A 57,671-nucleotide genomic window follows, 5' to 3' on the forward strand; every position below is an offset into this window, starting at 1 on the left:
AAAACTCCATAGGAGGTATGATTCACTCGATGACCCCGTTCATCAAAAGAAAGTGCAGGCTGTACCTCAATACCATAATCAGAGGTGAAAATACGATGCAGTAAAGATGTTACATGACGGTGGTCCCTGAGGTCATCCGCCGATCTTGCATATAATGGAATAGCGGCTGTTGGTGTTAAGGTCTGCTGCGTCTCTCCGTTATTTGTAAGAACAACCTTCATTAACTCTACCTTGTCATTACCGCAGGGTACAAAGCTGGTAATCTGGGACGATAAGTTCAGCTCTTTACTACTGCGGCTAACTCGATGCCATAAGAATCCAGCCTCCAGTTCAACCTCTTCAGCATCCTCAGTGTAGAAATCCGCATTTTGCCGGGCTGAATTTCCCGCTGCGGACCAAGTGCCTTTCCCTTCAACGTGGATCCAAAAATTGCGTGAAGCACGAGAATTGTGCAAATCCTCCACTGATATAGGCGGGGTTAAAAACGTATTATGCCCTGAAGTCGTTTGACCGTGAAGTTTCGGACTTACCGAAGACATCATGCCGCCCTCGTTTACGAGCGGGAAGTACAAGTAGCTGCTGCGGTCAGCTTTCTGAAGTCTGAAATCCCCTTTATCACCTGTAAATTCCCAACCTCGCTTACTCTTATCTTTCACTTTATTCATCCTCTCCACAATAAACTAAACCGGTTTCGGTAATTTTATTATTACACCGCTACAATTCTTTGTAAAGGTTTTCTCGAAAACAAATATACAGGTGTATTTTAAATGATTAGAGACGATAAAACCCTGTATAACCCTTATAAATCAAGTCATCACGGACTTCCCCCTACACTATTATCTTTAGTGATTCTAGAGCATAATATAACGAAACTAATTTTCGATAAGTCTAATCAGAAAATAAAATTCCTTACTCCCCCTTAGTAAAAGCGAGCATTTCCTCAGAAGAAATCCTATGGTGAGAGCGTATAGGGTGTTTTAAGGCTTTCTGGCGGGTTTTTAAGCATTACCCCCTATCGCTTCCTCGCTACACCACTGCAGCGTTATAAAGGCTTCAGGGGGCGCTCTAATGCTTTTTATTTAATAGACATAACATCACTTGTTATAAACGACAAAAAACCCTTGGGAATAGTCCCAAGGGTTTACTTATACGTCTAAATTAATTTATCTTAGCAATCGAAGTACAGGGAGTACTCGTGCGGATGAACACGAACGGCAACCGCTTGAGCTTCAGAGCGTTTCAGACCGATATAATTATCGATGAAGTCCTTAGTGAATACGCCGCCTTCTGTCAGGAATTCGAAGTCAGCTTCCAGAGCGTCAAGCGCTTCGTCCAATGTGCCAGGAACGCTGCGGATTTTCTCCTTTTCTGCATCAGACAGATCATAAATGTTCTTATCAAGAGGACCGTAACCCATTTCCTCAGGGTTGATTTTCTTCTTGATTCCGTCCAAGCCAGCCATCAGCATTGCGGAGAACGCCAAGTATGGATTAGCTGTAGAATCCGGTGTACGGAACTCGATACGACAGCCTTTAGGTGTTACAGCAGCTACTGGGATACGAACTGCAGCGGAACGGTTTCCTTTGGAGAATACAAGGTTAACCGGTGCTTCATAACCAGGTACCAAACGTTTGAAAGAGTTGGTACTAGGGTTAGTCAGTGCGATCAGTGCAGGAGCATGATAAAGGATACCGCCGATGTAGTGCATTGCCATTTCACTCAGGTTGGCATAAGCGCCTTTTTCGTAGAACAAAGGAGTGTCGCCGTTGAAGATGGATTGGTGAACGTGCATTCCGCTACCATTATCACCGAACAGTGGTTTTGGCATGAAGGTTGCTACCTTGCCGTATTGACGTGCAGTATTTTGAACAATGTATTTGTAAGTAAGGAGATTGTCAGCTGTTTTCAACAGGGTATCAAAACGGAAGTTAATCTCCGCTTGTCCTGCAGTTGCTACTTCATGGTGATGACGCTCAATGCGCAGTCCGGCTTCAGCCAGCAAACGACACATTTCACTACGGATATCCTGTTGGCTGTCCACTGGTGCTACAGGTACATAACCACCTTTAACGCCAACTTTAAATGCAAGGTTTCCGCCTTCATCTTTACGTGAAGTATTCCAAGCTGCTTCTTCGGAATCTACGAAGAAAGAAGAACTGTTCATTCCGCTCTCATAACGTACATCATCAAAGATGAAGAACTCGGATTCCGGTGCGAAGAATGCTGCTGTTCCCACTCCGCTTGCTTGCAGGAACTCTTCGGCTTTTACAGCGATACCGCGCGGATCGCGCTCATAACGTTCACCATCAGGAGTGAAAATGTCGCACATGATGTTAATCGTCGGATGAGCGGTAAAAGGATCGATGTATGTAGTACTTGGATCCGGCATCATTACCATATCGGATTCTTCAATACCACGGAATCCTTTGATAGAAGAACCATCAAAAGCTACACCATTTACAAAAGTTTCTTCTTCTACTTCAGTAGCAGGTAACGAAATATGGTGGGCACGACCTCCTAAATCTACGAACCGAAAATCTACCCATTCGATGTTGTTCTCTTTGATCGTTTGCAACACTTTTTCAACCGACATGAATTTCTTCCTCCCCAAGTTACGAACATTAAGCCGTTCACAGTATGCGAATGTTCTTGTTTTTAATGTTTTTGCTGTCGTCATTATAAATCTCAAACCTAACATCGTCAATGCTTATGTAAGGTATTTCTTATTCCAATGTGAGTTATTCTGACGCTTTCGTGAATTTTCTACTATAAGACTGTTAAACTACGGCTCTACATTTACTTTAAATTGCAAAACGTCCCCTTCCACCGTCCTTGGACGGGAGAAGAGGGCGATTAATACAAATCAATGTTAGCTTAGACTACGGATGCAGGTTCCGGTGAAGTAGAGAACTTGCGTCCAACCAACGGTGCAAGCTTCTCCAAATCTCTTAATAAATTCGCGAATTGGTCAGGGAATAGAGATTGAACTCCATCGCCCGTCATGGAATTATCAGGATCGGTATGCATTTCGATAATCAAACCGTTTGCTCCTGCAGCTACGGAAGCCTTGGACATAGGTTCAACCAGCTCTCTACGGCCTGTTCCGTGACTTGGATCAGAAATAACAGGGAGATGACTCAAGCTTTGAAGGACTGGAATCGCCGTAAGATCCAATGTATTGCGAGTGTAGGTCTCGAAGGTCCGAATACCCCGTTCACAGAGCATTACATCCCGATTACCGCCGGCTAAAATGTACTCTGCTGCATTTAACAGTTCATCATAGGTAGCACTAAAACCGCGCTTTAACAATACGGGCCGGCCGCAGGTTCCGAGCTTTCGCAGTAAATCAAAGTTTTGCATATTTCTTGTACCGACTTGCAAAATATCAGCGTGCTCCGCACACACATCTACGTATTCCGGTGTCATTACTTCCGTGATGGTTAGCAGCCCGTGACGTCTGCCTGCTTCAGCCATCATGGTAAGTCCTTCGACACCAACACCTTGGAAGCTGTAAGGACCGGTACGGGGTTTAAAAGCGCCACCGCGCAGAACCTGACCTCCTGCAGCTTTTACCAAACGAGCAATTTCATCGATTTGTTCCGGAGATTCCACGGCGCAAGGTCCGCCCATAATGACGAGATTCTCTCCACCGATTTTAACGCCCCGAATATCAATTACTGTATCTTCAGGATGAAAGTCCCGGCTGGCAAGCTTGTAGGATTTCGTGATTTTGACTACATTTTCCACACCCTTCATCTGGCGCAGATGTTCCGCAAGCTTAGGTGTAACGCCTCCTACCAAACCAATAACCGTACGGTCAGCCCCCCGGGAGAGATGCACCTGCAGCCCTTCCTTTTCAATTACTGCTATAATGTCCTGTACTTGCTCTTCTGGTGTTTGGTTGGATGTAATAACGATCATAATACATTCTTCCCTTCTCAACTCTATAGGTTTTATAATTGATAATGAACATAAACACTTACACGCTAAAACGCTAAAACGCTTTTAAGCTTCTACGCTTTTAATCACTAAAGTAATTTTAATCGAAATGTTCCTTTTCGTCAAGCCCTACCAAATCACACCAGTTAACGAAACCCCCTTTCGCGACTCTTTTTTACCGTATAAAGTAAATAAAGAGCACCTTCATTCCAGAAATCAGAACGAAGGTGCTCTCACTTTTTCGAAAAATTCTAACTTATTTTTAATAGTTTCTTACGATGGTGTGCCTGTTTTACTCGTATTCTTAACGGGTGGAAGCAGCTTCGCCATATTAACCGTTCGCTTAATCTCCCATGTCTCAGGCCGTGCAGGATCATACTGCTCTAGAAATAATATAACTTCCTTGGTGATCGGAGTTGGTGTAGAAGCACCTGATGTAACCCCTACCTTGTTGACTCCTTGCAGCCATTCTATATTCATCTCGGATACGTCCGAAATACGGTGAGCGGGTACGCCCGCTATCTCTTGAGACACTTGCGCCAGACGGTTGGAGTTGTTGCTTCGCGGATCACCGACTACAATCACAAGATCGGTTTGCCCAGCCTGCTCTGCTACAGCCTCCTGTCGAACCTGAGTAGCCATACAAATTTCATTATGCACTTCTGCGCCCGGGAAAGTTTCCAGCAGTTTTCTCATAATATGCTTGATATCCCACTGACTCATTGTCGTCTGATTCGTAATCACAATCCGTGAAGAAGGAATCGAGAGCGATTCTATCTCTGCTTCCGTCTCAATCAGATGAACATGCTCCGGGGCAATTCCTACCGCACCCTCGGGTTCTGGGTGGCCCTTCTTTCCGATATAAATGACCTCATAGCCATCTTCAACCTTTTCCTTAATCAGATCATGGGTTTTAGTCACATCGGGACATGTAGCATCCAAAGTGGTCAAACCCTTCGCCCGGGCCATCTTGCGAACCTCCGGCGAAACACCATGAGCTGTAAAAATAACAGTACCGCTATCCACTTTATCCAGAATATCCAGACGGTTATGCCCATCCAGCGTAATAATACCATCGTCCTCAAAGGAGTTGGTGACGTGACTATTATGAACAATCATACCCAATATATAAATCGGCCGGGGCAGATCAAGATTTTGAGCGGCCTGACGAGCCATTACCATGGCATCAACGACACCATAACAATATCCCCGAGGAGAAATTTTGATTACTTCCATGACTTCACCAGCTTTCTGCTGTCGTTAATTACAAGATTAGAACCCGTCTATTATACCCTACTCCAGCGGTGGAGCAAAGAGCAGCGGCAGCCAGATTACAAATGTTGTACCTTCTCCTTGCCGCGTGACAACCTCAACTGAACCTCCGTGTTCATCAATAATCCACTTCGCTATCGAGAGACCTAGGCCGATGCCTTCGGTTATACCGCGAGACTCATCCGCTCGATAGAATCGGTCAAAGATGTGAGGTACCTCGTCCTTGTCCATACCAATACCGGTATCCGTGATACGTATGCCTACCTGACTCTGATAAAATACAGCATTCAATGATACTTCACCAGCAGGCGTGTATTTAAATGCATTATCAATAAAGATAAATAGCATTTGCTGAAGATAATCCTTATTACCCACAATATACTTCCCATTCAGGTGGGTCATCTCACCTACCACCCACTCGGCCTGATGAGGCAGGAAGGCTGCTCGACGCGCAACTTCTGTCATCATTGGCTCCAAAGCTACCGGCTCCTTATCAAATGTCCGTCCGGTATCTGCGCGGGCCAACGAAAGCATATCCGCAACAAGCCGGCTCATCCGTTTGGCTTCATCCGCAATGTCACGCACAGACTCCTTAGACATTTGACGAATAGAGGCATCATCGAGCGAAGGATTCTCCCCAGGCTCAAGATCCCAAACCTTTTGCAGTAAATCAATATTCCCGCGGATTGTCGTAAGAGGCGTACGCAGTTCATGCGAAGCATCAGAGACGAAACGCCGCTGTGCTGCATAGGAATCCTCAAGCTCTTTATAGAAACCTTCCATCCGTCCAAGCATACTGTTAACCGTCTCAATAAGCTGACCGATCTCATCAGGCGGGCCTTCATATTCGATACGCGAGCTAAGATCAGTTCCGGTCTGTATCCCGTTGGCCGCCTCGATAACCTTACCTATCGGACTCATAGATTTACGTGCCAAGAATAGACCGAAGGTGAAGGCTGCCAATAAGGTAGCAAACGATCCTACCAGCAATATGTTTTTCAGCCTTAACATGAGTTTATCTTCCTGGCTGGTAGGTGCAGCAACCTGGAGTACCGCCAGAGGTTTGCCGTCAGGGTTTTTGAGAGCCATTTGATACATAATAAAATGGTAACCCCCCAGGCTTAATTGCTTAAATCCCTTTTGATTCTCTATTTTATCACGCGCTGGAAACTCAAATTTCATGCCCAGACTACTCATATTATCCGATTGTTGGATGGTTTTGCTGTCATAAATATAGATTTGCACCAGCATATTTGCTTCTTCCAAAAGGTCAGCTTGAGTTAAATTCACATCTACGTTTAGCAGTGAGCCATCATATCCCCAGCGCGGCCGGACCTGCAGCTCCTCAACCTGTTTTTGTACACGATCCTTCAAATCACCATAGGTATTAAAATAGACAAAGCCATAAATTGCAGCTGAAAAGGCCAGCAGCATAACAGCCAAAATCCCAGAATACCAAGCAGTCAGCCGCAGCCTAATGGACATCTTAATTGTCACCTCTTAGAATGTACCCGGCTCCCCGGATGGTTTGAATTAGACGTTTCCCTCCATGTTCTTCCGTTTTTTGACGGAGCATGGCTATGTAAACCTCCAACACATTAGATTCTCCACTATAATCATAGCCCCATATTTTATCCATAATCAGATCGCGGGACAATACTCGCTTGGGGTTCTGCAGAAACAAGTGCAGCAGCTCAAATTCCTTTGCTGTAAGCTCTAGGCGTTTACCACCCCGTGTAACTTCACGGGAGTCAACATCCAAAGTGATATCCTCATAGGATACAGCCTTATCCACATTGCCGCCTTGCTCGCTCTTCCGCCGCAAAAGTGCACGCACACGGGCCAGCAGTTCCTCGAGCGCAAACGGTTTAACCAGATAGTCATCGGCTCCCAAATCAAGCCCTTTTACCCGATGCTCTATCTCATCCTTAGCGGTTAGCATTAACACGGGCACTGAGCTCCCGCCCTCCCTTAGACGCCGACAAACTTCAAATCCATCCACCTGCGGCATCATCACATCGAGAATAACCACATCTGGGTCACTGTTCAGTACGGCACGCAGCCCATCGGCTCCATTGACCGCAGTTTTTACATCATAGCCTTCAAAAGCAAGACCGCGCCGAAGCATGGATATAATTTTTTCATCATCATCAATAATTAAAATATTCGGTCGCATCAAGCAGCCCCCATTATTACATTCTTATTTATATTGTACCAATGAATTCATAGATTGGCATCCAAGCAGCAAAAACGGAAGGGCTAGCCCTCCCGCTTATAAATTCGCTGTCCTGTTGGTTATTCTTACTCCGTTTTAGAAGTAACGAAGTCGTTCTTATTGCCGATAGTTATTGGAAGCTCCAGCTTTTTATCGTCACGAACTACATTCAGTGTAGCCTTGTCACCCACTTTTAGGGTTCGAATAAAGTCGATCAGGTCCTGGCTGGTTGCATAATTCTTACCGTTCACCCCACTAATAATATCATATGGGCGTAAATCAGCTACATAAGCAGGGGATTTGTAGATAATCTCCGCTACGACGGACCCTTCTTTAATATCGGTGCCCATTTGCTTGGCAACTTCATCCGTAATCGTCATGAGCGTTGCGCCAATAAATGGAACGGGCTCTTTTGGAATCGCTTGATTATCCTCCAGTTTTTGAACAACCTCTTTAATGGTATTGACTGCAATAGCGAACCCGATACCTTGTGAATCCGTACTTACAGCTACGTTCATACCAATAACTTGACCCTTCATATTGAGCAGCGGCCCACCGGAGTTCCCCGGATTAATCGATGCATCCGTCTGAAGCAGGTCTTTATAATTTCGGGTTCCGCTGCCATCTTCTTCATTAATATCAATACTGCGACCTTTAGCACTCAGAACACCGGCAGTTACCGTGTGGTCAAAGCCCTGTGGGTTACCTATCGCTACAACTTCCGATCCTACCTTCAGAGTATCCGAATCACCCATCGCTACTGCAGGGAAGTTGTTATCTCCCTCAATTTTGAGAACGGCTAGATCCAGATCCTTGCTGGAGCCAAGCAGCTTCGCTTCATAAGGCTTTTTGTTGCCTTCAATGGTGACCTGAATAACATCTGCACCGTTAATTACGTGTTGATTTGTTAAAATATATCCCGCTTTATCATAGATAAAGCCTGTTCCAACCGAGTTAGGGATGAGTTGGGTACTTGAATAAGATTTGGGTTCGGGCTCTGTTTGTTCCGATGAGCCGCTGCCTCCGAATTGATCACCGAAAAAGAATTGTGAGAATGGATCGCTCATATTCGGATTGGATTGGCTTCCCCCACGAGAGCTGGAATTGACCAGTGTCTCTATTTTCACAACTGCAGGTCCTACTCCGTCTACTACGCTTGAAACATCATTAGCACCGGAATTCAGTGATGTCGTAGCCGTTGCAGGGCTCACATTTGCACCCTCATCAGGAGCCGTAGCCCCTGCAGTAACGGCAGGTTCTTCAGAATCACCTGTGAACCAATTCCCCCGATCAGCAGCGAACATAGAGCCTGAGAGAACAACCATTCCGGCCAGGAAAGAGATCAGAATGCTTTTAAAGGAGCTCTTTGGCTTGCGATTATACTGCCATCCGTTTCCGCCGTCTGAGCCATTGCCTCCATTTCCGTTGCGTCCTCCTCCGCTGCCGTCAAAACCTGTGGTACGAATCGAGGTGCTGTAAGGTACGGGTTTAACCGTTGGTGGAGGTGTAACCTCTACCCGCTCCGGTTCCCGCCGATTGTAATGTTCTATTCCATCTGAGTTATCTTGGTTGATAGATTTAAAAGGTCCATAAGAATAATAGTATGATGATCCTGATTCGGAAGACTGACCGCCGCCACTGTTTTCGTTAGTAGTGCTGCCGTTCCATTCCCGATCTGGTGCGGGTTCATTTTCACGAGTGAATCTATCTTTGTTATCGTTCATGTTTCTTTCCTCCCGTGTCCTGTCTGCCTGACAAGGATTGATTTGTTTTCTTATTCTCATTGTGTACTTTAAACCTTAAGGTCACATTAAAAACAATTTAAGCTTAGATAAAATCGGGCGGAGAGGGGTAGTCGGGACTCCACCGCTGTTGAAATCGTGTTCCCTGAATTTACCCTGCGGGTGGAACACGATTTCAAAGGCGGACGTAAACTTTCCGCTCCGATACCCCTCCCCTTTACAGGGAAGCACACACAACAAAAAACACAAAAAACAGTGCAAAACAAAAACAGAGATACACAAAAAAAGCCCGAGCGTGCTGAACTACGCACGCCGGGCCTAAACAACAACCTAAACCTAAACCTTAAACCTATATAGATTGAACTTATGAACTTAATAAACTGATAAAAAGGATTGAAGTAACGGAGGGGGATTTTGGAACTGTAGGAGCGCTAGCGTCCGCCCGAAAGCTTTCCGTAGGAAAGCTCGCTTCGAAAGCATAAGCTCCCTCCGGATTTCATCCGCTAATAGCGTAAAAAATCTAGAAATCCGGAGGCAACAGCGGCTGGAAGTCCAACATTCACCGTAGTTACGACCCGAACCCAATGTAGCAAAATCTTAAGTTCATCTTATATAGAATAGTAATAATCAGCTTCGATGTCTCATAGTCTGAATATGGGGAACGAAGCAGTCCTTGGGAGAGGAACTGCCGTCCGAAGAGCCATCCTTCTATTCGAATGGAGGCGGACGCAGATGAGTACTGATCAGCTCATAGCATTGCTCGTTCTTATCGTTATGATCATAAAGCTTGCTAACACCAAGGGGAAATCCTGAGGTGGGTAACTGAATCAGCCTCTGACACTCGAGCAACACTTGAGTTCAGAGGCATTTTTTTATCGGGATTAACTCTGCGCCCAGCCTTTGCGGTGAGCGAAAATAGCAAGCTGCGTCCGGTCGTCCAGCTCACATTTCATCAACAGGTTGCTGACATGCGTCTTCACGGTTTTGATACTGATATGCAGCTCCTCGCCGATATCCTTATTGGTTTTACCCTCGGCAATAAGCAGCAGAACTTCTTTCTCTCGTTCGGTGAGTCCCGAGGAGTCTCCTTGAACTGTTCGCTGGCGAATTCCACGAGTCAAGGCTTGCGACACATCACTAGTCATCACGGGCATGCCGCGGTATGCACCCTGCAGTGCGTAGATCAGTTCTTCTGCCGATACTGTTTTTAACACATAACTAACCGCACCTGCTTCGATGGCATCAACAACTAAATCATCTTCAAGGAAGCTGGTCAAAATCACAATTTTCATCTCCGGGAATTCCTTCAATACAGCCCGGGTAGTCTCTGCACCATTCATCACCGGCATCATTAGATCCATTAGCACCAGATCAGGTAATCCGTCATCCCAACCCTTTCGGAGCATTTCCAGCGCCTTTAATCCATTAGCTGCTTCTCCTATTACTTCAAACATGGGATCAAGCATTAGATAAGTTTTGAGGCCCATCCGAACCATGTCGTGGTCATCCACTAGCAATATTTTAATAGCACTCATTACAACGCCTCCTCTTCCCCGTCTTTCCTTACAGCTACAGCAGCAACCGGCACTTTTTCTTCTTGAACAAATTTTGGAATATGTACACGGATCGTGGTTCCAGCACCCTTGCGGCTTATAATCTCCACCTGACCGCCCAACTTCTCCGCACGTTCACGCATGGTAATCAAGCCGTAGGATCCGTGCTTATTCTGCATAAGCTCAAAACCATGCCCGTCATCGCTGATACTCAGAACGACCTGTCGAGACGCTTCGCGCAACGAAAGACTTACGATCCTCGCTCCTGCATGCTTCACAATATTGGCCATGGCCTCCTGGATAATTAGAAACAGCTGATGCTCAATGGCTTCGGATAATTCTCCTTGCAGCTCCAGCTCTTTCATGCCCTTCAGACCGTTCTGACGACAATAATCCGGGAACCATTTCTCCAGCGCCTCAAAAAGATTTCTACCCTCCAGCTCCACCGGACGCAGCTGCGCAATAAGTGCTCTCATTTGTTTCTGGGCCATTTGGGACATCGTAATCAATTGGTCCATAACCGTCTTACCATGAGCTTCATTTCTTTCCAACACTTTAGGCAGTGATGAGGCTGACATATGAATGGCAAAAAGCTGCTGGCTTACCGTATCATGCAGGTCTCGGGCCATTCGCCGACGTTCCTCCAGAACAGCGCTCTCTGCAGCCTTTTCCTTCTCAATAACCTCTTGTTCGCCTAGACGTTGAAGCAGCTTCATTTTGTTCTCAACCGTATCCATCATGACATTAAATTCGTGATAGACTCTGGCAAAAGACGGATCATCGCTTTCCGGCATACGGACAGAAAGGTTGCCTTTGGCTACCTGCAGCATATTCAGATCAATGTGATCTATCCGCCGCTGAATCCGCTGACTTGCCATGTATCCTAGAACAATGGTGAAAACGATAATACCTGCGCATAAATAGAGCCACATCCGGTAATCGATAACTTTTATATAACCTAGACAACTACCGGCATATATCAATGCCGCCGCAACAACTCCACTAAGGAGGAAATAGATTTGCAGCACCCATTTCGTGTTTTTGAAAAGTGGTCCCATGCTTAACCCACCGTTTTAACCTTTATGTCCCCAATAAAAGCACTAACGGTAATACGGATTTTCTTGCCAGCTTCTTTGTAGTAAGGCGTTCTAAATTGTGCATTACTCATAAAACCGCTGCGTGTCTGCTCCAATACCTGCATATCACCGATAAAAGAACTGCTGTTTACTGAAATGCCTAGATCCATATCATTGGGGATATATACTTTAATGTCTCCGACAAATGCGGAAATGTTAATCTTTGTCTCGCCATAAGGAATTTGCGCATTCGTCAAATCTAAGACTGTATCACCGATAAACTGGGAAAGGTTCGTGTTCTTTAGTTGAAAATGTTCACGTCCCATATGGATATCCCCGATAAAAGCCGAGCGGTTCGTCGAATCTTTATCATCGTTGCCGTTATATTCCTCATTCCAGTGATCATGGTGCCTGCGGGCATGACGCTCCATCCGTTCCTGATGCCTGCGCTCATGCCGTTCACGTTTCTCTCTCCAACGGGATTCTCCTGTGGAATGAAGCTCCGGATCATCCGTGGCTTGATCTTTGCTAAGATAACTTTCCCAATCCGTCTTTCTACCGCTAGTGGAATCAACGTTACCGGCAGGTTTGCCGAACTTTTGCTCGAACTGCTCGTCTAGTGTAGATTCCAGCGGCTTCGGTGGCTCTACATCTAACGGGTCCTTACCCGGATTACCCGGAGGGTAATAACTTGGTGCTGGAGGTACAGGAGGCATAGGCGGGCCGGAATGACGCGGTTTAAAAATTACATATAACCCTCCGCCGATAAGCATTACTGGAATGAACATTCTGAAAAAGTCGCCTGCTGATAGGTCAAACCACCCCAAATTTCGTCCTAGAAAAAATACTCCCATCGCCAGAAAGAATATCCCGCTTATGAATGAAGATCCCTTTGAACCATAATCCTCAGTTCCCAGCAAACGCTTAACACCCATCGCAATTAAAATAACCGGCCAGAAGTTTGAGAAGACATAACCAATACTGAAATCAGTGTATCCCAGCTGTCTTAATAAAAATATGGCGCCGATTCCAATCAGAACCAATCCGCCGATGATCTGGCTCGTAAGTCGTCTTTTCATCTTTCATTTCTCCTTAAACGTTATGTGATTCGTCCTTCTATAATCCTATGACCTTAGTGTACAGCAATAGAAGAATCATAAACAGCGCCGCGAGGTGGAATTTAGTCTCCGTCCCTAGACCGAGAGCGATAAAACTTAGGAGTTGAAAACAAAAAAAACGCCCACACCTTTATGAAGGAGGGGCATTTTCGGGTACTGCATTTACACTGCAGAATTATTATCGTTGAGGCTTTTGGACGGGCTTAGCGGTAGTATTCCCACTTTGCTTCGATCCATCATTCTCAACAGCAAACTCAGCATTGTATTTCTCATTCGGAGTTTTATAGTTTTCTTGAACTTTAGACTTCTTGGCCACGGAATTCACCTCCCATCTTCGAAAGAGGCGTAACATCTGCCCCAGTCCGTATTATGGGATGTGGGAAACGGTATTATGCATGACCAAGTGAAAATAGGTTCAAGCTTCTAGAGCTAAAACTATCCTAAATAATTTCTTCCAATACAGACTGAGGAACCGCATTATACGTCTTGATGGCCTTGCTCAGATCCTTCAGCATCACTTCTGTACATTTCCCGCTGCCGCGTTTGATAAGCTGAACCTCGACTGTCTTTTTGCCCCACTCTTTGTAGACCTGTTTTATTGTAGCAAAATACAAATCAATCTTTCTGCCTTTAATTGCAGATCCCGTATCGGCAACAACCGCGTATCCGTACCCTGGTATATAAAGGATGCTGCCCATCGGCAGAACCTTTGGATCCGCAGCGATGGTAGACAGAGCGTTCTTATCTCTGCGAACTTTAACGCCGGAATAAGTAATACCGTACTCTGGATGGTTTGGATTTTTACCAGTAGATTCATACCCAGCCGTGTAACCCGTCGCCGTCACCTTCATGGTCCGGATAATTTGCTCTGGTCCAGGTGCAGCTACCGGGATAGATATCGGCGTTTTGCTTACACTACTTTTGTTAGCCGTCGAAGTTGCCTTCGGTTTAGGTGAACTTACAGGCTGTGGTGATTTCGTTGCAGCCGGTTTAGCTTTAACAGTATCATGGCTTGCAGCAAGTCCTTGCGTGGTTATTGTATTGCCCGGTGAACCGGCCATCGTTGTTAAACTTTTATATTGCGGCGTATTCATTGCTGTTATTGTGCTGCTTTGCTTACGGATAATCTGTCCAGAGGCAAGCGGCTTAGTCTCTTGTCCCTCAGAATTGGCGTAAACACCGGATGCAGCCAGAAGCAGAGTAATGGTTACCATTACACACCAAAGCCTCTGCCATATGCCCATTTTGTTCATGTGACAAACCTCCCCTTATTAGCGAAGGTTTCCCGTTTCCCAAAATTTTATACATGAAGCTCAAAAATATGTGCTTCACGGGCAATGACAGAGGCTGTAAAAGATTAAGAAATAACGCGTCCAGCAATTTCCTCTACTAATGATTCAATAACCTCTTGCAGCGGCTTCGCCCCGATATCGCCTTCTCCGCGCTTACGAATAGCTACGGTTCCGGCATTCATCTCGTTCTCACCGACTACGAACATGTAAGGCAGCTTTTCCAGCTGAGCTTCCCGTATTTTGTAACCCAGCTTCTCATTACGCAAATCAGCATCAGCAGAAATGCCCCGGCGGCGCAGCTTGTCAGTAACTTCCTTCGCATAATCATCAAAGGCAGTTGAAACTGGAATAACCTTAACCTGTTGTGGTGAAAGCCAAAGTGGCAGTGCACCCGCAAAGTTCTCCAGTAGGAAAGCAACAAAACGCTCCATAGTGCCCAAAATACCGCGGTGCAGAACGACTGGACGATGCTTTTGTCCATCATCACCGACATATTCCAGCTCAAAGCGCTCAGGCAGCAGGAAGTCGATCTGTGCAGTAGATAAAGTCTCTTCTTTACCCAACACTGTCTTAATCTGAACGTCCAGCTTAGGTCCGTAGAACGCTGCTTCACCTTCTGCTTCGTAGAATGGCAGTCCTGCTTCCTCTACAACCTCACGCAGCATGCGTTGTGCAGTCTCCCACATCTCATCATTCTGGAAATACTTTTCAGTATCCTTAGGATCACGGTAGGACAAGCGGAAACGGTAATCATGTATACCGAAATCACTGTAGACCTGCTTGATCAGCTCAATAACACGAGTAAACTCACCCTTTATTTGATCCAGACGACAGAAGATATGTGCATCATTCAATGTCATCGAACGTACACGGTGCAGACCAGTCAAAGCGCCGGACATTTCATAACGGTGCTGAATGCCAAGTTCGGCAATACGGATCGGAAGATCACGGTAGCTGTGCATGGAACTCTTATAAATCATCATGTGATGCGGACAGTTCATTGGGCGAAGAACAAATTCTTCAGTGTCGATTGTCATCTTAGGGAACATGTCATCCTGATAATGTTCCCAGTGTCCGGAAGTTTTGTATAGTTCTACGTTTCCAAGTACCGGTGTATAGACATGCTGGTACCCGAGGCTAGCTTCCAGATCCACGATATAGCGTTCCAGTATGCTCCGTAGCTTTGCACCCCTTGGAAGCCAAATTGGCAAGCCTTGACCCACCAGGTTATTGAAAGTGAAGATTTCCAGCTCTTTGCCGAGCTTGCGGTGATCCCGCTTCTTGGCTTCTTCTAGCAAGCGAAGATGCTCATCCAACTGAGCTTTTTTGATCCAGGCAGTTCCATATACACGCTGCAGCATTTTGTTCTTGCTGTCCCCGCGCCAGTAAGCGCCCGCTACATTCATAAGCTTAAATACTTTGATCTTGGAAGTAGAAGGAACATGCGGACCCCGGCATAAGTCGAAGAATTCGCCCTGCTCATAAATAGAGATCACGCTGTCTTCAGGCAAAGCCTCAATAAGTTCCAGCTTGTAAGGGTCACCCAGTTCACCGAAGATTTCAAGAGCATCCTTACGGCTAACCTCTTTACGTACGATGGGAAGGTTCTCGTTGATGATGCGTTCCATTTCCTTCTCAATCTTCACTAGATCCTCTGGGTTAAGAGGATGCTCCAAATCCATATCGTAGTAGAAGCCGTCCTCAATAACCGGGCCTACGCCCAGGAAAACTTCTTTGGCACCAAACAATCGTCTTACGGCTTGCGCCATAAGGTGAGCCGTACTGTGCCGCATCACTTCTAGACCCTCCGGAGAGTCCAAAGTTACGATTTCAATCAACGCACCTTCTTCAACCGGAGTAGAGAGATCTACAACGATTCCATTCAATTTGCCTGCCGCCGCATTCTTGCGGAGACCGCTGCTGATGGAAGCTGCTACATCTTCGATGCTGCTTCCATCTGCGTATTCCCGGACGGAGCCGTCCGGAAGCTTGATATTTACTGCCATTTCAACTTCCTCCTCTTGGTTTGTAACTGCTGTATTTCTTCATCGGCATCAGCCGCTTAAGTTTTGCGGAACGGAAATATCCACGCATACAAAAAACACCCGTCCCGCAAAGGGACGAGTGTATAGCACCCGTGGTTCCACCCAAATTCGATTCCTCTCTCTTCCCGCCTATAGCGGTGTAGGAGACAGAATCCTTCGTCTACATGGGAATAACGGCCATGAACCGGCGGTTCTTACTGTCCCTTATTAAGCTCTAGCTTCAGGGAGTTCATAACCGCAGCTACAAAGGGGTAAATCGAAATGGGATACCGGAGGAAATTACAGCCTATTGTTTCCTCTCTCTGAACGGTCCTTATGTTCGATTCATGTCTTTGTCGATGCTGTTAACGTGAATTATGAGTAATTATAATTCTGTCTTCGGCGTCCGTCAAGCCTCTCTTGATTTACTCTTCCCGGCGTTTTCTTTCAGGCAAGCGGCCTGCGCGCCTCAAAGACTCACGCAGCAAGTATTCAATGTGTCCGTTTACACTGCGAAATTCCTCTCCTGCCCAGCGCTCGAGCGCCTCATGAAGCTCGGGATCGATCCGCAGCGGAAAGCTTTTCTTAGCCGCCATGATGAACCGCCTAGTACAACGAGCCGGCGTTAATAATCGGGCTCGCTCCACGTTCTGATACGATGGCCACCATGAGATTGTTGATCATAGCCGCTTTACGCTCTTCATCCAGTTCTACGACTCCATCCTCTTTCAGCTTCCTGATGGCCATATCTACCATGCCCACTGCACCTTCAACGATAATTTGACGGGCAGAGAGGATAGCAGATGCTTGTTGGCGTTGGAGCATGGTGCTGGCGATTTCTGTCGAATAGGCCAGATGCGTCAGCCGGGCTTCGATCACCTCGACACCGGATAAGGAAAGGCGATCCTGTAATTCAACTGCCAGCTCTTTGGCGATTTCATCAGCGTTCGCCCGCAGAGACATTCCTGTCTCATTAAAATTATCATACGGATATTTGCTGGCTACATGGCGCAACGCCGTTTCACTCTGAATTTCGACGAAAGCCATATACTTATCAACATCAAAGAGGGCTTTTGCAGAATTAATAACTTTGAACACAATCACGGCTGCAATTTCGATTGGATTACCCTCAACATCGTTAACCTTAAGCTTCACACTGTTGAAGTTCCGGACACGCAGGGAAATGGTCTTGCGAATACTGAACGGCGTAACTGCCCACATTCCGCTTGTGGCGATTGTCCCTACATACTGCCCGAAAAAAGTAACGACCACTGCTTTGTTCGGTTGTACAATTGTAATGCTAGTAAGAAGTACCGTTGCAATAAAGATTAGGATGAGGGGTACAATAACATATTCTTGCGATGCCCCATAAATCCCGCCCCCCAGACAAACTATAAACAAAGCGATAACCCAAAAGCCACTAACCGGATGCAGTATTTTCTCCTTCATATTCGTTGCCTCCAATAAGATATTTATTTGATATGATTATGATATCACTTTTGTATATAAATGTAAATGAGGCGGAAGAAAAATATCACTGCATCCATAGAAGAATCTTTTATACTCTTAAGATTGAGGATGTCAAATTCTCATGATTAAGAGGAGGATGTAAGGCATGAGCGTGAAGGAAAAAGTATTGGAAATTATAAAAACGGCCGGAAGCCCTGTGAGCGCAGGGGAAGTGGAGAAGCTCTCCGGGTTGGACCGTAAAGAAATTGATAAAGCCTTCAAAGAATTGAAACAGGAAAATGCTATAGTGTCTCCTGTTCGTTGTAAGTGGGAAGCGGCACAATAACCCGTAAAATGCAACAACGCCTATCGGTTACGGATCCCTTTACTTTGGGATTCGCGGCCGATAGGCGTTGCTAATTTCTGTATTAGTTCTGCATGATAAAATCATTATCAATCTTCGCATCTGCATCGTTAAATACCCGCAGGATATCGTAACGTGTATTGCGCTGCGCCGGAACTTTACCTGCTTCACGAATGAGTTGGGTAATGGATTCGATGTTAACTTTGTAGACAGCTCCAGCGGAGGAAACAACGTTCTCTTCAATCATGGTACTGCCAAAGTCGTTACAGCCATAATCGAGTGAAAGCTTGCCTACTTCAGGACCCATGGTCACCCAAGAGGACTGGAAGTTCTTGATATTGTCCAGTACAAGCCGACTGATAGCCACTGTCTTCAGGTACTCTTCAGGGGTTTGTCTGTCCAACTTCAGATTGGTATTGTCCGGTTGGAATGTCCAGGAGATAAATGCCAGGAAACCTTCAGAATCATATTTATTGGCGATACATTCATCCTGAGCCTCGCGTACCCGCAGTAAATGCAAAGCCCGCTCCTCCATACTTTCACCCAATCCGATAACCATCGTTGCCGTAGTGTTCATACCGATTTTGTGCGCAGTTTGCATCACGTCCATCCACTCACGCCAGGAGCCTTTCAGGCGGCTGATTTTGCGGCGGGTTCGATCGTCAAGAATTTCCGCACCTCCGCCCGGCAGTGAATCCAGACCGGCAGCATGAATTTCACGTACCACTTCCTCCAGTGAAAGCCCGGACACCTCGACCATTTTCATAATCTCCGCAGGCGAGAAGGAATGCATGGTGATCTCAGGAAAACGTTGCTTAATACCTCTCAGCAGATCTGTATAATAGTTGAATGGCAAGTTGGGGTTGGTACCGCCCTGCATCAGAATTTCTGTACCGTTAACATCAATCGTCTCCTGAATTTTCTGGAAGATCGTTTCATCTGACAGTACATATCCTTCATCCGAACCCGGTTTCCGATAAAATGCACAAAAGCGGCAATACACATCGCACACATTTGTATAGTTGATATTACGACCGATGACAAAGGTTGCCAGAGGGTCCGGATGCCATCGTTTCATTATAATATTGGCAGCTGCACCCATTTTCTCAATCTCATTGCTCTCAAAAAGCCGAACAGTATCTTCTAATTGCAAGCGGTCACCCCGCAGCGCTTTATCCAAAATAAGGTCAATCGCACCCATTCTTCGCAGCCTCCCTCTATGTCCATAACGGTATGATAGATTCCTAAAAAATGCATCACAAATGATTAAACTCGTTATGTCATCGTATCATAATTTGTTCTTCTTTTAAAATAATTTGAAGTTTTCCTCTATATAACGCTCCCACGGCGGATTCAATTGCACTTTTACATCTCATTTGCTCATTTCGAGCTCCCACGGCGGATTCAAAGGTAGTTTTACGCGCTTTGACCAGGTCAGCCCCACCCATAACTAACTTTTTAGACCTATTCAACCTAATAATACGAAGGGGCTGTCCCATCTGTAGAATTAATCTACTTTAGGACAGCCCGCTGGTCTCCACAAATCAATGTTCAATTCGCTGTTCAATTGAAATTCAATTCAAATTCAATTCTTACTGTTGAGCAACTGCCTCTTCTACTTCGGCCTGTGCTGCTTCCAGTGCTTGACCGAGATCGTTAATCAAATCGTTCAAATGCTCGATCCCAACGGAGAATCGGAGTAGCCGGTCATCAACCCCCACCGCATCACGTATTTCCACCGGAATGTCAGCGTGCGTCTGAACGGCTGGATAAGTCATAAGCGACTCAACGCCGCCGAGGCTCTCTGCGAAAGCAATTAATCGGATATGGCGGAGTAGAGGCTCCACGTATCTGGCATCTTTTACTTTAAAAGAAAAGATACCCGTATTGCCCGAGGACTGGCGGTTTTGCACATCATATCCCGGATGATCCGGAAGCCCCGGATGGAATACTTCCGCAATCGCATCGTGGTCCATCAGATAATGAGCCAAGGCCAAGGCATTGCTCTCATGCCGCTCCATGCGAAGCGCCAGTGTCTTCATTCCTCTCATCAACTGATAGCTGTCAGAGGGGCTGAGCACGGCTCCAATGGAGTTATGCAGAATAGCCATTTCAGCTGACAAGGCTTCCCCCTTAGTCACGATAAGTCCAGCCAATACATCGTTATGTCCGCCCAGGTATTTCGTTGCACTGTGAACTACAATATCCGCTCCAAGCTCAATCGGCCGCTGAAAGAAAGGTGTCAGCAACGTATTGTCCACGATGGTGAGCAACTTATGCTGGCTGGCCCACGTACACACAGCCTCGATATCGGTAATCATCATTAATGGATTGGTGGGTGTCTCAATAAATACCGCTTTTGTATTAGGAAGACGTACCTCCTCCAGCGCATTTAGATCATTGGTATCCACATAGGATGCGGTAATTCCAAATCTGGACAATATCCGTTCCAGCAGCCGGTACGTCCCCCCGTAAAGATCGAGTGAGACGATCAGATGATCCCCTTGGCTGAATAAGGCAAACACGGTTTGCAGCGCAGCCATCCCGGAGCTGCACGCAAACCCGGCGTCGCCGGATTCAAGTTCAGCAGAAACATTTTCCAATACGGATCTTGTCGGGTTCTTGGTACGAATATAGTCAAAGCCGGTGCTTTGTCCGAGTCGTGGATGGCGGAATGCAGTGGATTGATAGATGGGATAATTAACGGCCCCCGTTGCCGGGTCTTCCTGCGAACCGATTTGAGCCAATCTGCTTTCAATTCTGAGTTTCTCATCCATGTTATATTAAACCTCCTGGGTATTTTCTAAGTATCCATCTCATTTAAATCATAGGACCAATATCGTAAGGAGTTTCTTGATATACGTAGTAATTAAGCCAATTGGCAAACAATAAGTTAGCATGGGCACGCCAGACTGCGGGCGGTGTCCGCTGCGGGTCATCTTTCGGATAATAATGTTTTGGTAATGGCACTTCCATCCCTTTAGCTACATCACGGTCATACTCCCACTTCAGAGAGAAAGGATCATATTCTGAATGACCGGTTACAAAAATCTGTTTGCCATCATGGGTAGCTACTAAATAGATGCCTGCCTCTTCTGATTCTGCAAGAATCTGTAATTCAGGTATAGCTTCTATATCCGCTCGGGAGACATCTGTATGTCGAGAGTGGGGAACATGAAATAATTCATCAAACCCGCGAAGCAGTTTTACGTTATTGGATGTAACCGTGTGTGGGAATACACCGAAGCATTTCTCATCCAGGCTTTCTTTACGAACACCGAAGTGATGATATAATCCTGCCTGTGCAGCCCAACATATATGCATTGTCGAAGTAACATTTTGTTTACTCCATTCAAAAATCTTTTTCAACTCTTCCCAATAGTTAACATCTTCGAAATCCATCTGCTCTACCGGAGCACCCGTGACAATCAGGCCGTCAAAACGGCGTTCGCTAATCTCATCAAAGGTTTTATAAAAGCTTTCCAAGTGCTCAGCCGATGTGTTCTTGGAGGTATGGGAACTAGGATGGAGCAGAACTACATCCACTTGGAGCGGCGAGTTACCGATCAAACGCAGAAGCTGTGTTTCCGTAGTCTCTTTTGTAGGCATCAAATTCAGAATAGCTATACGCAAAGGGCGTATATCCTGGTGAAAGGCCTGGCTTTCGTCCATCACAAAAATATTTTCTCCGGATAAAACCTCTTTGGCCGGTAAACTGTCGGGAATTTTAATCGGCATTAGCTTCTCACTCCTTAGCTGAAATTGGATACCGCAAAACGGCTCCTGGTATAACAAAAAGACCCTTCTCAACAGAGAGAAAGGTCATATTTACAGTCATATGCGCCTCTCTCATCTGCCAGAATAACCTGCCTGACGCATGCGCCACACAAGTTTCCGCAAGAATTAGCACCGTGCGTTTACACGCCGGTTGCCGGGTTTCATCGGGCTAGTCCCTCCACCTGCTCTTGATAAGATTAAGCAATATTTAATTAAATTTCGTTAGAAATTACTTTAAATCATGAACCTAACTTTCGTCAAGCCCATACAATGCATTAGTACTATAAAAAACCTAACAATTTGTCTTGAAAGAGGCATATCTCGGCGTTATACTAGACAAGTGTTTCATACCCGAACGAACAGAAGAGGTGAGATGAAGATGGAAGGCGACCCGAGCTCGCAGATAAGCGTACAGACTGAACAACCACACAGGATTAACATCAGCTTGCCGGCGGCGGGAGCAGTACTTCTTCATGCCTTTGGAATGTTATTCGGCCCTGTTTCCTCTTAGTGACCCGGCCAAGCTGATTTTTTTCTGTGCTATTATTAGCATCCCTTGGAGAAGACTAGGGACAGAAGGAGTGAAATCAGATGAAAATCCGGCTGGTAAATGCAGGGGTTTTTACACAGATCGACGATATTGAAGCAACATTGACCGCTCCGGCGGAAGGGTTTTATTGGATTGACGCAGATTTGGAGGATTTAGAGCATCTTCAGCCTCTTTTTAATCTGCATGATCTGGCTGTAGAGGATTGCCTCAGCGAAGAGGATCAGCGTCCGAAGATCGAAATTTACGAGAGTCACTATTTCATAGTGGTAAACAGTATCCGATTTGATGATGAAGAAATATTCCTTCGAGCACTGAACGTGTTTCTCGGAAGACATTATATTATTACCGTTACCCAACAAAAAATTAATGAACTGCGTATCCTGAAGCCTATGCTCTGGGAGCAGGAGGTTAGCGAACCTGACCGGTTCCTGTATTTGCTCATTGACCTTGTCGTGGATAACTACTTTTCCGTCGGCGACCGGATTGAAGCGCGAATCGAGAAACTGGAAGAGGATATCCTCATGCATACCAAGAAGTCGCACCTCAGTGAAATTATAGGTCTGCGAAGCGAAATCCTATGGCTGAAGAAGATGCTTGGACCGCAAAAAGAAGTTATAAATACTCTTAATAAAAAAGACCTCCGCCTGATCGATGATCAGTTGCAGAAGTATTTTAGCGATATATACGAAAATGCGGTAAAAATTTCTGAAACCTTTGAAACGTACCGCGATCTGATGGGCAACTTACGTGAGGCCTACCAATCCAGTATCGCCAATCGTGCCAATGAAATTATGAGAGTATTTACAGCCATAACCACGATTTTCATGCCCCTGACCGTTATAACAGGTATATATGGGATGAACTTTGATAATATTCCTGAAATTCATACGAAATATGGTTACTTCGGTGTAATTGGAGCCATGGTAACGCTCGGCTGTGGAATGCTTGTTGTATTCCGCAAGAAAGAATGGCTATGAGCGATATTGAACGATTTAGTAAAAGACGAAGGACACCCAGCCCTCAAGGCAAGGGTTCCTTCGTCTTTTTGTTTGGGATAAATTAATAATTAGCTGCAATTGCCGAGACATCTGTATATTCACGCCGGAAACGAATGCGGATTAGACGGAGACGTTCATAATAAAGATCCAGACCCCCCGGTGCGGTAAATTCATTTCCGTACACTTTGTACAAAACAGGCTTCAGAAAAACATCCCCAAGTTCAACGTACGCATTCCAAACCTCTTCCTGCTCGTTTTGCGGCATTCTGCCCAGCTCCTGCACAATTAGCTTCTCAACAGAATAACCGTCTTTCTCTAGTTCCTCTACCGCCTCTAAGAGATCACGACGACTGACACCGCATTCCTCTTTGAGCTGTTCCATATCCAGTCCGCATTCAATCCCTTGAAGCAGCAGTCTACGCATCCTTAACCGTTCCAACTGCTTCTTGTATTTAAGCTCCTTCTGCTTATACAACCAAGAAACAAAGGACTCGTCATCAATCTCATTATGTACCCAGCTCAGCGGAAATTGATGCTCTCTTGGTGCTGCTGAGGTAATCGCAAGCCAATCGGTTCCATATTGAGCCGCTTTTCCTTGACCTACTCCGGGCAGCTGCAGCAATTCCTCTGGTGTATAAGGCAGAAAGGTACTTAGGAGCCTTAATAATCGATTGCTGGCCAAGATATAAGGAGCCTTCCGCTCACTCGAAGATCTTCCTCGACGCCAGGCGCACAACTCTTCATAGATCTTCTCATTCCCGTGCTGCTCACTGTAAAATTGCAGTTTCAAATGTTCGGTATTCCGATTTGGAAGACTGTCCTCCTCATGAAAGATGCCCTCGATTAAAGGGCGGTACCCTTCTCCCATCTTTACGGCAAGTTCATGCCTGTACACACAGAGCATCTCACTCCAAGAGCCGCCTTCATACCAAATGTTGTCCACCGTTTCCTCCGCGATCGAAAAGTCCTTCCAACCTAGGCTCCAGACTCCCTCTTCTTCTCCGATCCAGAGCTGGGCGAACAACTCCTGATCACTGCTGGCATTCTTGGACAACCGATTCATAAATACAATTTGCATATTTATCCCTTCCTTTCGTAGTCAGACAGTACAAAAAAAAGCACCTCTCTCACTATAAACGTGAAAGAGGTGCTTCCTCATTAATTACTATACTGTTAAATTCTACAATACCATATATTACCGAACAGTCAATCCTTTTTATACTACTCCTGGACAAGTGCCAGCTTAGCCAAACCTATCGCACCGGACAAACCGGCATTATCCCCAAGCTGCGGAGAAACAATATAATTATTGATATCCGTGTTCAAAGCCGGATGCTGTACATAACCCTGCAGCAACTCCTGAAGCTTGGTCCGAATCAGCGGGAACAGGTGGCTTTGCTTCATGACCCCGCCGCCCATAACTATTTTTTGCGGGGATAAAATTAATACGTAGCTCATCAGCGCATGAGCAAGGTAGTGAGCTTCCATTTCCCATGCAGGGTGGTCTATTGGCAGTTCAGCTGCCGGTTTGCCCCACCGGCCTCCAATGGCCGGTCCCGCTGCCAAACCTTCCAGACAGTCGCCATGATAAGGACAAAATCCCGCATAGTTATCATCCGGATGACGGCGCACAACAATATGCCCCATCTCAGGATGAGACAATCCGTGAACGAGCTTGCCGCCTACAACAGCACCTGCTCCGATACCCGTACCAACCGTTATATAAAGACAGCTGTCCAATCCTTGTGCAGCTCCCCATGTATACTCACCTAGCGCGGCTCCGTTAACATCGGTATCAAAGCCGATAGGCACGTTAAAATGCTCAGCAACAGCACCTACGAGATTATACTGCCCCCAGTGCGGCTTAGGTGTTGTTGTGATGTACCCATAAGTAGGACTGCCGAGAACCGGATCAATCGGTCCGAATGAACCAATGCCGATAGCTTCTACATCCTTGCCTTTAAAATATTCCAATACCTGCCCCATCGTTTCCTCCGGAGTTGTTGTGGGAAAGCTGACCCGGTCCATAATCGTACCGTCCTCTTTTCCAATCCCGCATACAAACTTAGTTCCTCCGGCTTCAATTGCTCCCAATAACTTCATTAGAAATTAACCCCTCCCGTATGTAGACGGGAAAGTACTTTCCCGCATTATTAAACCCACTCTACAATAGCATTTTTCTAACGGATAGACTATTGAATAAAGTGACAAAAAAAAGTTCAAAACCAAAATCAGTAGTTGACCGTTTGTGAAACAAGCCGCTACGGGTTCGCACATATAGTCAACCTTTGATTTTAAGATTGGGCCCAAAAAAGCGTACCTAAAATCACAAAGATTCCCGGTACGCTCTTATAGACCTAACTTTAGCCCAAATCCCCAAGCTCAATCTGGACAATTCCGCGCTCATCCCGGACCGCTGCAATTAAATGCATGAGGCTATCGAACTCCAATTCCCGGAACTTGCGTGTTGCCGTTTCTCTTTGCAGTTCCCATAGACATTCGGTCAATGTACAGACAATCGGCACATCGCAGCGGATTTCTGCAAGCTCACGCGACAAATGCAGCATGTCCAAGTCGGCCTCAATCTTTGCCCGAACACCTTTTGGCAGCAGATGAAGATTCTCAATAACACCTTCAACGTTGCCGTATTCTGTCAGCAGCTTAAGGGCTGTTTTCTCACCGATTCCTTTAACGCCCGGATAATTATCGCTTGTATCACCCATGAAGCCCTTTAGATCAATGACTTGAAGAGGGGTTAATCCTCTCTCCTCCAGCAATTCCGCTGGATCATATACTTTATAGTTAGAGCGGCCTTTTTTCATAATCACGACCTTAACTCTATCATTTACCAGCTGCAACATATCGTGGTCACCGGTCAAAATATAGACCTCAGACTCCTCGCTGAAACAAGAAGCCAAGGTTCCGATACAATCATCTGCCTCAAACCCTACAAGTCCCACGTTAGGCACACCCAGCTCCGCTACAACCTCTTTTACTAGCTCAAACTGCGGGATCAGCTCCAATGGAGGCTCGATACGGTTCGATTTGTAGCCATCGTACTTTTCAGTGCGGAAGGTACCCTTGCCCATATCCCAGCAGCATACTACGTGTGTGGGTTCGAAGGTGGATACTGCATCAAAGAAATATTGTAAAAATCCGTATACCGCATTCGTCGGCAATCCGGCTTTGGTCTTGCGAATATATCCTCCATAAGCAGAGGCGTAAAAGGCCCGGAACAGCAGCGCCATTCCGTCAACAATCATAATCCGGCTTGATGTCTCTGGTGCCATGTGCAACCTCTCCCTTGTTATGATTTGGGTTAAACTTTACTCCAAGCTTGTGCGTATTGCTCTTCCTTAAACCCTACGGTAACCTTCTGTCCATCGGTGACAATCGGACGTTTGATAAGCATACCATTGCCCGCCAGCAGTTCAAGTTGTTCCTGCTCGCTAAAACTCGCCAGCTTATTCTTGAGGTCCAGAGATCTATAAACGTCTCCGCCTGTATTAAAAAACTTTTTCAGTTCATGTCCGCTGTTCGCGACCCATGCACGCAGTTCCTCGACGCCGGGCGGCTGCTCAACAATATGTTGGAGTTGAAGCTCATGACCCTGTCCCTGCAGCCATTTCACGGCGCTGCGGCAGGTGCTGCATTTGGGATAGTGGTATATTGTAAGTTTGCTCATAGTTTCTCCTTCTGGGTGGTGATTACATGTCGCTACGCTTGCGAATTATTCCTCCGATCGCTGTTATCCTCAAATTTCCTGATTTAAACCACTATTCGTGGTAAAAATTTGAGGATAAAGGCGACCACTGCCGTTTCTCCAGAACAATTTCGCCTACTTCACTCTAGATCACCACAAACAGTTACACCTATTCTCAAGCTAGGGCGTGTTGCAGCTTATCCTCGAGCGCTGCCATGTCGGGCGGCAGCGGAGCTTCGAAGATCATATCTTGCAGGAGCACAGGATGCTTGAACGCTAGCCGCACAGCATGCAGCGCCTGACGGGGGATGGCTGCATCCAGTTCAGACACCACCTGCAACCGCTCCGCTTGAGCAGGGGTTGGCTCTGAGAATCCGTACAGCTCGTGGCGATACATACCGTCCCCAATCAAAGGACAGCCGATTGAGGTCATATGCACACGAATTTGGTGGGTGCGTCCACTTTCGAGCTTCAACTCGACACGCGAGCCGTGGGCATAGGTTTTCTTAACCTCGTAACGGGTTAAAGATGGATAGCCGTCTGGCGTCACAATGCGCCGATGGGGTTCATCAGGGTCACGGTCAATCGGCCCGTCTATATCGCCCTTAGCCTCAACAGGAACACCATGAACAAAAGCGGCATAACGCTTGTCCACAGTACCAGCAATCATTTGCTCAGAAATATGCTGGTGGCTGTATGGGTTCTTAGCAATAACAATGACACCGGAGGTTTCCTGATCAAGCCGATGTACCGGCCGGAAGCGAAAGCGCTCCTGCTTCTGCTTCCAATAGTAGACTACGCCGTTAGCAAGTGTGTCCGTATAATGTCCATGCGTGGGATGTACAATAATACCTGCTGCCTTATTAATAACAAGCAAATGCTCATCTTCGTACAGAATATCAAAAGGAATCGGCTGGGGCAGAATATCTTCTGATTCCTCAGTCTCCATCCGAATTTGTACGGTATCCCCGGCTTTGACACGTACGCTAATATAGACACGCTCTCCGTTCAGGGTAATCCCCTGTTCTGTTTGCTTTAGACGGGACAACAGCTTGCGGGATACATCCATCCGTTTATGCAGTATGGTTTTTAGCAGCCAATCGTCCTCGGCTGGTGGAATGATATAGGTAAGCGGTGAGTAATAACTGATCATATTAGTTACGGAACACCTTTGCGCTTCGTACATACTCTACGTCTGCGATTCCTGCACGGTGATTAGCTGCCCGAGCAAGGGAGAAGAAGTAATCCGACAACCGATTAAGATAAGTAACCACTTCCGGATTAATATCCACGCTGCGTCCCAGTGTCACTGCACGCCGCTCCGCTCTGCGGCAGACCGTACGGCAGATATGCAGGATGGATGACAGTGGGTTGCCTCCTGGCAGGATAAAACGTTCAATTTTCGGATTCTCTTCCTCAAGACTGTCGATCCAGCCTTCGAGCCTCTCAGCCATCTCACTTTTAACTTTATACTTAGCCTCACTAATCTCCACAAATGCCAGATCCGCACCGCAATCAAACAACTCATGCTGAATTTCCAACAGTTGTTCCCGGACATCAGCCAGATTCTCGTCTTCCATTAAGCTTCTAGCTTGCCCCACAAAGCAGTTCAGCTCGTCAATCGTCCCATAGGCTTCTACACGGACATCATCCTTACCTACTCGTCCTCCAATGACAGAGGTCTCACCTTTATCTCCCGTACGTGTATAAATCGCCATGGTTTATCCTCCTCTAAGGGCTTAAGGAATTTATCTCTATTCCATCATTGCCTTTATTGCCTTAACACTTTGATCCATGTTATCCGTGGAAACCGCAACCGTAACAAACAATTCTTCAGGCGCGTAGCCCGTATCCTTGAACATTTTCAGCTTGGAAGCAGGGATCGCATATAAGTGCTTTTCCTGTCTCAAGTCATCTTCACCCTCAACAGAAATTCCGCCTTCAAAGACACCTTCAGGGTAATCATCAGGTGAGAAATAAGCATCCAACGGTAGGTTCGCACCATTTTTACCATAAATAACAGCGTCCTCTTTGGACAAAATCACAATGTCATTCGCTCCAGCTGCATACTCCACCATTAACTTCTGTAAGTTGTATATGCCCATCGCATTGAACTCCACTTTAAGGTCGGGACCCAGCTTGTCCTTCAGGCCCTTTTCCATAGTCTCGCCGATGGTACTCGGACTTCCGGCTTTATCCATCATAAATATTGTAACCGTGTTCTCATCACTGCCTCCACAACCTGAAATCAAGGTCATAAATACGAGGAGTGCAGCAATAATACCGCCCTTTCGCTTTCCTGTCACCGTTCTTCCCCCTTAATCCTAAAAAAACATATAATAATAGTTTAATCCTTCTTATAGGAAGAAGGCAACTACAGACCTCTGTTTGAACCAGCTCTACACCTGCCAATTTATCCTATAGGTCATTATCTGCCCGCTTTTGGTCTGAAATCATAAAAAAGAGAACCCCTTAGGATCCTCTTATAAGCACTGGCAGCTAGTTCCTGCGCGGGCCCTCTTTCATATATTCATTTATCTTTAGATCCAGTAAACTGCTGATTTCAATTACATTATCCGAGGTGAGTGACTTCTCCTGCAAAAAAAGCTGCTCCATCTTATGGCGGAGTATCCGAATTTCATCTTCCAGAGAAAGTCTGCGCTCAGATGATTCGCCCTTGGAGGTTCGTTTCCCGTTACCTGAGAAAAATTCCCCACCATAGGAAGGTAAGTAATAATCGGCAATAAGCACAATCATCCCTCCTAAAAAGTATTATTATAAGCGAGTGTCATAGAATACATCAGAATAAATCCAGCTTCCAGACAACCGCATTGTTCCCAGAGTAAAACACCCTATAAAGGGCAAAATTACTTCCAAAGTAAAATAATACCATGAAGTGAGGAGATTTGCTATAGTACTATTTTCGTTATTATGCTCTTTCCTGTTCCAACTGCCTTACGAAAGCACCGATACGTTCCACTGCTTCATTCAATTGTGATACCGAAGTAGCATAGGAGCAGCGTAAATAGCCCTCACCGCCCAGTCCGAACACACTTCCTGGTACAGCCGCCACCTTGTACTCACGCAGCAAACGCTGGGCAAATTCATCAGAGCTCAGCCCGGTTGCCTGAATACTCGGAAAAGCATAAAATGCCCCTTGCGGCTCATGGCATTCCAGCCCTGCATCCCTTAGTCCCTTGACAATCAATCGGCGTCGCTGGTTATAAGAATCCGCCATTCGGTCTTTTTCCTCCATGCCATTGGTCAATGCCTCCAACGCTGCCACTTGACCCATAGATGGTGCACACATGACTGTATACTGATGAATTTTAAGCATAGCTGAGATCAAATCCGGATGACCGCAGGCATATCCCATACGCCAGCCTGTCATAGCAAAAGCCTTGGAGAAACCACTGACAAGAATCGTTCGATCCTTCATTCCCGGTAAGGAAGCGAAGCTCACGTGGTTACTGCCATACGTTAACTCCGCATAGATTTCATCGGAAATAACGATTAGATCATGCTTTTCAACTACCTTAGCAATCGGTTCCCAATCCGCCCGTGTCATAATGGCTCCAGTAGGGTTGCTCGGGTAACAAAGAATCAGGATTTTGGATCGAGGAGTAATCTTGGCCTCCAGCCCCTCTGCAGTAAGCTTGAAGTTATCCTCACCAAATGTCTCAATGCCGACCGGAATTCCTCCGCCAATAGCTGTAATAGGAGAATATGAAATATAGCAGGGTTCAGGAATCAGAATTTCATCCCCAGGTGCAATAAGTGCACGTAAAGCCAAATCAATGGCCTCACTGCCACCAACCGTAGCAATAATCTGATCTTCAGGGTTGTAATCGACAGCGAAGCGGGTGTGCAGATAGTTGGCAATACCTTCTCTTAGTTCGGGCATACCTGCATTGGAAGTGTACCCCGTAAACCCTCTTTCGAGTGAATAGACGCATGCTTCCCTAACGTGCCAAGGTGTCTTGAAATCAGGCTCCCCTACACCCAATGAAATAATATCCTTGCTGCCTGCCGCCAGATCAAAAAACTTGCGGATACCCGATGGCTGAATTTGTTGTACCAACGGGGCCAAATAAGAATTCATCGATTTATTACTCTCTGCGGCAAGCTGTGTTTTATTCGTGATCATATTCTAACATCCTTTACGGAGAGATCATCAGGCGGTTGTCTTCTTGGTGCTCCTCGAAAATGATCCCGTCTTGTTTGTATTTTTTAAGTGTAAAGTTTGTTTTAGTAGATAATACCGCATCAATAGGTGAGAGCTTCTCGGATACAAAATTAGCAACTTCCCTCAGATTGCGTCCCTCTACTTCTACCAGCAAATCGTAAGCGCCGGACATCAGATAGACAGATTTAACTTGGGGGTACAGATATATCCGTTCGGCTATGCCTTCAAAACCGCGGCCTCTTTCAGGGGTAATCTGCACCTCAATCAATGCAGTCACTCTCTCGTCGTCCACCTTGTCCCAGTTGACAACTGTGGCATATTTGACAATCACATGTTCTTTCTCCATTTGTTCTATGACCATCTTCACATCTTCTTCTTCCGCTCCTAGCAGCGTGGCCATTAGCTCGGTTGAGCTTCTCGCGTCCTCCTTGAGCAGTTCCAGCACTTTCCTCTTCAATTCATTCATTTCGTTCATGCCTTCCCTCCGGGATTGTTCGCATCTGACGTATACGCAAATTACCTGCGCCGCCCGCGAAAAGATTTATTACTAATATGACATGAAAATGGCATCTCTGCAAACAAGAAGATGCGTTTTAATTTCATTATTAAAATAAATTTTACAGCAAAAACCGCCCATTCTCCGGATCATCCGGTTCGAATAGGCGGTTTTATTTGAATCCTGAAGGGTTACATATAATAAGAAGTTGTCACATTAGGCTGATGCACGGGCACATTCGGCGCCTGAGCGTATTGCTCTGTTCCGCTTGCTTTTTGCTGCACGAATTGCTGGCTTTTTTGCTGGGTTTGCTGTGCAGATTGAAGCTGCTTATCCAAATCGTAACGCAATGCTTTGGCTGGTGGGGAATACATGTTCATTTGGCCCATTTGTGTGTACAGATTACCCTGAAGCCGCAGCGTATCCATGGTAAGTTCATTAAAAGCCTGTCGTACAGACGGGCAATTAGATTCTGTGGCAGCTGTCGTATATTCCTTAACCGTCCGCTTTAAGTCAGCCAAAATTGTATTTAGCAAATCAGCGTCGGGCATAAATGCTGTTCCGTTTTGTGGGTTCACAGTATTACCTCCTTAAGTTTTTTGTGGAGATTATTGCGGTTGTGTCGGAGCATATTGCTGATGCTGCTGAATTAACTGCGTTAGGGTATTCAAATGGTTCGAATGACTTTGAAGGTTCTGCATGCAGATTTGACGTACGTTAGAATCCTGAGTCGTTCCCGCAGTGGCGGCCAATTGCTTGATCAACAAATCCTCATTCGAGATGGAATCAGCGATGTAGTCCAGTTCTTTTCGGGTGAGCGGCTGCATTTGTGTGGATTGTTGCATGTCTTTAATCCCTCCTTATGTGGTGGTTCAAACAGGGTTTAGTATTTCGCGAAAACCCCCTTTTTATGTGTTCGTAAAAACCTCAAAAAGCTGAAATGAAATGGAATGGACATAAAACGTATGGCGGAAAAAAAACCTGCAAATACTAGTTCCCAAGCTGCAAAGGAGAGAGCCATTTATGAATTTAATCAGCGGGCAGCTGCCCTGGAATCATACATTGCCGAACCCACCCGCTTATAAATCCCTACAAGAGGATGCCTATTGTGACTGCCTGGTGGTAGGAGGTGGAATGGGAGGTGCCGCTGCTTCTTATCAGCTATCCCTGAACGGTGCAGATACGATCCTAATCGAAAAAAGAGCGGTAGGCAGTGGCAGTACTCACGCCAACACAGGCGTGCTCCAGATCTCCAATGACAAATCGCTTACTTCCTGCATGAATACCTTCGGGGAGAAGCAGGGTGTTCTGTTTTATAACTTGTGTCGTGAGGCTTTACAGGGAATTAACAAACTGAAGGATCATCTGGATATAGATCCATATATCTTTCCCCGAAGCAGTCTTCTCTTTGCCAGTTCACCGGAAGATGTCCCTGCTTTACGGGAGGAATATGTGAATCTGAAAACTCATGGCTTTGACACTGAGTTCTGGGAGGAGAGCAACATCGCATCCCTCTACTCCTTCTCCAAACCTGCGGCACTGTATTCCGCGGGTGATGCCGAAGTCAATCCATTCCGACTGGTTCATAGCCTTATTAACAAAGCATTTTCCCGGGGAGTCCGTATCTATGAGAACACGGAAGCCATGCGTTATGAATTTAAAGAAGATGGAGTCATTTGTCATACCCGAGTTGGCCGAATATTTGCGAAGAAGATTATATTTGCCATGGGTTACGAAACCCAGGAAATGAAAAAAGATCGGGGAGCTTTATTGATCAACACCTATGCTGTCATGACTCGGCCTTTGAAAGAGTTCCCCAAATGGCATGAACGCAGCTTCATTTGGGAAACCGCCCGGCCCTATCTGTATTTCAGAACGACTCATGACGGACGTATTATTGCAGGGGGTAAAGATGAGGAATTAACCGATCCGGAAGAACGTGAAGTCCGAGTCCGTACACAAGGCCGGAACCTGCTTACCGAAATTGAGAAGCTTTTTCCGGAGAGTAAAGGTGTAGAACTGGAATATTCCTGGGGTGCCGTATTCGGAACAACCCATGACGGACTTCCCTATATTGGACCTCACCCGAAATATCCACATTGCTATTTTATAGAAGGTTACGGAGGCAATGGGACAGTCTACAGTATGATTGCTGCAGAATTGTTAACCGATACTCTTGCTGGAAAATACCGGCCTGAGCTGGATTTATTCTCACTGACCCGGTCTGCAAAGCCTTCGCCTTTGGATAACAGCTAAGAATATAGATAACAGAAACAGCCTCCTCGCTGGACTAGGGGCTGTTCTCACTTACTATTTTATAAGACCTTCTATGATCTCATTTCCTTTAAGAGTTACTCGGTACATATACACCGGTCTGCCTACCGAACCATAACTGGTTTCCATAGACAACACTCCGATTTCCGTCAAAAAAGCTAAATATTTACGTACGGAAATACGTGAAATTAAGGATTTAGCTGTAAGTTCTTCCGTGGAGAATGCTCCCTCTGACAACGTCGTGATGATAGACCACATGCTGCGGAGAGTTCCTACAGTAAGTCCTTTAGGTAAAGCAGGACTGCCATCCTCAGGCTCTTGCCTGTACCGGAGCAGCTTATCGAGCTCTTGCTGATTAAAGTTCTCCCCCTTCTTCATTAGGAAATAATTTTCTCTGTAAGCAGTCATCGCCGCTGCAAAACGTGAAAATTCAAAGGGTTTAATAAGGTAATCAACCGCGCCGAATTGCAACGCCTTTCGGATACTTATGTTGTCGCTGGCTGCCGAAATAACTATCGCGTCAACCGACTTAGCCTGCTGGCGAAGGAAGGACAACAACTGCAGTCCGTTCGTATTTTGCATATATACGTCCAGCAGAATTAGATCCACCTCAAGCTCTTCTATTAATTCAATAGCTTCATCCCCTGATGCTGCCCAACCTACACTTTGGAATCCTTCGATTTGCTCAAGATAGTGCTTGTTAAACTTCGCCACCATAGGATCGTCTTCCACGATCAATACTTTTATGATCATTAGGCATCATCATCCTCTACAATGTATGGCACTTCTACAATAAATTCAGTCCCATGCCCTTCCGTAGTATGAAGTGTCAAATGCCCATTCATTCTATTCACACTTCTCTGGACAAGATATAACCCCATCCCCCGATCTTCACCTTTTGTGGAGAACCCTTGCTCATATATTTCCTTACGGATGGATTCAGGAACCCCTGAGCCATTGTCGATCACAGTGCAGATTAAACGGTCTGTTTGGTAATGAAATGCCAGATGAATTTCCTTATTATCGGTTTCGTTCAAAGCATCCATAGCATTATCCAGCAGGTTACCGACAATTGTAATCAGCTCGTGAATAATCTCCGAACCCTTTGCACTTGGTAAATAACAATCCTCTGCCAGAATCAGTTGTATTCCCGCTTCACGGGCTCTGCTTAATTTACCAAGCAGAAATCCAGCCATCACAGGATCCTTAATGTGTCTTGTTATTGACCCGATTTCATTCTGGTAGTTGTTCACAGTTCCATAAATATAGTGCTGCAGATCCTCATACAATCCCATATGGGTCATGCCCATTATAACATGCAGCTTGTTCATAAATTCATGAGCTTGACCCCTTAAGGCTTCCGCATAAAGGGACACACCGGATAATCGTTCGGCAAGATGGGAAATCTCAGTCTTGTCCCGAAAAGTAACGATAGCACCAACAATAGCACCTTTCACCCAAATAGGGAGACTATTAGCCAATAGTGTGGTTCCGTTGAGGTCAATCTCCTCGTCTAGCTTCGCAACACCAGAGTTCAGCATGTTTTCCAGCCGTAGAGTCGGCCAGTATTCACTAACAGGCTGCCTTAATGCCTCCCCCTTAATACCGGCTTGTCTTAGCAGTCGCTCCGCTTCCAGGTTAATTAACGTTATATTCGCGTTGTCGTCAATCGCCAGTATGCCTTCACGTGTTGATTGAAGCATAGCACTTCGTTCCTCAAGCAGCTTAGATATCTCGGATGGCTCCAGCCAGAGCATCATCTGTTTAATTCTGCGTGCCAGCACTATGGCGCCAAGTGCACCGAGTAGAGCCCCTGATAACAGGATCGCGATAATGGTCCATTCATTGTGTGAAATAATGCGGTGTACCTTTTCCAAGGAGAGTCCAACTACAACTATACCCACCTGATAACCTCTTCCATCGTAGACGGGCACAAAAGCACGGATTGATTTCCCTAGGGTACCCTCACCTTCGGAGACACTCTCTTCTCCGCGCAGGGCGATATCCTGCCCTCCCCCTGCAAAGGGCTTGCCCACATAGGAAGCATCGGGATGAGAATAACGAATGCTATTCATGTCAATCACTACCACGAACATAATATCGTTGGGGCGAGTAATCCTAGTTGTGTAGGCCTGGATCTCTTCGCTTCTACCTTGAATCAACCCATCTGATATCAAAGGCATCATTGCAATCGTTCTGGCGATCGTTATAGCCTTATCCTCCAGATTTTGACGAGTCTGAGGGATAATCTGATTCCTGAAGATGACATATAGCAACAGCAGGACAAGCGTAACCACAGAGCACACCATAATGGTAATGCTTGTACGTACGCCGTAAATTCGTTTTCTTTTGAACAAGAAATGATTCTCCCATGTAAAAAAATGATTTAGTTGACCCGCCCCTCATGCGTCAAACCCGGTCCCTGTCGTGAGGCAAAACCCTGCGTAAAAACAGCCAGCTCCCCACCGGAGCAACCCCAAGACCCAGCAATAACAAGGTTATCGTGAGTGATGACTCGCTTGCTGACAGAACGGCTATAAATATTAAGGTGCCGGCAACTCGGCCTACCATTAAACTAAGCTCACGGAGGATTACGAGCTCAACTCGCATACCCACACTTTTTTTGGACTCTCCCATGAGATCAAAGCTGGTTGATACCATCGGCAGCATATAGAGCGGGATGAAGAGTGAGGTTCCTATACCCATAATTAGGAGGGTACCGAAAGTAACCTTCCACAGCAACGGGGCAATGACAACCACCAGCATAATACTCCCCACCAGCATGCCTACCGAGCGGAACTTTGGCTTGAACCATTTTCCGGCCGCCCAATAACTGACTAGAGATACCGCAGAGGTGATAAGCATATATTGACCCAGTTTGCTTTCTTCCTTGGCAGCTATGTATACGAGCAATCCAATCAGAAATGAGAATACGCCCTCCCGCAGCCCTTGAAAAACAAGGCTCATGGTGGCTGGCCGCCAATGACTCTGTTTATTCTGAAGCTGCTTTAACGGCTCAAGCCACTGGTAAACTCCTTCAGTTTTACGCTTTTTAAGAAAGAAACTTAAGACAACAGCAGATGCATATATACAGAGTGAGATTATAAAGACTACGCGGTAGCCCCTCTCACCATGCAGGTAGGAGATCAACCACCCTGACAACCAGGGACCAATAATGCCTGTTAAAGATCCCAGCAAACCGATCCAGCCATTAAAATAATCACGATTCCCGGCATCTGTAATTTCAAAATACACAATATTAAAAGCCAGCCAAAACAAACCAATGGCTATGCCCAGAAGACATCCAAGCGGCCAAATATAATACACAGCCTTACTGCCTATCCATAACACAAGCATATAAAAAAGGCCCGATACGGCAATTCCGAGCCGTAGGGCATTCATTTTGTTATGTTCTTTAACCCATTTCCCTGCAAGCCAAAAGCTAAGTCCCAATGCTAACTGCTGAGCCAAAGTGAACCAGCCGATCATGAAATAATCCTGGCGGCTTTTCCATAAGTATACATTCAAAAAAGTTCCAGACAATGCGCTCGCCAGCACGAATAATCCATTCACTGCTAATAGCAGCAGCGCTTGGCCTTTCAGTGAGGCCTTCATCGAATTCCCCCTTTATATAGACATGTTCCTGTTTAACATGCCCGAAACCGGGGGAATCCATGAGGTTCTATTAGTTCTGTATACTCAAATTACGAACGAGTTGAATTCTGTCCTCAGGTGCCAGACTTTGGTGCACATGGAAGCAGGAAGGGCAGATATACACATTCAACGAGAACGGAGATTTCATTACAGGTGCACCCAATGCTGAAGGTGACGAAGGAGTGAAATCGGTCAAGGACTGTGTACCCGCCAGCAGCATAAGTTCGTGACATTGTGGACACTCAGGAGCTTCCTCCTGTTCAGCAAGAATGGCCGAGACATTTGCTTCGTAACGACTCAAATCGTGGTCATCCCGAAACTGATCAAGCGTGTTAAAAATGGGCACAATACTGTCTGTATCAACTGCTCCCCATAAATCATCCTCATTGCTTACTTCTTCTGGTTCTGCTTCCTCTTCCAGTTCGTCTTCCAGCACATTACTGTTCAGGCTAACCGTACGATAGCCTTTAAGTTCATTGTTGCAGTGCGGACAGGTATCCTCCGGTCCGAACTCCTCATCCCATACAATTTCCGTATCACACCAAGGGCAGACATTCGTTTCCATTATCATATTCTCCTTCTTGCTTATCTTAGATTTAGTTCATCATTAAATAAATAACACCGGCTGCTATAAATGCTATGGCAGAAATAAACAGGACACGGGTCAAGATCTTCATTAAAAGTCCTCCCAAGAAGAAACGGCTTCGCCGTCCTTATAGGGACGGTATCTGTTTCTCGTAGAAATATAAGCAAAGTATACTAAAAACTTATACTTTCTTATATTTTAAAATATAGCAGCGCCTATTACATAAGAAAGGGAAACGGAAATCAGCATAGCTATAAGTCCTACTGCCCGATTATCCGCAGCAATTTCATCGTCAATAGAAAATACGGGCGTTAAAAATTCGAACAGAAAATAAGCAAGAAGCAGCAATATAAAGCCTGCAACAGCCCATTTCATGGTTTCATAAATGGACGCTCCCGAGTCAATACTGAAGCGGAGCACGTTGCACATACCGAATATTTTGCCACCGGTAGCCATAGCTGCAGCCACGTTCCCCTTGCGGATCTCTTCCCAGCAGTTATACTTTGTAACCATTTCAAAGATGGATAGAAATATAACCAACCCCAATATAGCTACAGCGAAGTAGCCGAGCAGAGCCCCAAGCGGGTGGTTCAACAAATTATCGATTTCACCTTGCATAACTTCCCCTTCTTTCCGCCGGGCTTAAGCGCTACTGCAGCTCTGCCACGGTCACGCCCGCTCCGCCTTCGTTATAATTCCCTAGCCGATAGCTCTTGATATATCGGTGCTTCCGCAAGTACTCTTGAATACCTGAGCGCAAGACGCCTGTTCCCTTACCATGGATAATTGATATTTGACCGAGATTGCCAAGGAACGCCTCATCAATAAAACGGTCAGTCGCCATTATAGCTTCCTCTAGATTAGTCCCCCGCAAATCCAGCTCACTACGGATATTCTCATCTCTGGTTCTCTTCACCGTAGTGGCACGGAGTTGAGGTTGTGCTGTGGAAACTTTGGACGCTGTAGACAGCAATTCCAAATCATCCAATCGAACCTTCATTTTCATAATACCCAGCTGTATCACAGCTTCATTGGAACCACTAAGCTCTACCACAGTCCCTTTTTGATTCAGGCTGTATATGGCAACATCGTCGCCGGGTTGAATTTTGCGGGGAGGCTTAGCCGCACTACGTGAGGTATCCTTTTTACGCTGTTTGGGCTCAGCTTCATCCAGACGCCGCCGTACTTCTATCAGCTTATGCTCCTTGACTGAAGCGCCCTCTTCCAGTGCCAACCGCCGAAGATCGCTGATGATTTCCTCAGCTTCCTTCCGGGCTTTATCAAGGATGGCCGCCGCATCCTTCTCGGCCTTCTCCAGCCTTTTATCCCGCTGACCCTCAATCTTCTCTATTTCCTTCTGCTGCTTATTCCGCAGTTCTTCGGTTTCAAGACGCAAAACCTCAGCCCGCCCCCGTTCATTCTCGGCAACCAGCCTGTTCTCTTCAAGTGAAGCAATCATATGCTCTACGCGCATGTCCTCTTCCTTCACTTCTCCCCGAGCGTGATCCAGAATGGCACCCGGCAAGCCCAATCGTTCCGCGATGGCGAAAGCGTTGCTTCGTCCAGGTACACCAATTAAGAGGCGGTATGTAGGACTGAGACTTTGTACATCAAATTCCATACTTGCGTTGATAACACCTTTACGTTCATACGCATAAGCCTTCAACTCGCTATAATGTGTAGTCGCCACCATCCGGCATTCTATTCGATGAATATGCTCCAGAATGGCGATGGCAAGTGCTGAACCTTCTGCCGGATCGGTACCCGCGCCCACTTCATCCAGCAGAATAAGGCTCTTGGGTGTCATTCTTTTTAGAATAGAAATAATATTGGTCATATGCGAAGAAAATGTACTGAGACTTTGCTCAATGCTTTGTTCATCACCGATATCAGCATAAATAGCATCAAATACACACATTTGACTGCCCTCTTCAGCCGGTATGAACAAACCTGACATAGACATCAGACTTAGTAGGCCAATGGTCTTCAAGGTAACGGTTTTACCACCGGTATTCGGTCCCGTAACGATGATCGAGCTGTATTGATTCCCGATTTCTACATCCAATGGAACGACCTGCTCCGCCAAAATCAACGGGTGCCGCCCCTTGCGAAGCTTAAGGTATCCACGGTCATTCATACGCGGCTGAGAAGCCTTCATCTCACGGGCCAGACGAGCCTTAGCAAAGATGAAGTCAAGCTCGCCAAGGATATCAATATCATATTTCATTTCTTCTGCAATATCGCCTACCATTGCTGTCAGCTTGTGTAGAATGATCTCAATTTCCCGTTCCTCGCGAAGCCTTGTCTCCCGAAGCTTGTTATTCATCGCCACAATGGTTTCCGGTTCAATAAACAGGGTTGCACCTGAACCTGATTGGTCGTGTACAATCCCGCCGAAGTGAGCACGGTATTCTGCCTTTACGGGAATTACAAACCGATCTCCCCGAATAGTGACCAGCTGATCCTGCAGCATTTTTGCTACCGAAGTGGAACGTATCATTGAATCCAGCTTTTCGCGAATTCTTGTCTCTCCGACCTTAAGCTCACGGCGGATCGTTGCCAGCTCCGTACTCGCTGTATCAAGCACATCTGCATTCTCATCTATACAAGCACGAATAGCATCCTCTACTGGCTTTTGCTCCGAAAGCAGATCACTTAGAGCAAATAAGATTTCAATTTTCTCATCTTCATACATCGCGGCTATAAAACGTTTGACTCTACGTGCACCGCCGATTGTATTTCCAACAGAAAGAAGCTCAGTAGTGCCTAGCATGCCTCCAATGGAGGCCCGCTTTAACGCCCCACCGACATCACTAATACCGCTAAAGGAAGGAATCCCCTTTAATCGGTCAACTGTAGCTCCTTCATCTGTGGCTTGCAATAATCGTTTTACCCCTTCAAAATCACCGGATGGCTTCAAATGTTCCGCTCTATCCTGTCCCATCGAGGTTTGAGTATATTGCAACAATTTATTTAAAATCTTGCGATATTCAAGCGTATGCAAAATTTTGTCGTCCAATTACTGTCCAGCTCCCTTCATAGATGAGACTATTATACCGAATTTGTCCGCATTTCGCTATTTGGGTATCGTTACCCAACATAGAAAGAGGATGTTCAGGCCACAATAACAAATGCAGATATTCCCCAGCTAATACGAAGGAGGTTTGGTCATTGAAGTTCTTAGGTCATGTAGTCCGTTTTATCGTCGCAGCGATTGTTCTAGTCGTTGTGGGCTGGATTGTTCCCCAATTTACAATCGGGGGTTTCGGCAGCGCCCTTATTCTAGCCCTGGTTATTGCTCTTCTGGGCTGGGTGATTGAGGGAATCTTCGGCTCCAAAACAACACCCTTTGGCCGTGGAATTGTAGGTTTTCTGGTTAGTGCCTTGGTCATCTGGCTAGCCCAATTTGTAGTTACCGGAGTAAGTGTCTCCATCCTTGGTGCTATTCTTGCCGCTTTGGTTATCGGGATCATCGATTTGTTCCTGCCTGTAGCAACTCCATTTGATGCTAGAAAATAGATGAGCTGTTGATCTTCTTATTCAGCATGAACGCCCCTGACCCGAAAATCCGAGCAGGGGCGTCCAAAATGGGATCAAACTATATTCAGCAAATACTCTTCCTCTTGCGAAGTTAGGGCGGTTATTACGGTGTTCTTTCCTTCTTTTTTGGCCTTGTAGAGAGCATCGTCCGTCTTTCGGAACATTAGTTCTTTTCCTAAACCCCACTCATAATTACATAAACCAACACTGACAGTGATCGGCTTTCCACCTGCATAAGGATGCCCCATACTCGCAAGACTCATCCGCAGTTCCTCGATGTAAGAGTAAGCTTCCGACAATGATTTATCCGTAAAAATGATTGCAAATTCTTCTCCTCCGTACCGGGCTGCAAAATCGTTCAACCCAATCATCCCGCCTAACTTGGCTGCTACCTCTTTCAATACAAGATCCCCAACCCAATGCCCATAGGTATCGTTAACACGTTTGAAATTATCAATATCCAGAAGCGCCAACTGTAAACGGAGGCCATTACTTTCACATTGCTCCAACAGCAAATCCAGATATTCGTGAAACGTTTTATGATTATACAGCCCTGTGAGAGCATCTATTTTCAGCAGCTTATCCGATATGGCCCGCTCTACCATTAGGCCCTGCTCCGACTTGGTTAACTGCTCCAAATGTTCTTGAGCTTCCTGGGCACGGATAATTACAGCCTGAGTCATCATTACAAACACAATGAATACACATTCAACCAGTAAGAATTCAAGCAGCGGTTTATGAAGTACTACCCTCTCCAGTCCAAAATAGATCCCAGCATAAAACACTACACTGAAGAAACCAAGGCTGTAAAGAAGTTTACGGTCAAAATATACAAGCGATATCATAATTGGCATCATTAACAGCATTTGGGCGCCATCCACAAACGGCTCAATTAGAAAGTACATTAGGTAGGAAAAAATATAACCGCAGCCTACCACGACTTGCTTATGGTATTGCCGGCGGGTGCGCAACCATAATTCTGATCCTGAAATGAAAGCCACAATCAGCAGGTTACAAACTATAAAGAGGTATTCTTTGTCAGAGCCAATCTTGCTTTTGATATCAAGATGGTTTGCATTAAGTACAAAAAGCACCTGTGAAACCAGGAGGAAAAATGCAATTATCCAATATCCGTTCAGTATTCTACGATTCCATAACTCCGTGTTCAATGAATTATTAGATAGTTTGATGTGAGATCCCCTACTTTATACCTGTAATATATTAGCCTTCATTATAAAGAAATCGAACCTTTTTTGCATCTTTTTTCAACATATATCGACAAAGGTTAGTTACAGGAGTTTTATCGTTCACCAATAATTCATAACTGCTAGAACATATATCACATTTCTTTGGTATAGTGTTAACTGAATTGTCACAAGCCTTGTAATATTAATATCGTCCATTTGGGAGGGAGTATGAAGATGCAAAGAAAATTTACTCTGCTATTATCTATTTTATTCATTCTTATTCTCACTGCCTGCGGTAACAACACCACTAATAAAGAAGTCTCAGGTAACAACAGCGGTATTACGGATACAGGAGTTGCTCCGGAAACAGAATTGGTAATTAAGGCAACCAACTACAGCTTTGATTCTAAAGAATACCATTTAAAAAAAGGGGTTCCTGTCAAAATTATTTTTGAGAACGAGAGTGGCAATCACGGTATCCTCATCCCCGAATTCAATCTAAAGCTGAACCGGGAGAATACCTCTCAGGTTATCATTCCAGAAGAAGCAGGTACTTTCGAGATGAGCTGTTCTGTTATGTGCGGTTCTGGCCATAGTGCTATGATCGCTAAAATAATCGTGGACTAGGGGTTAACTAGTCTAGCAGCAGAGGGGATGTTCCATTGCCATGCATATGGCTACTGGGGCATCCCTTCTCTTGTCCCCCCACTTAAACATCATTGCAGAGTAATAACGAGGCGGCCGTCTGGGGCGGCACGAGATAGCGTCAAGAAGTTTGTGTATGAGAGTAGAAATAGATATATATAGATGCACAACGTACACTTATATTTCTCTCTTAGCACACTTTAGGGTGTTTAATTGCACTTTATACACTTATTTTTGTGTATTTCGGGGTTTAACCGGCATATTCGTTTTTTTAGTTGCACAAACTACATCTATCCATACATCCGAACGCCAAAAGCTAGAGGTAAGTGTATAAAATACATCTATTTCACTGAGTACCTCCGAAACGCGCTTATATCCTGCATGCACAAAGTGCAATGAACCACAATAAAGTCAACCAGCACCCTCCTGGTTGACTTTATAATACGAACGGCTGCCCTCAGTAGAATGATCTACTAAAAGCAGCCTAGGTTTTGACACATAAAGTTTTTAGCTAGAATCAACTATTCTCGGATATTACTTTACACCTTTGCTGCGGTTGGAGATGTCCAGCCAAACAGCGATTACAAGAATAGAGCCTTTAACTACATATTGCCAGAAAGATTCCAGCCCCATCAAAGACATCCCGTTATCAAGCGAGGTCATAACCAGTGCGCCTATCAGAGCGCCTATGACAGTACCTGCACCGCCCATCAATGAAGTCCCGCCGATTACGCAGGCAGCAATCGCATCCATTTCGGCCATGTTACCTGCTGTGATCGTTGCAGATGCCAAGCGGGAAGTCAGTACGATAGACGCAATAGAAGCCAGCAATCCACTGAGGACAAAGATAAGCATCGTTTTCTTTTTAATATTAATACCAGAAAGACGCGCCGCTTCAATATTACCTCCTATGGCATAGATATGACGGCCGAACGTTGTTTTGGTAGATAGAATGTAAAAGATGATCGCCAATACAATAACAAAAATGATAGGGAATGGAATCCCTTTGTAATTGTTCATAACTGCTACGAATGAGACAACAATCAAGGCAAGGGCGGAGACCTTCATCACATCTACTCCAAGAGGAGCGATCTCGAAGCCGTATTTCTGCCGGGAACGGCGTTTATTATACGCGGTCCATAAAAGCATACCCACGGCCAGCAAACCAATAATGATACCGAACCCTTGTGCAAAATAAGCATTGCCCAACAGCGCTAGCACAGAATCAGACACCGGAATCGTCTTGGACTCCGTGACACCCATCAGCACGCCGCGGAACACCATCATTCCGCCCAGGGTGACTATGAAGGCAGGAATCATTTTGTAGGCGACAAGCCAGCCCTGAATCAGACCTAATACTGCACCGGCAGCCAATGTGCCGAGAATAACAACGATTGCCGGCAGCTCTAGCCAATTACTTAGAATAGCGGCAATCCCTCCGGTCAACCCTACGATAGAACCTACTGAAAGATCAATATGACCGGCTACAATGACGAGCACCATGCCTATAGCCAGTATGGAAGTAACCGACATTTGTGTGAATAGATTGGATAAGTTACGGGAGGTCAGAAAGGTAGGGTTCAGAAATCCAAAGAGCACCCATATTAGAACCAACGCACCAACCATGGTATAGGCCCGTACGTCCATTTTCCCAAACAAGCTGCTCCAGAGTGATTTTCTGGTAACAGGGATATCCACTTTATCTTGAAGTTCCTTTTGAAGTTGCATCCTATTTCCCTCCCGTTGCGGCTAGCATAATATTTTCCTGAGTGGCTTCACGCCATTGAAATTCCTTAACGAACTCCCCTTCACACATCACTAGAATCCTGTCACTCATGCCCAGCACCTCCGGCAATTCCGAGGAAATCATAATAATGGCTACCCCCTGGTCCACCAGCCGGTTCATTAAATTATATATTTCGTATTTCGCTCCAACGTCGATCCCCCGGGTAGGTTCGTCCATAATCAGTATTTTCGGGTCAGACATCAGCCATTTGCCGATTACAACCTTCTGCTGATTTCCTCCTGAAAGTGTGCCTACCAACGTTTCCAGCGAAGCTGTTTTCGTCTTTAGATCCTGCACATACTGGCGTCCCCATTTAATCTCTTCATTCTCATTAATAAAACCGAACTTCGATACCTTGCCCATAGTGGCCATCGTAGTATTTCGTTTAACATCCATGCCCATAACTAGTCCTTGACGTTTGCGGTCTTCAGTCACTAGAGCGATTCCAGCCTTAATGGCTTCAGCAACGGATTTAATCTTTACCGTTTTCCCTTCGATCTGCACCTCTCCCTCAGCCTTGCCTCCGTACGCTCCAAAAATGCTGCTGACCAGTTCTGTACGTCCCGCACCCATGAGTCCGGCGATTCCCAGAATCTCACCCTTACGCAGCGAAAAATTAATATCCCGAATCATTCTCTGATTACGCTTTTCCGGATGCCACACATTGTATTGGCTAACCTTTAAGACGATGTCTCCCGGTTTATGCTCCACTCGCGGATAGCGCTCCGTTAATTCACGTCCAACCATTAAAGATACGACCTTATCATCATCCGTTTCGTTACGATCCAGAGTCGCTACTGTACGGCCGTCGCGAAGCACTGTAATTGAATCTGCCAGGGCAAAAACCTCCGGCATTTTGTGCGAAATGTACACACAGGATACTCCCTCACTGCGCAACTGATTCAAAATTCCCATGAGAATAGAAACTTCACTTTCAGTTAAAGCTGCAGTAGGTTCATCTAGTATCAGGATTTTCGTATGTTTGGAAAGTGCTTTGGCGATTTCAACCAGCTGCTGCTGACCAATCCCGAGATTGCCAATTTTAACGTCTGGTGAAATATTCAATCCAACCTTTTTCAACCATACAGAGGCGTTATGATACAGCTCATCCCATTGAATGACTCCGCGCTTACACGGCTCAGCACCCAGAAAGATATTCTCACCCACGGTCATTTCTTTGACTAGTGCGAGCTCTTGGTGAATGATGGCGATACCGGCTTTCTCAGCATCCGTTATTTTGTGGAACTGTTTGTTCTCACCGCCGATCACAATTTCACCGCTGTATGTTCCTGCAGGATATAAACCGCTCAGTACCTTCATCAGTGTAGATTTTCCGGCACCATTCTCTCCGCAAAGGGCATGAATCTCTCCCTGCTTCACCTTAAAATTCACATGATCCAGCGCTTTAACACCGGGAAACTCTTTACTGATGTCCACCATTTCCAATACATGCTTCATTGCCGTTCCCCTTTCTAACCTTTAATCAGCAGAGAGCGGAACCCAAAGGTTCCGCACCTGCCATACTGACTGGTTTATTGTTTCGGCCATTGATCCTTTGGAACGTTCTTGTACACTTCCTCCAGCTTGTGGAATCCGTCCTTGAACAGAACATCCAGATTATCCTTGTTCACTGCAAGTGGATCGAGCAATACGGAAGGCACATCAACCTTGCCGTTATTTACAGTCTTCTCAGTAGCAATCTTTTCGCCCTTGGCAGCAGCCATAGCCATCTCGGCAGCTTTTGTAGCAATGGCATTAATCGGTTTATATACAGTCATCAACTGTGTTCCTTCTGCAATACGCTGTACAGCGGCTAAATCTGCATCCTGTCCGGAGACTGGGATTTTACCAGCCATGCCTTGGGCGGTTAGTGCCTGAATCGAACCCCCGGCAGTACCATCGTTGGCTGCAACTACGCCTTGGACATCATTGTTGTTAGCGGTGAGGGCATTCTCCATATTTTTGAGAGCCTCTTCCGGCTTCCAATCCTTGGAGAATTGGTCGTAGACAATCTTGATGTCACCTTTTTCTTCAAGGGGCTTCAGAATATTCATTGCGCCTTCCTTGAACATATGAGCATTGTTGTCCGTATCTGCTCCGCCGATATAGACGATATTTCCTTTTGGTGCCTGTTCGATAACGGCTTTGGCTTGGAATTCTCCTACACGTACATTGTCAAAAGAAATATAGTAGTCCACTTCTGAATTGTTAATCAGACGGTCGTAAGCAATAACTTTAATGCCTTCCTTATGTGCTTTTTCAACGATCGGCGCTGCAGCTTCCGCATTGTGTGCAATAACTACGAGTACGTCTACTCCCTGAGAGATCAGTTGCTCTGCTTGACTCAGTTGTGTAGCATCATCTCCGTTAGCAGCTAGAACCTTCACTTCGCCTCCCAGTTCTTCCACTTTTGCAGTGAAAATATCGCGGTCCTTCTGCCAGCGTTCCTCTTTCAAGGTATCCATGGACATTCCGATTACAATTTTGTCACCGTCCTTGGCAGCTGTTTTTTCCGTATTTTTGTTATCCCCATTGGAGACCACTCCACAGCCTGCAAGTGATGATGCCAATAATAGAGCTACCAATCCTACACGAACGACATTTCCGTATTTTCTCACTCTTTCTTCGCCCCTTTTCACCAGTTAAAATGATTGATTGCGCTTACAAACAAAGCTTAGCACGGGTCGAATGGCTATGGAGCGCCCATTCCCAGCACTTCTTTACTCTCAGCCTGCATTTGATTACTGCCTTCTGTAATGAAACCTGTTAGCGCATCATTCACAGGACAAAACGGCTATAAAACACAAAAAAGTCCTTGTCGGTTAACAAGGACTTTGTCTTTCGATGTGCTGACGATATTCACTAGGTGTCATACTTGTTGCTTTTTTGAAAACCCTGCTGAAATAATTCGGGTCCTTATAACCCACCTCGTAACATATTTCCTTCAGACTGAGACGCTCCTCCATAATCAATCGCTTGGCCTCATTGATGCGCAGCCGGGTCACATAGTCGATAAAGGTCTCCCCCGCATGCTGCTTAAATAGTTTACTGAAATAGTGCGGGCTTAGATTCACATATTCCGCACTTTGTTCCATCGAGATATCTTCTTTATACTTTTTATCAATATAGAGAAGAGCCCTCTGCATCACATGTGAACGGCTTTGCTCCCGCTCCTCCTTCAATCCATCGATGAAAGAGTCAAGCCAGGACATCGCTCTTGTACGAAGAGTCTCACTATCTTCCAAAGCACTTAGAGAGGTAATTAACTCTGCTCCGTCACTGGATTGAATTCCCCGGCACAAGAACAGCAGCAGCCCTATTACCTCTCCGCGCAAGGTTGCAAATGAACTAGACTCCGTTTCTTCCAGAATAGTATATAGAGAGCCAAAACGCTCTGCTGTCTCCTGTTTGTTATGCCGCAGCAGGGCATCCAGCAACTTCTTCTCATCATCCAGAGAAATAATAGTCTGGCCTGAACTCTGGGTAATGTCATCATAATGACGCACACTCAGCAGCTCATTATCATCCGAACACACACGTACGGCTTCCCGGTAGGATCGGCTCATTCCGTCCCAGCCCTCACGAACCGAGCCAATGCCTACAGAAAGGGATATCTGGAACCGCTCCTCCACAAAACCTCGAATACGTTCTCCCCAGTCAAGGGAAATGACACGCTGGGAATAACCCGGCCTTCCCGGTGGAAGAGGAATAAATAAAGCCATCTGATGACCCACGATAGGACCGGCGAGACAGGAAAGATTCGGCTTCGTGAAGTGCTTAACGGCTTCATAGATCTCCCGCTTAACCAGCTGGAAATCCTCCCACTCCTTCTTAGAGTGTCTGGCAAATGACAGCACTGCCGCATAGCCTTTATACCACCGTAAGTTCAAAAGGCCGGCCAGTTGTGACAGCTCCATCTCCTGCACCGACTCCAGCATAAGCATAAGGGAGAGCTCATTTTCGGCTAACGGCACCAGTTGTGACAGCTTCTCCTGGAGCTCCAGTTGCTCATTTCGCAAACGTTTCTCTTCTTCCTTCTCGGCAATCAGCAGCTTCAACACATCCAGTACTTCCTCACGTCTGGCTGGCTTAAGCAGATAATCGCGTACACCAAGGGCAAGTCCCTCTTTCGCATAAGAAAAATAATCATGAGCCGTTATCATCACAATTTTGATTGAAGGAAACTTTGCTGAAATTTGCCTGACAGCCTCCAACCCCTGAATGCCCGGCATCTTAATATCCATGAAGATAAAATCCGGCCGCTGCTCCTCCGTAATCTGAATAGCCTTCCGCCCATTTTCAGCGTGCAAAAAAATGAAGGTGTCGGGAAGAATATGCCTGATCATCAGCTCCAGTCCCTCACGTTCCAAGGCTTCATCGTCTGCTATAAGTAAGCTGAACATTATAACCGCCCTTTCTTATCCATATAGTTAATTAAGTGCGATAGGGAAGCTTGAACAAAACCGCAGTCCCCTTACCTTCGATACTGTCGATTTCAATACTCTGCTCCCCGTCAAAAAATAAATGCAGTCTTTTGAATACATTATGAGTACCCAGTCCCGTAGATTGACCTTTCCCTCCAAAACGAGGGGATTCGTCCCGGAAGGATTCCAAGAGCAGCATCACTGTTTCCTTGCTCATCCCTACCCCGTTATCCCGAATCTCAATACCCACACCCTCATCAACATATCCGATCGTGAGCTTCAACTCGGCGCCTTCCTCCATCTGTTCTATACCATGTACGAATGCATTTTCCAGGATGGGCTGCAGTGTTAGACACGGGATCATACCCTCCAGAGCTCTTTCATCAATATCCATTACAAAAGAAATCCGATCCCGGAAGCGTGCTCTCTGAATATTAATATATTCGGTTACATTTTCCACCTCTTCACGCAGCGGTACGGCCTGATCCAGCTTCTGCAGGTTGTATCTCAATAGACGGGATACGGAAACGGTAAGATCGCTTGTCCTAGTCGCCCCCTCAATGTAGGCCAGCTTCGCGATAGAGTTAAGGGTATTGAACAGGAAATGCGGATTGATTTGGCTTTGCAGCATTTTTAGCTCAAGCTCTTTGACAAGACGATCCTTCTCTAAGCTAGAAATATTCTCAGCCATCAAACTCTGGATATTATCAATCATTCCGTTAAAAGCTCTGCACAAGATACTGATCTCATCATTGTTAATGCTTTCGGGGGCCTTGGTATCCATTCGCCCCTTCGATATTTGCTTCGCCGTAGCCACCAGACGCCGAATCGGCCCCGTTATACTGCTCGAGAGCCATACCGCCAGAATAATACTAAGCGCGGCTACAGTAACTACCAGTAGACTGCCCAGTTGATTCAATTTCTCCGTCGTGGACATAATTTCCTGATAAATCGGCTTATACTGATCCAGCTCAATATCAACTAAACCTTGTGCTTCTTCACGTATGAAACGCTCGGTTTTCTCTGCTTCAATGTAAGCCCCTGCCAGGGTATTGGAATCCTGATCGTCAATCTTTCCGATCATAGTCTCGACTTGCTCTAGAAAGGTATCGATAATATTACGGTAATTCACTAACGGAAGGTCACTTCCGCCAATGGTCTCCAATCCATCGAGCTCCTGCCGCAGCTGCTGAACAGCAGTCAAATGTTTCTCCACCTCCGGAAAGCTGTCCGCATCGACCTGCATAATAAACCGGTTCATCGATCGCATATTCTCTCCAACTTCATAAGAAACTTCCTTGTATAATAAAATTCGATTCATCATCAGATGATAGCTTTCCTGCACATTTTTACCGCTTTCAAATAAGAAAAAGGAGACTGAGCTCATAAGGAGCACGAGTAACGGAATACAAACTAACAGCTTTTTGCGGATACTCACAGGCTTTCCCCCTCCTGAGCATTATGCTTATCCAGCACCTTAACCTCTGTATAGTATTCTGGCAGCAAGCTCTTTCCTTGAAAATGCTCATGGAGCAGCCTGACTGCTGTATCGCCCATTAGAAAAGGCTGCTGTGCTATAGTCGCCTTAATCTCACCTCTTATAATGGCCGCAAGCGTAGCCTCCTGATTATCAAAGCCGATAATGGTAAGAGAATCCCGTTTCAAACTCTTGGCCGCTTGAAGAACACCAAGAGCATCTGTCGAACTTGTGCCGACCATTATATTAATTTCTGGATGGACCCGCAACATGTCCGCGGCCTGCTGAATCGCCTCCATATGTGAAATATTGGAGCTGCGAACCTCTACAATTTCCAGATTTTCGTATTGCTTCACAATATTTCTCAGCCCGTTCAATCGCTGCAGCTGATTCTCGGCAAGCTCGCTCCCTATAATGACACCTATTTTTCCGCTACCGCCTGTTGTCTGTACAACTAGCCGTCCCAAGCTTTCCCCTGCCGCTACATTATCGGTTCCTACATAAGCCAGCCGTTTGCTGGCCGGAGCATCGGTATCAATAGTAATCACCGGAATTCCGCGTTGTACGGCCTTGTCTATGACCGGGGTAAACTTCTCTCCGTTAAGGCCTTGAACGATAATGGCATCCACTCGGGCAGCAATTGCTTTTTCCAGTAAATTAATCTGCTCGTCCATATTGTTGCGGACCGGACCGGTAAATTCAATATCAATCCCATACTTTTCGGCAGCCTTCTCAGCACCCTTCTCAACCATTTCCCAGTAAGGATGATAACGCTCTTGCTCAATCAGTACAATATGATAACGATGACCCAAATTACCGGGATGACCGTGCAATTCCTGAACAATTCTACCCATCTTACCGGATTGATGCGCAAAGCCAATAAATAGATACGCCAATACTAAAAATAATACAGCTACACCTGCCAGCCACTTTTTATCCATAATCATTCACCTCATCCACCATCCTACCTTTCACTGAAAACGGTTGCAATAGAAATTATCATGGCGCGGGAATCGGAAACGAACAGAAGGGCTGATCCCCAAGTAGATTTTACCTACTGGGGTCAGCCCTTCTGTGAAGCATCCGTTATTCAACTGTCTTGTTCGATCAGTTGAATCCATTCATTATATTCAACTTGGAGCTTGGCATATTCCGCCTGCAGGCTGCGATGCTCTCGGGTTAACTGTTCCAGTTCTACTTGGTGCTGGTCAAATTGAACCTGCAGCAATCGAAGCTGTCCCTGAACCATCTCATAATTATCTCCAACCTCGCCAAGTTGTTCAAGCACTTCACTGCGCTCACGAGCCATTGTTTCCCGCTGACCTTCAGCTTCTTCGACCTCCAACTGCCAGAGGGTGATCTCCTCACGAAGCTTAAGCTCAGTATCCGTCCAGTCACGCTGACGCTCAGCCAATTCATCATACTTCTGTTTCCAAGCCAGCCCGTATTCTTCAGCTTCCTTCAGGGCTTCCCGCTGATCAGTCACTGCAGCCGCAGCTTCACGTGCCGCTTCCGACAGCTCTTCCAGGCGCAATGCAGCCTCTTCACCTTCTGTTTCCAGTAAGTGATAACGTTCCTGGAGCCGTTCACCGTCTTGCAGAACCTCATCATATTGGGCAATCAGTTCCTCATAGCGAACTCGCAGCGCTGACAATTCCTTCTGAGCCAAAGCTCCATGCTCACGTAAAGCTTCGCGCTCACGCTCAGCTTCTGTACGCAGCTGGCTTTCCTGCTCCAGCTGCTGGACTAAGCCATCAGCCTGCCCATGAAGAGAAACAATCTCCTTTTGCAGCATTGAAGACTTCTCTTCCGCCTCCAGCAGATTCATCTCCAGCTCACTGATATCTTCCATGCGTTTATCTGCAAGCTCCTGCCAGCTGGCTGCATCTGCCGCCGAGCGGGTAAGCTCGTCTTGAACCCGGCGAAGACTCTCACTGGTTTCCTGCACAGACTTCCGCAATGAGGAGGCTTCGCTCTGAGTGAGATCATACCGCTGACGCAGCTCTTCCAGCTCTTCATTCAGCTGTGTCCCTAGTTCTGTAGCAGAGCGGAGCTCCACTCCAAGCTGCTCTTCACGATTAATAACCGCTTCATATTGAGCCAACAGCGTAAGACGGGCATCACGTTCACTCTTATGACTTGCTTCCGCAGCGCGCAGCCGTGATTGAAGCTGTCCGGTTCCTCCGCGCAGCTCACCCAGTTGCTTCTCCAATTCTACTACCTGCTGCTTATGTCTATGCTCTTGGGTTCCTTGGGATTGCCGGAGCTCTTTATTCTTAGTTTGCTCCTTCTGCAGCGCTTCCCGCTCTTCACTCAATTCCTTGCTGAGTGAAGACTTGGCATCCGCCAGTTCCTCACTCAAGGATGTCCGAGTTTCTAAGAGTTCCTTGCCTAACGATTCCTTAGTATTCAAGAGTTCCTGCTCCAGAATAGATAGAGTTTCCGTCTTCTCTTTAGTAAGAGTCTCACGGATATTCTCGAGTTCCTGTTGATGAGTAGATTTCAACTCTTCAAGCTGTTGAATACGGATGGCTTCGGCATCTGCCAGCTCCTGTCGACGGCTCTCGCGGCTTGCAGCCTGCTCCGCTTCATAGCTTGCCCGCAGGGCTTTAAGTTCCTGCTCGCGCTCTTGCAGCGCCTCTTCGAGCTTCTGACGATCAGCTGCCGCAGCCTGCTCAGACTCTTGCAGCAGTTCGGCGTTCACGGATCGCTCCTGCTCCTGGAGCAGCAAATACTGCTTGCGCTCTTCTTCAGCAGCGGCAATGAGCCGGCCTGCTTCTTCTTTGGCGGCGGCTTCAAGCCGCTCGAACTCTTCCTGTCGTTCTCGCTGCACTTCTAAAAGTCGCGAGACCTCAACCCGCAGCTCGCTGCGTTCTCCAGTGAGCATGTTAAGCTCATTCTTGAAATCCTGTACCTGCAAGGCTTGCTCCGCCATATGCACAGCAGCAAGCACAGCTATACGCGGTGTATCTAATCTTGAGTGTGATTTGGAGATCGTCCGCATATGTTCATCAACATAACGGGCAACTTGCTTCATATATTCAGTGCTGCTTCCGACTAGTTTATAGGAAGTGCCGTATATCTCTACGGCGACACGTGTCCGGTCCATAGCCACAGTTGTGTCCTCCTTTGTAGGTGTGCGGATTCTAAGCTGGTTTCCCTGCTTATATTGTATCTTCATTCACTGACACTTTGCAAAAATATAGTTTATACCAATTCTTTCTTATATCCAGAAAAACCGCAGCGAATCTCGGTTTCTAAAGGGATTCGCTGCGGCTTTACATAATTCCTGCTACTTTCTTAATTCTGCACCAAAACTTTGTTGAAGAGCGGCCAGTACCTGCTCATGAACCACTCCAACTTCCTCGTCCGTTAGCGTGTGCTCGGGATGGCGGTACGTAAGGGAGAATGCGACACTCTTTTTACCGGCTTCCATCTTTCCGCCTGTATACACATCAAATACCTGAACAGATTGAAGCAGGCTTCCTCCATGGTTACGGATCAATGCTAACAAGTCACCCGCCGGAACCGATGAATCTACAACTAAAGCAATATCACGTTCCATACCAGGGAAGCGCGGTAGCTCCCGATACTGCAAACGACTCTGAGCGGCCTCATACAGAGGTGTAAGTAAAACCTCAGCTGCATAGGTATCCTCAAGATCCTGTTTACGCTGCAATTCTGGATGAATCTGCCCCATCGTACCAATCTTGACGCGGCTTTCATTTCCATTCAGATATATTGAAGCCGAACGGCCTGGGTGATAACCCTCTGGGCTGTCCCCTTCATAGCTTATAGCTTCCGTTAGTCCCAGATAGGCAAATACGGTTTCCAATGCACCTTTAAGGTCGAAGAAATCAACCGGCTGCGTTGTAACATTCCACTGTTTTACTGCACGATTGCCGCTCAGCAACAATGACAGTACCGAAAGTTCCCGCGGTTGACGGGTTAATTGCTCTTCATCGGTAAAGAAAACATTGCCAATCTCGAACAACGCCAGATCACTTTGGCGGCGGTTCGTATTATATTGGGCAATATCCAGCAGCTGCGGCAGCACACTTGTGCGCAGAATACTGCGGTCTTCGCTCATCGGCATAGCCAAGCTAACCGCACGGCCGCCTTCAGAGAGAGCAGGGAACAGCTTGCCTTGCTCAGGTTGAATAAAGGAATACCCGAGCACTTCTTGATAACCGCCATGCGATAACAGACGGCGCAGTTCACGGCGCAGTGCCTGCGGTTTAGTCAAGGCTCCCGGTGTGGTAGGACCTTCAATTGGAGTGGTTGGGATATTGTCATACCCGTACAAGCGGGCAATCTCCTCAATGAGATCCACATCGTAGCTGATGTCTCCGCGTCTTGTCGGTACTCTAACATCAATATGCCCTTGATCGCCATCTCCGCATGGGAAATGCAAACGGGCAAACAGGGTTTTCACTTCAAGCAGCGATAATTCCGTACCCAGGTAACGGTTTAACTTATCCAGTGACAAGGTCAGAACCTTCTCCTCCACTGTATCGGTTCCCGCTTGAACGATACCGGAATATACATTACCGCCAGCATACTGAGCAATAAGTGCTGCCGCACGATTCAAAGCCGGAATGACCGAACGCGGGTCTACTTCCTTCTCAAAGCGCAGGGATGCTTCGGAACGAAGACCTAATTGACGTGAAGTTTTGCGTACGGTTCCCCCGTCAAATTTAGCTGATTCCAGAACCAGGTTAACCGTCTCGGACGTTACTTCTGAATTCAGTCCGCCCATAACGCCTGCAAGAGCAACCGGTTTAACACCATCAGCGATCACGAGCATTTGCGGCTCAAGCTTACGCTCCTGACCGTCAAGTGTAGTGAGAACTTCATTTGGGCTCGCCAAGCGGACGGTAATGTTCCCGCCTTCTATTTTATCCGCATCAAAGGCATGCAACGGCTGTCCATACTCCAGCATCACATAATTCGTGATGTCTACGATGTTATTAATTGGGCGAACACCTGCCGCCATTAATCGATTCTGCATCCAAAGAGGTGACACCGCTGGTTTCACACCACTTATATAACGAACCGCGTAGTGACTGCAATACGCCTCATCCTCAATCTTCACGGAGATCGAATCTGCCGTAGACTTAGTAGCGTGCTCAACAATTTCTGCTTCAGGGTCAGGCAGACTAAGCTCACGGCCCAGAATGGCACTTACCTCATAAGCCGCACCGATCATGCTGAGACAATCCGAGCGGTTAGGCGTCAAATCAAATTCCAGGATCTCATCATTCAAACCGAGAACCTTCATAATATCCTGGCCAATCTCGGTATCCTCGGGGAGAACAAGAATTCCTTCTTGCTGATCCTTAGGCAGCAGCTTGTCATTCATGCCTAATTCCTTCGCCGAGCAAATCATCCCTTGGGACAAAACACCCCGCAGCTTCGCTTTCTTAATATCCAGACCCGGCAGTTTTGCTCCTACAAGTGCTACCGGAATCTTTTGGCCCGCTTCAACGTTCTTAGCTCCGCACACAATCTGCAAGTCCTCATCCTGTCCGGCGTCTACTATACATACATTCAGCTTGTCTGCATCTGGATGTTTCTCCTTGGACTTTACATAGCCAACTACTATGCCGGTAATTCCCTTATTGCGGCGCTCCACGCCATCAATTTCAATACCCGCAGCTGTAATCTTATCCGCCAGCACTTCGGCGGCAACACCTTCTAACGTTATATAATCAGCCAACCACCCGGTTGATACTTTCATGTCCGCTCACTTCCCTTTTGTTTCAGATGTATTTATCTACTTGCCGGTCTTTCATTGCCGGGATAGAGAAGAAAAGATTAAATGGATTCCTATTTAGAAATATATATTAAGTGCAGGCACTACGATAAATATTTGGACCTCCGATCGCTGTTATCCTCAGATTTCCTGATTGAACCGCTTTTCGCGGTAGAAATCCGAGGATAAAGGCGAACGCTAACGCTTCTCCAGTTCCAAAATTTCTCTTCGTTCCTACTTTAATATTCTTCAATTATTTAGAACCCAAACCAGAATCAATTCTGTTCCTATACCTTATCAACTTAATCCACCCACCAAAAATCTAAACGCCCTTGAACTGCTTCACAAAACTCATATCGTTATTGTAGAAATTACGGATATCGTCGATTCCGTATTTCAACATAGCTATCCGTTCCACGCCCATACCGAAGGCGAAACCGCTGAATTCGGCAGGATCGTATCCACCCATCTCCAACACCTTGGGATGAACCATGCCTGCGCCAAGAATTTCCAACCAGCCTGTTTGCTTACACAGTCTACAGCCATCACCACCACACTTGAAGCAGCTTACGTCAACTTCTACGCTTGG

The 57,671-nt window shown here is 46.2% G+C and carries 51 protein-coding genes and 1 riboswitch (2 of these 52 cut by a window edge); of the genes, 5 read left to right on the plus strand and 46 right to left on the minus strand.

Annotated elements, in window-relative coordinates; translation table 11 throughout:
• The 15 genes from PWYN_RS03505 to PWYN_RS03575 form a co-directional block, all read right to left on the minus strand.
• Positions 1-656, minus strand: partial view of a GH36-type glycosyl hydrolase domain-containing protein gene (locus PWYN_RS03505; RefSeq protein WP_240479672.1) — the 5' portion only. It extends 2,092 nt beyond the left edge of the window; only the first 656 of its 2,748 coding nucleotides appear in the window; it begins with the start codon at positions 654-656; the stop codon falls past the left edge of the window.
• Between the two features lie 512 nt (positions 657-1,168).
• A complete protein-coding gene (gene glnA / locus PWYN_RS03510; RefSeq protein ID WP_036648591.1) occupies positions 1,169-2,593 on the minus strand; it encodes a type I glutamate--ammonia ligase in 1,425 nt (474 codons plus the stop codon).
• Positions 2,594-2,874: 281 nt separating this feature from the next.
• On the minus strand, positions 2,875-3,921 hold the full coding sequence (gene aroF, locus PWYN_RS03515) for a 3-deoxy-7-phosphoheptulonate synthase (RefSeq protein ID WP_036648593.1): 1,047 nt from the start codon (positions 3,919-3,921) through the stop codon (positions 2,875-2,877).
• Between the two features lie 291 nt (positions 3,922-4,212).
• Complete coding sequence (locus PWYN_RS03520) at positions 4,213-5,175, minus strand: 4-hydroxy-3-methylbut-2-enyl diphosphate reductase (protein WP_036648595.1); 963 nt, start codon at positions 5,173-5,175, stop codon at positions 4,213-4,215.
• 57 nt (positions 5,176-5,232) lie between these two features.
• Positions 5,233-6,696, minus strand: coding sequence for a sensor histidine kinase (locus PWYN_RS03525; RefSeq protein ID WP_036648600.1), 1,464 nt, complete (start codon positions 6,694-6,696; stop codon positions 5,233-5,235).
• 1 nt (position 6,697) lies between these two features.
• Entirely contained in the window at positions 6,698-7,387 is a 690-nt protein-coding gene (locus PWYN_RS03530; protein WP_036648603.1) for a response regulator transcription factor, read from the minus strand.
• A 125-nt stretch (positions 7,388-7,512) separates the two neighbouring features.
• Entirely contained in the window at positions 7,513-9,150 is a 1,638-nt protein-coding gene (locus PWYN_RS03535) for a S1C family serine protease (protein ID WP_036648605.1), read from the minus strand.
• 899 nt (positions 9,151-10,049) lie between these two features.
• Positions 10,050-10,703 carry a response regulator gene (locus tag PWYN_RS03545; RefSeq protein ID WP_036648607.1) on the minus strand — a complete coding sequence of 218 codons (654 nt, stop codon included), beginning with the start codon at positions 10,701-10,703 and terminating at the stop codon, positions 10,050-10,052.
• Positions 10,703-11,779 carry a sensor histidine kinase gene (locus tag PWYN_RS03550; protein ID WP_052087725.1) on the minus strand — a complete coding sequence of 359 codons (1,077 nt, stop codon included), beginning with the start codon at positions 11,777-11,779 and terminating at the stop codon, positions 10,703-10,705. The genes PWYN_RS03545 and PWYN_RS03550 overlap by 1 nt, the downstream gene beginning before the upstream one ends.
• A gap of 2 nt (positions 11,780-11,781) precedes the next feature.
• Complete coding sequence (liaF, locus tag PWYN_RS03555; protein WP_036648611.1) at positions 11,782-12,876, minus strand: cell wall-active antibiotics response protein LiaF; 1,095 nt, start codon at positions 12,874-12,876, stop codon at positions 11,782-11,784.
• Between the two features lie 217 nt (positions 12,877-13,093).
• Positions 13,094-13,231 carry a hypothetical protein gene (locus PWYN_RS29045; protein ID WP_157261077.1) on the minus strand — a complete coding sequence of 46 codons (138 nt, stop codon included), beginning with the start codon at positions 13,229-13,231 and terminating at the stop codon, positions 13,094-13,096.
• A gap of 124 nt (positions 13,232-13,355) precedes the next feature.
• Positions 13,356-14,168 (minus strand): 3D domain-containing protein, encoded by an 813-nt coding sequence (locus PWYN_RS03560; RefSeq protein WP_240479673.1) that lies wholly within the window; start codon positions 14,166-14,168, stop codon positions 13,356-13,358.
• 104 nt (positions 14,169-14,272) lie between these two features.
• On the minus strand, positions 14,273-16,213 hold the full coding sequence (gene thrS, locus PWYN_RS03565) for a threonine--tRNA ligase (RefSeq protein WP_036648613.1): 1,941 nt from the start codon (positions 16,211-16,213) through the stop codon (positions 14,273-14,275).
• Positions 16,214-16,656: 443 nt separating this feature from the next.
• Positions 16,657-16,827: a type II toxin-antitoxin system antitoxin gene (locus tag PWYN_RS28510; protein WP_036648615.1), complete on the minus strand. Its 171-nt coding sequence runs from the start codon at positions 16,825-16,827 to the stop codon at positions 16,657-16,659.
• Between the two features lie 10 nt (positions 16,828-16,837).
• Positions 16,838-17,680, minus strand: a complete 843-nt coding sequence (locus PWYN_RS03575; protein WP_036648616.1) for an SPFH domain-containing protein — start codon at positions 17,678-17,680, stop codon at positions 16,838-16,840.
• A gap of 166 nt (positions 17,681-17,846) precedes the next feature.
• Here PWYN_RS03575 and PWYN_RS03580 point away from each other — a divergent pair, with 166 nt between their 5' ends.
• Positions 17,847-18,026, plus strand: coding sequence for a transcriptional regulator (locus PWYN_RS03580; protein WP_036648625.1), 180 nt, complete (start codon positions 17,847-17,849; stop codon positions 18,024-18,026).
• 82 nt (positions 18,027-18,108) lie between these two features.
• Here PWYN_RS03580 and mqnC read toward each other — a convergent pair whose 3' ends face one another.
• The 3 genes from mqnC to metA form a co-directional block, all read right to left on the minus strand.
• Complete coding sequence (gene mqnC, locus PWYN_RS03585; protein ID WP_036648628.1) at positions 18,109-19,245, minus strand: cyclic dehypoxanthinyl futalosine synthase; 1,137 nt, start codon at positions 19,243-19,245, stop codon at positions 18,109-18,111.
• Positions 19,246-19,636: 391 nt separating this feature from the next.
• Positions 19,637-20,821 carry a PLP-dependent transferase gene (locus tag PWYN_RS03595; protein WP_036648632.1) on the minus strand — a complete coding sequence of 395 codons (1,185 nt, stop codon included), beginning with the start codon at positions 20,819-20,821 and terminating at the stop codon, positions 19,637-19,639.
• Positions 20,822-20,864: 43 nt separating this feature from the next.
• Positions 20,865-21,782, minus strand: a complete 918-nt coding sequence (gene metA / locus PWYN_RS03600; protein WP_036648634.1) for a homoserine O-acetyltransferase MetA — start codon at positions 21,780-21,782, stop codon at positions 20,865-20,867.
• Positions 21,783-21,890: 108 nt separating this feature from the next.
• A riboswitch (SAM riboswitch) is annotated at positions 21,891-22,019 on the minus strand.
• A gap of 393 nt (positions 22,020-22,412) precedes the next feature.
• Between metA and corA the strand changes: the two genes are divergently transcribed.
• The gene (gene corA / locus PWYN_RS03605; protein WP_036648636.1) at positions 22,413-23,348 is read left to right on the plus strand and encodes a magnesium/cobalt transporter CorA; all 936 of its coding nucleotides are present in this window, start codon (positions 22,413-22,415) and stop codon (positions 23,346-23,348) included.
• Between the two features lie 82 nt (positions 23,349-23,430).
• Here corA and PWYN_RS03610 read toward each other — a convergent pair whose 3' ends face one another.
• From PWYN_RS03610 to PWYN_RS03665, 12 genes are all read right to left on the minus strand, one after another.
• A complete protein-coding gene (locus PWYN_RS03610; RefSeq protein WP_036648639.1) occupies positions 23,431-24,447 on the minus strand; it encodes an HRDC domain-containing protein in 1,017 nt (338 codons plus the stop codon).
• A gap of 143 nt (positions 24,448-24,590) precedes the next feature.
• Complete coding sequence (locus PWYN_RS03615) at positions 24,591-25,472, minus strand: ROK family protein (protein ID WP_036648641.1); 882 nt, start codon at positions 25,470-25,472, stop codon at positions 24,591-24,593.
• A 260-nt stretch (positions 25,473-25,732) separates the two neighbouring features.
• The gene (locus tag PWYN_RS03620; RefSeq protein WP_052087726.1) at positions 25,733-26,659 is read right to left on the minus strand and encodes a 5'-3' exonuclease; all 927 of its coding nucleotides are present in this window, start codon (positions 26,657-26,659) and stop codon (positions 25,733-25,735) included.
• Positions 26,660-26,688: 29 nt separating this feature from the next.
• Complete coding sequence (locus PWYN_RS03625) at positions 26,689-27,054, minus strand: arsenate reductase family protein (RefSeq protein ID WP_036648644.1); 366 nt, start codon at positions 27,052-27,054, stop codon at positions 26,689-26,691.
• A gap of 193 nt (positions 27,055-27,247) precedes the next feature.
• The gene (locus PWYN_RS03630) at positions 27,248-28,225 is read right to left on the minus strand and encodes an RluA family pseudouridine synthase (protein WP_036648646.1); all 978 of its coding nucleotides are present in this window, start codon (positions 28,223-28,225) and stop codon (positions 27,248-27,250) included.
• 1 nt (position 28,226) lies between these two features.
• On the minus strand, positions 28,227-28,790 hold the full coding sequence (locus PWYN_RS03635) for a cob(I)yrinic acid a,c-diamide adenosyltransferase (protein WP_036648648.1): 564 nt from the start codon (positions 28,788-28,790) through the stop codon (positions 28,227-28,229).
• A gap of 36 nt (positions 28,791-28,826) precedes the next feature.
• A complete protein-coding gene (locus tag PWYN_RS03640) occupies positions 28,827-29,378 on the minus strand; it encodes a type 2 periplasmic-binding domain-containing protein (protein WP_052087727.1) in 552 nt (183 codons plus the stop codon).
• Positions 29,379-29,571: 193 nt separating this feature from the next.
• A complete protein-coding gene (locus tag PWYN_RS03645) occupies positions 29,572-29,823 on the minus strand; it encodes an aspartyl-phosphate phosphatase Spo0E family protein (RefSeq protein WP_240479674.1) in 252 nt (83 codons plus the stop codon).
• Between the two features lie 178 nt (positions 29,824-30,001).
• Positions 30,002-31,219 (minus strand): aminotransferase class I/II-fold pyridoxal phosphate-dependent enzyme, encoded by a 1,218-nt coding sequence (locus PWYN_RS03650; RefSeq protein WP_036648652.1) that lies wholly within the window; start codon positions 31,217-31,219, stop codon positions 30,002-30,004.
• A gap of 13 nt (positions 31,220-31,232) precedes the next feature.
• Positions 31,233-31,733: an Lrp/AsnC family transcriptional regulator gene (locus PWYN_RS03655; protein ID WP_036648655.1), complete on the minus strand. Its 501-nt coding sequence runs from the start codon at positions 31,731-31,733 to the stop codon at positions 31,233-31,235.
• Between the two features lie 212 nt (positions 31,734-31,945).
• A complete protein-coding gene (locus tag PWYN_RS03660; RefSeq protein ID WP_157261078.1) occupies positions 31,946-32,332 on the minus strand; it encodes a spore coat protein in 387 nt (128 codons plus the stop codon).
• A gap of 30 nt (positions 32,333-32,362) precedes the next feature.
• Positions 32,363-32,599 carry a hypothetical protein gene (locus tag PWYN_RS03665; protein ID WP_036648658.1) on the minus strand — a complete coding sequence of 79 codons (237 nt, stop codon included), beginning with the start codon at positions 32,597-32,599 and terminating at the stop codon, positions 32,363-32,365.
• A 178-nt stretch (positions 32,600-32,777) separates the two neighbouring features.
• Between PWYN_RS03665 and PWYN_RS03670 the strand changes: the two genes are divergently transcribed.
• Positions 32,778-34,010, plus strand: coding sequence for an NAD(P)/FAD-dependent oxidoreductase (locus PWYN_RS03670; RefSeq protein WP_036648661.1), 1,233 nt, complete (start codon positions 32,778-32,780; stop codon positions 34,008-34,010).
• Positions 34,011-34,064: 54 nt separating this feature from the next.
• Here PWYN_RS03670 and PWYN_RS03675 read toward each other — a convergent pair whose 3' ends face one another.
• From PWYN_RS03675 to PWYN_RS03700, 6 genes are all read right to left on the minus strand, one after another.
• Entirely contained in the window at positions 34,065-34,778 is a 714-nt protein-coding gene (locus PWYN_RS03675; RefSeq protein WP_036653144.1) for a response regulator, read from the minus strand.
• A gap of 2 nt (positions 34,779-34,780) precedes the next feature.
• Positions 34,781-36,385: a DcuS/MalK family sensor histidine kinase gene (gene dcuS / locus PWYN_RS03680; protein ID WP_240479675.1), complete on the minus strand. Its 1,605-nt coding sequence runs from the start codon at positions 36,383-36,385 to the stop codon at positions 34,781-34,783.
• A 52-nt stretch (positions 36,386-36,437) separates the two neighbouring features.
• Positions 36,438-37,643, minus strand: coding sequence for an MFS transporter (locus PWYN_RS03685; protein ID WP_036648664.1), 1,206 nt, complete (start codon positions 37,641-37,643; stop codon positions 36,438-36,440).
• A gap of 70 nt (positions 37,644-37,713) precedes the next feature.
• Positions 37,714-38,247: a hypothetical protein gene (locus PWYN_RS03690; protein WP_205622732.1), complete on the minus strand. Its 534-nt coding sequence runs from the start codon at positions 38,245-38,247 to the stop codon at positions 37,714-37,716.
• A gap of 219 nt (positions 38,248-38,466) precedes the next feature.
• Complete coding sequence (locus PWYN_RS03695) at positions 38,467-38,886, minus strand: DUF350 domain-containing protein (RefSeq protein WP_036648667.1); 420 nt, start codon at positions 38,884-38,886, stop codon at positions 38,467-38,469.
• Positions 38,887-38,917: 31 nt separating this feature from the next.
• The gene (locus tag PWYN_RS03700) at positions 38,918-41,287 is read right to left on the minus strand and encodes an endonuclease MutS2 (protein ID WP_036648670.1); all 2,370 of its coding nucleotides are present in this window, start codon (positions 41,285-41,287) and stop codon (positions 38,918-38,920) included.
• 152 nt (positions 41,288-41,439) lie between these two features.
• Between PWYN_RS03700 and PWYN_RS03705 the strand changes: the two genes are divergently transcribed.
• Entirely contained in the window at positions 41,440-41,787 is a 348-nt protein-coding gene (locus PWYN_RS03705; protein ID WP_036648674.1) for a phage holin family protein, read from the plus strand.
• A 74-nt stretch (positions 41,788-41,861) separates the two neighbouring features.
• Here PWYN_RS03705 and PWYN_RS27790 read toward each other — a convergent pair whose 3' ends face one another.
• A complete protein-coding gene (locus PWYN_RS27790) occupies positions 41,862-42,779 on the minus strand; it encodes a GGDEF domain-containing protein (protein WP_157261080.1) in 918 nt (305 codons plus the stop codon).
• Between the two features lie 450 nt (positions 42,780-43,229).
• Here PWYN_RS27790 and PWYN_RS03715 point away from each other — a divergent pair, with 450 nt between their 5' ends.
• On the plus strand, positions 43,230-43,622 hold the full coding sequence (locus PWYN_RS03715; RefSeq protein WP_036648677.1) for a cupredoxin domain-containing protein: 393 nt from the start codon (positions 43,230-43,232) through the stop codon (positions 43,620-43,622).
• A 552-nt stretch (positions 43,623-44,174) separates the two neighbouring features.
• Here the strand turns inward: PWYN_RS03715 and PWYN_RS03720 are convergent.
• The 9 genes from PWYN_RS03720 to pheS form a co-directional block, all read right to left on the minus strand.
• Positions 44,175-45,368, minus strand: coding sequence for a sugar ABC transporter permease (locus tag PWYN_RS03720; RefSeq protein ID WP_084146578.1), 1,194 nt, complete (start codon positions 45,366-45,368; stop codon positions 44,175-44,177).
• 1 nt (position 45,369) lies between these two features.
• Entirely contained in the window at positions 45,370-46,884 is a 1,515-nt protein-coding gene (locus PWYN_RS03725) for a xylose ABC transporter ATP-binding protein (RefSeq protein ID WP_036648679.1), read from the minus strand.
• Between the two features lie 74 nt (positions 46,885-46,958).
• Positions 46,959-48,044, minus strand: coding sequence for a D-xylose ABC transporter substrate-binding protein (gene xylF, locus PWYN_RS03730; RefSeq protein WP_052087729.1), 1,086 nt, complete (start codon positions 48,042-48,044; stop codon positions 46,959-46,961).
• Between the two features lie 204 nt (positions 48,045-48,248).
• Positions 48,249-49,829 carry a helix-turn-helix domain-containing protein gene (locus tag PWYN_RS03735; protein WP_036648681.1) on the minus strand — a complete coding sequence of 527 codons (1,581 nt, stop codon included), beginning with the start codon at positions 49,827-49,829 and terminating at the stop codon, positions 48,249-48,251.
• Between the two features lie 31 nt (positions 49,830-49,860).
• Entirely contained in the window at positions 49,861-51,288 is a 1,428-nt protein-coding gene (locus PWYN_RS03740; RefSeq protein ID WP_036648684.1) for a sensor histidine kinase, read from the minus strand.
• The gene (locus tag PWYN_RS03745) at positions 51,285-52,268 is read right to left on the minus strand and encodes a sugar-binding protein (protein WP_036653157.1); all 984 of its coding nucleotides are present in this window, start codon (positions 52,266-52,268) and stop codon (positions 51,285-51,287) included. The genes PWYN_RS03740 and PWYN_RS03745 overlap by 4 nt, the downstream gene beginning before the upstream one ends.
• A 149-nt stretch (positions 52,269-52,417) precedes the next feature.
• The gene (zapA, locus tag PWYN_RS03750; RefSeq protein ID WP_338049190.1) at positions 52,418-54,436 is read right to left on the minus strand and encodes a cell division protein ZapA; all 2,019 of its coding nucleotides are present in this window, start codon (positions 54,434-54,436) and stop codon (positions 52,418-52,420) included.
• Positions 54,437-54,619: 183 nt separating this feature from the next.
• A complete protein-coding gene (gene pheT, locus PWYN_RS03755; protein WP_036648688.1) occupies positions 54,620-57,067 on the minus strand; it encodes a phenylalanine--tRNA ligase subunit beta in 2,448 nt (815 codons plus the stop codon).
• Positions 57,068-57,404: 337 nt separating this feature from the next.
• Positions 57,405-57,671 carry the final stretch of a phenylalanine--tRNA ligase subunit alpha gene (gene pheS, locus PWYN_RS03760; protein ID WP_036648690.1) on the minus strand. It continues 768 nt past the right edge of the window, so the window shows 267 of its 1,035 coding nt (coding positions 769-1,035); the start codon falls outside the window, past its right edge; it ends in the stop codon at positions 57,405-57,407.

Origin of the sequence: Paenibacillus wynnii, assembly GCF_000757885.1 — a bacterium.
GTDB classification, from domain to species: Bacteria; Bacillota; Bacilli; order Paenibacillales; family Paenibacillaceae; genus Paenibacillus_AQ; species Paenibacillus_AQ wynnii.

Excerpts from the sequence above, each read along its gene's own strand:
- PWYN_RS03720 (WP_084146578.1), bottom strand. The coding sequence starts at position 45,368 with ATGCAACTTCAAAAGGAACTTCAAGATAAAGTGGATATCCCTGTTACC.
- PWYN_RS03575 (WP_036648616.1), bottom strand. The coding sequence starts at position 17,680 with ATGAAGGAGAAAATACTGCATCCGGTTAGTGGCTTTTGGGTTATCGCT.
- metA (WP_036648634.1), bottom strand. The coding sequence starts at position 21,782 with ATGCCGATTAAAATTCCCGACAGTTTACCGGCCAAAGAGGTTTTATCC.
- PWYN_RS03520 (WP_036648595.1), bottom strand. The coding sequence starts at position 5,175 with ATGGAAGTAATCAAAATTTCTCCTCGGGGATATTGTTATGGTGTCGTT.
- PWYN_RS03630 (WP_036648646.1), bottom strand. The coding sequence starts at position 28,225 with ATGATCAGTTATTACTCACCGCTTACCTATATCATTCCACCAGCCGAG.
- zapA (WP_338049190.1), bottom strand. The coding sequence starts at position 54,436 with ATGGACCGGACACGTGTCGCCGTAGAGATATACGGCACTTCCTATAAA.
- pheT (WP_036648688.1), bottom strand. The coding sequence starts at position 57,067 with ATGAAAGTATCAACCGGGTGGTTGGCTGATTATATAACGTTAGAAGGT.
- PWYN_RS03635 (WP_036648648.1), bottom strand. The coding sequence starts at position 28,790 with ATGGCGATTTATACACGTACGGGAGATAAAGGTGAGACCTCTGTCATT.
- PWYN_RS03550 (WP_052087725.1), bottom strand. The coding sequence starts at position 11,779 with ATGGGACCACTTTTCAAAAACACGAAATGGGTGCTGCAAATCTATTTC.
- PWYN_RS03545 (WP_036648607.1), bottom strand. The coding sequence starts at position 10,703 with ATGAGTGCTATTAAAATATTGCTAGTGGATGACCACGACATGGTTCGG.
- PWYN_RS03595 (WP_036648632.1), bottom strand. The coding sequence starts at position 20,821 with ATGGATGAGAAACTCAGAATTGAAAGCAGATTGGCTCAAATCGGTTCG.
- thrS (WP_036648613.1), bottom strand. The coding sequence starts at position 16,213 with ATGGCAGTAAATATCAAGCTTCCGGACGGCTCCGTCCGGGAATACGCA.
- PWYN_RS03665 (WP_036648658.1), bottom strand. The coding sequence starts at position 32,599 with ATGCAACAATCCACACAAATGCAGCCGCTCACCCGAAAAGAACTGGAC.
- PWYN_RS03615 (WP_036648641.1), bottom strand. The coding sequence starts at position 25,472 with ATGAAGTTATTGGGAGCAATTGAAGCCGGAGGAACTAAGTTTGTATGC.
- glnA (WP_036648591.1), bottom strand. The coding sequence starts at position 2,593 with ATGTCGGTTGAAAAAGTGTTGCAAACGATCAAAGAGAACAACATCGAA.
- liaF (WP_036648611.1), bottom strand. The coding sequence starts at position 12,876 with ATGAAAAGACGACTTACGAGCCAGATCATCGGCGGATTGGTTCTGATT.
- PWYN_RS03525 (WP_036648600.1), bottom strand. The coding sequence starts at position 6,696 with ATGTCCATTAGGCTGCGGCTGACTGCTTGGTATTCTGGGATTTTGGCT.
- PWYN_RS03625 (WP_036648644.1), bottom strand. The coding sequence starts at position 27,054 with ATGAGCAAACTTACAATATACCACTATCCCAAATGCAGCACCTGCCGC.
- PWYN_RS03735 (WP_036648681.1), bottom strand. The coding sequence starts at position 49,829 with ATGTTCAGCTTACTTATAGCAGACGATGAAGCCTTGGAACGTGAGGGA.
- PWYN_RS03715 (WP_036648677.1), top strand. The coding sequence starts at position 43,230 with ATGCAAAGAAAATTTACTCTGCTATTATCTATTTTATTCATTCTTATT.
- PWYN_RS03580 (WP_036648625.1), top strand. The coding sequence starts at position 17,847 with ATGAGCGTGAAGGAAAAAGTATTGGAAATTATAAAAACGGCCGGAAGC.
- PWYN_RS03530 (WP_036648603.1), bottom strand. The coding sequence starts at position 7,387 with ATGCGACCGAATATTTTAATTATTGATGATGATGAAAAAATTATATCC.
- aroF (WP_036648593.1), bottom strand. The coding sequence starts at position 3,921 with ATGATCGTTATTACATCCAACCAAACACCAGAAGAGCAAGTACAGGAC.
- PWYN_RS03690 (WP_205622732.1), bottom strand. The coding sequence starts at position 38,247 with ATGGAAACGAATGTCTGCCCTTGGTGTGATACGGAAATTGTATGGGAT.
- mqnC (WP_036648628.1), bottom strand. The coding sequence starts at position 19,245 with ATGGGTGCGATTGACCTTATTTTGGATAAAGCGCTGCGGGGTGACCGC.
- corA (WP_036648636.1), top strand. The coding sequence starts at position 22,413 with ATGAAAATCCGGCTGGTAAATGCAGGGGTTTTTACACAGATCGACGAT.
- PWYN_RS03610 (WP_036648639.1), bottom strand. The coding sequence starts at position 24,447 with ATGCAAATTGTATTTATGAATCGGTTGTCCAAGAATGCCAGCAGTGAT.
- PWYN_RS03620 (WP_052087726.1), bottom strand. The coding sequence starts at position 26,659 with ATGGCACCAGAGACATCAAGCCGGATTATGATTGTTGACGGAATGGCG.
- PWYN_RS03655 (WP_036648655.1), bottom strand. The coding sequence starts at position 31,733 with ATGAACGAAATGAATGAATTGAAGAGGAAAGTGCTGGAACTGCTCAAG.
- PWYN_RS03650 (WP_036648652.1), bottom strand. The coding sequence starts at position 31,219 with ATGATCACGAATAAAACACAGCTTGCCGCAGAGAGTAATAAATCGATG.
- PWYN_RS03670 (WP_036648661.1), top strand. The coding sequence starts at position 32,778 with ATGAATTTAATCAGCGGGCAGCTGCCCTGGAATCATACATTGCCGAAC.
- PWYN_RS03745 (WP_036653157.1), bottom strand. The coding sequence starts at position 52,268 with ATGGATAAAAAGTGGCTGGCAGGTGTAGCTGTATTATTTTTAGTATTG.
- PWYN_RS03560 (WP_240479673.1), bottom strand. The coding sequence starts at position 14,168 with ATGAACAAAATGGGCATATGGCAGAGGCTTTGGTGTGTAATGGTAACC.
- PWYN_RS03535 (WP_036648605.1), bottom strand. The coding sequence starts at position 9,150 with ATGAACGATAACAAAGATAGATTCACTCGTGAAAATGAACCCGCACCA.
- PWYN_RS28510 (WP_036648615.1), bottom strand. The coding sequence starts at position 16,827 with ATGGCGGCTAAGAAAAGCTTTCCGCTGCGGATCGATCCCGAGCTTCAT.
- PWYN_RS03685 (WP_036648664.1), bottom strand. The coding sequence starts at position 37,643 with ATGAAGGCCTCACTGAAAGGCCAAGCGCTGCTGCTATTAGCAGTGAAT.
- PWYN_RS03695 (WP_036648667.1), bottom strand. The coding sequence starts at position 38,886 with ATGCAAGGTGAAATCGATAATTTGTTGAACCACCCGCTTGGGGCTCTG.
- PWYN_RS03725 (WP_036648679.1), bottom strand. The coding sequence starts at position 46,884 with ATGAAGCATGTATTGGAAATGGTGGACATCAGTAAAGAGTTTCCCGGT.